Consider the following 57,671-nt stretch of genomic DNA (forward strand, 5'->3'; position numbering starts at 1 on the left):
TCAAGACCACGCGCCGTGGCATCTACGAGGCAGCACGCGCCGAGTTCACACAGCAACAGGCGGATGAAGTCATCCTGCTCAATGAGCGGCAGGAAGTCTGTGAGGGAACCATCACGTCCGTTTTCCTTGATGACGGTACCGGCATTCTCAAGACACCGCCGATCTCCTGCGGCCTACTCGCTGGCGTGCTGCGCACCGAGCTCATCTGCCAGCGCAAGGCCCGCGTTGGTCGCATCACGCTCGATGATCTCGACAATGATACGCTTTACGTTGGAAATTCGCTGCGCGGGCTGATCCGCGCCACGCTGCAAAAGGACTGAGCATGTTTATTCTCTCCCTGACCTATGTGAAGCCGAACGAAGAGGCCGATAGGCACATGGAGCCGCATATGGCGTGGGTAAAGGAGGGATATGCCAGGGGCTGGTTCCTCGCCTCCGGCCGCAAGGTGCCGCGCACCGGCGGCGTCATCCTCGCCGTCGGCGACCGCGCGTTGATCGAAACCTATGTGGCGTCCGATCCCTTTATCATTCATGGCGTCGCCGAATATGACGTCACCGAAGTCGCGCTGACCACGGTGACCGAAGGGCTGGAGGCTTTGAAACGCTGAGCCGCAACCGCGCCGGCTGGTTATCGGTCTCAAAAGGGAGCGGCGATGAAACGTCCGACTTATATGCCCTATGACGGCTCGGCCCGACCCTTCACGATCGGCCTGATGCCGCTCGACCCTGTCAGGTGGATCGAACCCGACGATGATCTCAACCGCTACCTCGCGGAAAAGGCGCGGCTGGCAAACGAGCGCTTCGATGACATCTTCGTCGCTGAGGAAGGGACTGAAACGGCCCAGCAGGAGGCGCTGGATCTTCTCCTCGCGCACCTTGCCGAGCGGCGTCCGGCAACGCACCGTCAGGATATTTCGGCCCTGCCGCCTCTGTTCAAGGCCGGTTCGCTCGTTCAGGACGATCTCGTCCTCATGCGCCGCAAGGCCGATGGCTGGCATCTCGTTGCCGCCCACGTCGCCTTTCCCTCTTCGTGGTCGCTGCGCGAGAAGTTCGGCCGCCCGATGCACGAGATCCATGCCGATGTGCCCGGTTTCGGCGAAGGCACACGCAACGCTGCGCTCATCACTCGCATCTTCGATAGTCTGCACGTTGCCCAGCCAGTCGAGCGGCTGAACTGGTCGATCAACACGACGGCCGATCTCTTCCTCCCCGTCTCGAAACATCGCCGGCCGCCTTACGCCGAAGCCTTCACGCTCGAAGAGCGCTTCGTCCGCGTCGAACGCCAGACCCTGCACAAGCTTGCCGTCTCCGGCGATATTCTCTTCACCATCCGCATCTATATCGATCCAATCGCCGTCGTCGCCCGCCATCCGCGCGCGGCTGAGATCGCCGTACGTTTCGCCGATCAACTGGAAGCACTCGACGAACATCAGGCCGCCTACAAGGGCCTGACTTTGCAACGAGACGAACTCGTGCGGAAATTGCGGGCGCTTTGCAGCGCCGATATTTGGCCTTTGCGGAGGGAACGCTCTTTATTGTGACGCCATTTTGTGATTAGAGCCGGTCACTTCGCGAGCTTCGCGGCATTTTCACATGAATTCTTTAGGCTAAAGGCCTTCGTTCCCTTCCAACAGGAGAAAAGAATGACGGAACAGAACTATCCGGTATATGGCGAAATTACCGGTCCGATCGTCATGATCGGCTTTGGCTCCATCGGCCGCGGCACGCTGCCCCTGATCGAGCGCCATTTCAAATTCGACAAGAGCCGGATGGTCGTCATCGACCCGCGCACGGACGATGCCCACATTTTGGAAAAGCACGGCGTCAAGCACATTCAGGCATATGTGACGAAGGACAACTACAAGGAACTGCTGAAGCCGCTGCTGACCGAAGGCGAAGGCCAGGGCTTCTGCGTCAACCTCTCCGTCGACACCTCGTCGCTCGACATCATCAAGCTCTGCCGCAAGCTTGACGTGCTCTATATCGATACCGTCGTCGAGCCCTGGCTCGGCTTCTACTTCGACAAGGACATGAAGAACGAGGAGCGCACCAACTATGCGCTGCGCGAAACCGTTCGCAAGGAAAAGGCCAAGAACCCGGGCGGCACCACTGCCGTTTCTACCTGCGGCGCAAATCCGGGCATGGTCTCCTGGTTCGTCAAGCAGGCGTTGCTCAACCTCGCCAAGGATATCGGCTTGAAGTTCGACGAGCCGGGCCAGGACGACCGCGAAGAATGGGCAAAGCTCATGAAGAAGGTCGGCGTCAAGGGCATCCATATCGCCGAACGCGACACGCAGCGCACCATCCATCCGAAGCCGCTCAACGTCTTCTGGAACACCTGGTCGGTCGAAGGCTTCATCTCCGAAGGCCTGCAGCCGGCAGAACTCGGCTGGGGCACCCATGAAAACTGGATGCCGAAAAACGCCAAGAAGCACAAGAAGGGTTCCAAGGCCGCTATCTTCCTGGAACAGCCCGGCGCCAACACTCGCGTGCGCACCTGGTGCCCGACGCCCGGCCCGCAATACGGCTTCCTCGTCACTCACAACGAGTCGATCTCGATCGCCGATTTCTTCTCGGTCAGGGACAAGGACGGCGACGTCACCTACCGTCCGACCTGCCACTATGCCTACCATCCGGCCAATGACGCCGTTCTGTCACTGCATGAGATGTTCGGCAACGGCGGTACGGCACAGCCAGTCCATCACGTTCTCGATGAGAACGAATTGGTCGACGGCGTCGACGAGCTCGGCGTACTGCTCTATGGCCACGACAAGAACGCCTACTGGTACGGTTCGCGCCTGTCGCTGGAAGAAACCCGCCGCATCGCTCCCTACCAGAATGCAACCGGCCTGCAGGTGACTTCTGCCGTTCTCGCCGGCATGGTCTGGGCTCTCGAAAACCCGAAGGCTGGCATCGTCGAAGCCGACGAGATGGATTACAAGCGCTGCCTCGAAGTGCAGCTGCCTTATCTCGGCCCGGTCGAAGGCCACTATACCGACTGGACCCCGCTCGACGGTCGTCCGGGCCTGTTCCCGGAAGACATCGACACCAAGGATCCGTGGCAGTTCAAGAACATCCTCGTTCGCTGAGTCCTGTCGTAATGCTTTCGAAGATGCCCGCTGCAAGGCGGGCATTTTTGTAACGCCTGCTGTCTAAATCCGGTCGTCTGCTGCCGAAGGCTTGCCTTCGCAGAATGCCCGCGCCATGTTTTGGCGGACTGTCGCGGATAGTTTCCGCCTAGATTCGCCGGGAGAAGCCCTATGAAAATCAGAACTGGTCTCGTTCTTGTGGTTGCATCGGCAGCTCTTGCCGCCTGTGTCTCCTCCGGCCCGCGCCCCCTCCCCGTCGCGTCAGGACCCGCTCCCGCCGGTGTCGAAGGAACCTGGGCCGATCCGAACGGTATCGTCTCCACCTTCCAGGGCGGCACCTTCACCACGCGCACGACTGACAGCAACCAGCTTCTGGCCTCCGGCACCTATATCAAAACCTCGCCATCGCTGGTGGAAATCAACATGACTTCGCTGGTTCGCAACACCCAGTCGAAGGTCAATTGCGCCCTCGTCACGACAAGCCAGCTAAACTGCACCTCGGATGCCGGCGCGCAGTTCGTCCTGACGCGCCGCAGCTAACCGCTTATCTCGATGCTTGGCGCCGCGTCCGGCTTTTTTGCCGGCCGCCCCTTGGAAAGCGGCGCCACTTCCACAGCTTCCCTCTTGCGGTTGAGCCACCGAGGTGGAAACATTCGCGCGCCGGTATCGTCAGTGACGATCCACGTGAAGGATGGGGCAGGATCAGGGATAAAGATCCTGTCCCTAATCAGGAGAACAGGGATGGTGAGATCTTTTAGCTTCGGTCTTTTGACAGCGTCTATTCTGGCGCTGAGCACAAGCGCCGCATTTGCAGATTACGAACTCAATATTCTTCATATCAACGATTTCCACTCGCGCATCGAATCGATCAACAAGTTCGATTCCACGTGTTCTGCCGAGGAAGAGGGCAAGAACGAGTGCTTCGGCGGAGCCGCACGGCTGAAGGTCGCCATCGACCAGCGTCGCCAAGCCTTGACAGGTAAAAACACGCTGCTGCTCAATGCCGGCGACAACTTCCAGGGTTCGCTCTTCTACACGACCTACAAGGGCGCAGCTGAAGCCGAAATGCTGAACCTCATGAAGTTCGACGCCATGACGGTCGGCAATCATGAATTCGACGACAGCGAGGACGGGCTCGCAACCTTCCTCGACAAGGTGCAATTTCCGGTCGTCACCGCCAACGTCAAGGCAAGTGCCGCCTCCAAGATCGGCGACCGCGTCAAGCCTTCGCTCGTGCTTGATGTCGGCGGTCAGAAGATCGGCATCGTCGGCGCCGTCACCAACGATACGCCGGAGCTTTCCTCGCCCGGCCCCAACGTGACGATCGTCGATGACATCAAAAGCATCACGGCAGAGGTTGAGAAACTGAAAGGCGAAGGCGTCAACAAGATCATTGCGCTCACCCATGTCGGCTACCCGCGCGACCTCGCCATGATCGCCAAGATCCCCGATGTCGACGTGGTCGTCGGCGGCCATTCGCACAGCCTGCTGTCGAATACCGATCCGAAAGCCGAAGGTCCCTACCCGACAATGGTCGACAATCCCGGCGGCTATAAAGTGCCGGTGGTGCAGGCAGCCTCTTACAGCAAATATCTCGGCGATCTCGTCGTTAATTTCGACGATAATGGCGTCGTCAAGGAGGCCAAGGGCGATCCCATCCTGATCGATTCTTCCTTCACCCCCGATCCGGCCGTCGCGGCGCGCATTGTCGAACTGGCAAAGCCGATCGAGGACCTGCGCAAGAAGGTGATCGGCTCCTCCGAAGGCCCCATCGAGGGAGACCGCAAGGTCTGCCGCGTCAAGGAATGCTCGATGGGCAATCTGGTGGCCGATGCCATCCTCGACCGTACCAGGAACCAGGGCGTGACCATTGCCATCCAAAACGGCGGCGGTCTGCGTGCCTCGATCGATGGCGGTGACGTCACCCAGGGCGAGGTCATCACCGTGCTGCCCTTCCAGAATACGCTCGCCACCTTCCAGCTGACCGGTGCCGATATCGTCAAGGCGCTCGAAAACGGCGTCAGCCAGATCGACCAGGGGGCCGGCCGTTTCCCGCAGGTCGCCGGTCTGAAATTCACCTTCGACCAGTCGAAGCCGGTCGGCAGCCGCGTCAGCGACGTGCAGGTCAAGGACGGCGACACTTTCGTTCCGATCGACAATGCCAAGACCTACAGCGTTGCCACCAACAATTTCATGCGCGCCGGCGGCGACGGTTATGTCGCCTTCAAAGCCGGCCAGAATGCCTATGACTACGGGCCGGACCTAGCCGACGTGACAGCCGAGTATATTGCCGCGCACTCGCCCTACAAGCCTTATACGGACGGCCGCATCACTGAAATTGCGCAGGCGGCACCTGCTCCCTCCGCAGAGCAGGCTCCTGCAGCCCCTGTACCCGCGGCCCCGGCTCCATCTGCCGAACCGACCCCAGCTCCAGCAGCACCGGCCCCAACCGCTCCCGCTCCGGCAGTTGAACCCGCCCCGGCAGCCTCCGCACCATCAACACCCTCGACCCACGTCATCGTTGCCGGCGATACTTTCTGGGATCTCGCCAAGACCTTTTACGGCGATGGCGCCGAATGGCGCAAACTCTCGGAAGCCAATGGCAGCCCGAACCCACGCCATCTGCGGATCGGCGAGGAAATCCAGGTTCCCGCCAAGTAAGACGATTTGTCCCGATCATCCGAGCCGGTCCGGGGGTTCCCCGGGCTGGCTTTTCTTCTTATAGGGTGAACCGTGATCGGCTGGCTGCGTATGAACCGGCGAGACACGAAAAGCGCGTTGGGGCCAGAATGACAGATACTACACTCCGCCCGGCGGACCATCCCGCCGTCAAATTCGGCAAGGTCGGCGTCCTGCTGGTCAATCTCGGCACGCCTGACGGCACCGATTATACGTCCATGCGCCGCTACCTGCGCGAATTCCTGACCGACAAACGCGTCATCGAATGGTCGCCCTGGAAGTGGTACCCGATCCTGTTCGGCATCGTCCTCAACACGCGCCCGCAAAAGGTCGGCAAAGCCTACGAGACGATCTGGAACAAGGATCTGAACGAAAGCTGGCTGCGCACCTACACCCGCAACCAGTCCGACTTCATGGCTGAACGCCTGAGGGACTTGCCCAACGTCAAGGTCGATTGGGCGATGCGTTACGGCACACCATCGATCCCCTCGCGCATCGAAGCGCTGAAGGACGAAGGCTGCGACCGCATCCTGCTCTTCCCGCTCTATCCGCAATATGCGGCAGCCACCACCGCCACCGTCAACGACAAGGCTTTCCAGAAGCTGCTCGCCATGCGCTGGCAGCCGGCGCTGCGCACGGTGCCGGATTATCATGACGACGAGACCTACATCGAAGCGCTCGCAAAATCAGTAGAGCAGCATCTCGCTACTCTCGACTGGAAGCCGGAGATGCTGCTTGCCTCCTTCCACGGCATTCCACTCTCCTATTTCCAGCAAGGCGATCCCTATTACTGTCAGTGCCAGAAAACCGGCCGCCTGTTGCGTGAGCGTCTAGGGCTCACGAAAGAGAATTTCATGGTCACCTTCCAATCCCGCTTCGGACCGGAAGAATGGCTGCAGCCCTATACCGACAAGACCGTCGAGAAGCTGGCGCAGGACGGCGTCAAGCGCATCGCCGTCATGAACCCCGGCTTCGTTTCCGACTGTCTGGAGACGCTGGAGGAGATCGCGGAACAGGCCGCCCATTCTTTCAAGCACAACGGCGGCGAGCAGTTCACGCATATTCCCTGCCTGAATGACAGCGATGACGGCATGCAGGTGCTGGAAAAGGTTGTGCGTCGCGAGCTTCTGGGCTGGATATGACAGACCCGGCACCAGATTTTCCGGCGCCCGGCGATAGATAAAGACGTCCTCCTCTTCAGGTCTACGGAAGGGTCGAAGCCAGCGACCGCAACTGCGGTGCGCAGGCTCCCGGTCTGAGGCTTACTCATCTGGACGTATTTCATGACTGCAGGTTTCAGAAAATTGATTGTCTTTGCCTGTGTGCTTGTCGTTGTAGGTGGCGGTTATCTCGCTTGAGAGCAATATCAACGGATGTATCGCGGCGCGCCACCCAAGGGCATCGTCGGTCAGGTGGCCTGCCAGCTCCGCCTGCGCGACGTCAAGGCCAGCAATCTGAGCCCGGACGATCAGCCATTCCTCACAAATTGCCTGATGGGCGGCTACATCACAAAGAGCGACCTGGACGATGCCGGCCTATCACCCTGATTTGACAGGCGAGGCTCGTCATTCCGTCCTTGCAAAGAACGTGCTAACTCACCACGTCAGATAGGTGGGTTGAGGGAGGAATACATGCTGCTGAGCGGCTTCGATATTCTCGTGATCGTATTGGTGATTTTCGTCATCCTGGTGCTCTTTGCGGGCATCAAGACGGTTCCGCAGGGTTATCGCTACACGATCGAGCGCTTCGGCCGCTATACGCGCACGCTGGAACCCGGCCTGAACCTGATCACCCCTTTCATCGAGCGGGTCGGCGCCCGGATGAACGTGATGGAGCAGGTGCTGAACGTGCCGACCCAGGAGGTGATTACCAAGGACAATGCCTCGGTCTCTGCCGATGCCGTGTCCTTCTACCAGGTGCTGAATGCCGCTCAGGCCGCCTATCAGGTTTCCAACCTGGAAAATGCGATCCTTAACCTCACCATGACCAATATTCGCTCCGTCATGGGCTCCATGGATCTCGATGAGCTGCTCTCCAATCGCGATGCGATCAACGACCGGCTGCTGCGCGTCGTGGACGAGGCCGTGCAGCCCTGGGGCATCAAGGTCACCCGCGTCGAGATCAAGGATATTCAACCGCCCCGCGACCTCGTCGATGCGATGGCCCGCCAGATGAAGGCCGAGCGCGAGAAACGTGCCCAGGTGCTGGAAGCTGAAGGTTCGCGCAACGCGCAGATCCTGAGAGCCGAAGGCGCCAAGCAGTCCGCCATCCTTCAGGCCGAAGGCCAGCGGGAAGCGGCCTTCCGCAATGCCGAAGCCCGCGAGCGTTTGGCCGAAGCAGAAGCCAAGGCGACAAAGATGGTCTCGGAAGCGATCGCCGCCGGCAACATCCAGGCAATCAACTATTTCGTGGCGCAGAAATACACCGAAGCACTGACCTCGATCGGCCAGGCGAACAATGCCAAGGTCGTGCTGATGCCGATGGAGGCCTCCTCCATTCTCGGCTCGCTCGGCGGCATCGGCGCAATTGCCCGCGAGGTCTTTGGCGACGGCAGCAATCCACCTCCGCCTCCGCGCCCCCGCCCCGGTCCCGCGCGCTCGACACCGCCCGTCAGCGCAGCTCCGCCCAGTTCTTTCAATCCTAATCCGGAGAGCTGAGCCATGCTGGCGAAGATCGTCGGCGAACTTGGGCCGTGGAGCTGGTGGGTAGCAGGCCTGGTGCTGCTTGCCGCCGAATTGGTCGCGCCGGGCTTCTTTCTGGTCTGGATCGGCCTTGCAGCACTTAGCGTCGGCGCGTTGTCGCTGCTCTTCTGGGATACCGCTTTCTGGGTCTGGCAGCTTCAGGCGCTTCTCTTCGCCGCCTTTGCGGTCATCTCCACACTTATCGGTCGGCGGTTGACGCTACGCAACAGCAAGACCGACGAACCTTTCCTCAACCAGCGCGGCGCGAGCCTCGTCGGCCGCACAGCCACACTGCACGAACCGATCCGCGAAGGCCGCGGCCGCATTCGCCTCGACGATACGACGTGGCGGGTGATGGGGCCGGATCTTCCGGCTGGAACCCAAGTCAGGGTCGTTTCCAGCAACGGTCGCGACCTGACGGTAGAGCCGATCTGATCAGGCGACGCCGATCCTTAAGAGATCGTGGAAGTGAACCAGGCCTATCGGACGCTGGTCGTCGTCAGTGACGATAAGCGCGCCGATCTTGTATTGCTCGAGCAGCGCCAGGGCTGCCGTCGCCAGGATCGTCGGGCTGACCGTCTTCGGCGCGCGCGTCATGATGTCGTCGACCGTCAACTCCGCAAGATTGCGGCTGAGGTTGCGGGACATGTCACCATCCGTGACGATGCCGCAAAGCCGGCCTTCGGCATCCAGCACGCCGACGCAGCCGAAATGCTTGTGCGACAATACTCTGATCGCATCCGGCACGGACGTGCCCTTCACGACCAGCGGCAGGCGGTCACCGGTATGCATGATGTCGGCAACATGCATCAGGCTGGCACCCAGCTTGCCGCCGGGATGGAAGACATGGAAATCCGTCGCCGTAAAGCCTCGCGCGTCAAGAAGCGCAATCGCCAGCGCGTCGCCGAGCGCAAGCTGCATCATCGTCGATGTGGTTGGCGCCAGCCCATTTGGACAGGCCTCTTCCTCGTTGGGGATCAGCAGAACGATATCGGCGGCCGTCGCCAGTGAGGACTGCGGGCTGCAGGTCATTGCAATCAGCGGGATGGAAAAACGCCGCGTGTAGGAAATGATGCTCTTCAGTTCCGCGCTTTCACCACCCTTGGAGATCGCCAGCACCAGATCGTCGCCGGCGATCATGCCGAGATCGCCGTGATTGGCTTCCGCCGCATGCACGAAAAAGGCAGGTGTGCCTGTCGAAGCGAAAGTGGCAGCGATCTTCGTGCCGATATGGCCGCTCTTGCCGACGCCGGTCACGATCACGCGGCCGGAATTTTCGCCGATCATTTCGACCGCACGGGTAAAGGGTCCAGCCAGCCCATCATCGAAAGCGCGTTCGAGCGCCTCGAGGGCGAGTCTTTCGATACTGATCGTGCGCTTGCCCGACTGAAGCAGGCTGTTTTCGACGAGTTTCACCGCTCTCCTGATCATGGCAATGCGTTAGACCTTTTCACTTTGCCTGTCCACCCGACAATGTTTCCCATGTATGAACGCGCGGCCCGCACGGCAACGAATGGTTAACCACAAGGCTTTACGCTTGGGTAAGACTTAAAAGCATTTCAGGCGCGGATTTGAATGGGCCAGGGAAAACAGACGAGCAGTGTGACGCCGCTCCGCGCCATGAGCCGTGCCGTCTCCGTTGCGGCTATCGGCCTGCTGATTGCACCCGTCGCTTACGCGCAACAGACGACATCGCAGCAGCAATCGGCAAGCCCTACGAATTCGCGCACCGGGGCCACCTCCACCACACAGCGCGCCGGCGCGAACAATGCGCCGGACTTTGGTGATGCAGGCGACACCACGACCGCTCCCGCCAATGCCGCCGCCCAAGCCGCGGATTCCGTCGCAGCACCTGCCTCGGCAACGCAGCCCGATGACGAGATTACCGGCGCAATCCTCGACGAGGATATGCGCAGGCTGAACACTCGCGAGCCGCGCTTTGACGAAACATCAACGCGAAAAGTGCCTGGGAGTGCCTCGACCGAAGAAACGCCGGGCATCCCTCTCGGCAGCTTCGTGCTGCGCCCAAGTGTCACCCAGACGATCAACAGCGAGATCACCAAGGACGGTGGCACAAAAAAGAGCCGCGGCTTCCTCGAAACCGATATGGGCGCGACGCTGACCTCCGACTGGAGCCGGCATCAGTTGACCGTCACCTCCGAGGGCGCCTGGCAGAAAAACATCAGCGGCGAGGGTGAAGAGCAGCCTTCCTTCAAGATCGATGGCGATCTGCGGCTGGACCTGTCGCGCGACACGGTCGGCCACATCACCGGCGGCTATAATTTCTATCGCGAGGATACGGATGATCCGGACGCGATCGCCAACGCCGATCAGCAGTCCGATGTGCAGGAATTTACCGGCGGCGCTTCCATCGAGCACGATTTCGGGATCTTGCGCGGAACGGCCGCCGTTGCACTCTCCCGCTCGATCTATTCGGACGCCACGCTCTCGAACGGCACGACGGTTTCGCTGAGCGACCGCAATCAGACGACAGGCACGGTTCGCGGTCGTATCGGCTATGAACTGTCGCCGGCACTCATTCCGTTCATCGAAGCGTCAGTTGGCAAAACCAATTATGACGAACGCACCGATTCCTCGGGTTATCAGCGTTCGGGAGATAGCTACGGCGCCAAGGGCGGCGTGCAGGTCGATATGGGCGAAAAGCTCAAGGGCGAGGTTGCGGTCGGTTATGCAACGGCGGACTTCGATGACAACAGGCTGAAATCGATCGATACGGCAACACTCGATGCCAGCCTGCTCTGGTCGCCGATCCGCGGAACGAATGTCAATCTCGATCTCCAGACCAGCATCCAGCCCTCCACCTCGGCAGGTGAAAGCGGCTATGTCTCGCATCAGCTGACGACGACGGTCGATCATCAGCTGCGCGACAATCTGGTGGCGACGGTCATCGGCGGCGTGACGCTGCGCGATTATCCAAGCGGCAGCACCATAAGTGACGAGACGGTTTACACCGCCTCGTCTGGTCTCGTCTGGAATATCAATCGTTACCTCGACTTCACCAACACGCTTGGCTACGAGCTGACGACACGCAAGGAAGGCGACGACTCGCAGCAATGGCGAGCCGGCGTCGGTCTCAAATTGAAGCGCTGAACAACCTTAGTTCAGACGGGCGAGCAGGTTCCTGAAGCCGTCTTCGACGCTCGGGCGAATGTCCGCTCGCTCGAGAGCAAAGGCAACGTTGGCGAGGATGAAACCATCCTTGGCACCGCAGTCGTAAGTCTCGCCCTTGAAGTGATAGCCTGCGAAATCCTGTTCCTTGAGCAGCTTCAGCATGCCGTCGGTGAGTTGGATTTCGTTGCCGGCGCCGCGTTCCTGGCTTTCCAGGATCTTGAAGACTTCCGGCTGCAGGATGTAGCGACCGTTGATGAAGAAGTTGGAAGGAGCGGTGCCCTTGGCCGGCTTTTCCACCATGCCTGTGATGCGGAAGCCCTCGCCGATCGCATCACCAACGCCGACGATGCCGTATTTGTGAGCCTGATCGGGAGCACATTCCTCGACGGCGATAATGTTGCCGCCGCTGTGCTCGTAGAGCTCAATCATGCCCTTCATGCAGCCCTTTTTGTCCTTCATGATCATGTCGGGCAGAAGCAGCGCGAAAGGCTCGTCGCCGACGATCTCGCGGGCGCACCAGACGGCGTGGCCGAGGCCGAGCGGCTCCTGCTGACGGGTAAAGCTCACCGTGCCTGCCTTGGGAAGCTGCTGCTGCAGGAGGGTGATTTCCGCCTTCTTGGCGCGCTCCTTGAGCGTCTGCTCAAGTTCGAAATGAATATCGAAGTAGTCTTCGATGACGTGCTTGTTACGGCCAGTAACAAAAACCAGATGTTCAATGCCTGCTTCAAGTGCTTCGTCGACGACATACTGAATAATTGGCTTGTCGACAACAGTCAGCATTTCCTTCGGAACCGCTTTGGTAGCCGGAAGGAACCGCGTCCCCAGTCCCGCGACTGGAAATACTGCCTTACGAACTTTCTTATGCTGAGCCACACCGATCTCCTGTTTTGACTATACCGCTTTTACCTAAACGCTATATCGATTTGAACTAGTATAGAATTGCTACCGTTTTGCAAATGGTGACTGCCCCGGCCGCCCATGGTAAAGAATTTGTTGACTCCGTTCCTGTAATTTCGGCGTAGAGCGGACATGACGTACCGCCTTGGCTAAAACTGAAGATGACGGATACGACTGCCGATGACCCAGAAATACACACACTCCCTTCGTGGTCTTGCTCTCGCCATCGTTGTCGCCACTGCGGCTGGACTGGCCCCCAATAACGCAAAAGCCGATGCCCGGTTCCAGAAGTGGATCGCGGACTTTTACCAAACTGCTGCTCAGAGTGGCATCAGTAAGGCAACGTACCAAAAAGCCTTTTCTGGGGTAAGCGAACCCGATCCCACAGTCCTCGAAAAGGCCACCTATCAGCCTGAATTTACATCGAAGATTTGGGACTATGTCGATTCCCGCGTCAACCCCTACACTGTGGAAATTGGCCGCAAGATGGCTGCCAAACACGCTAAAACGCTCGATGCCATCCAGCGCCAGTTCGGTGTCGACAAGTCGATTCTGCTGGCGATCTGGTCGATGGAATCAAATTACGGCGCCGTTCTCGCAAAAGATGAGCGTCTTCACTATGTGCCGCGAGCGCTGGCCACACTTGCCTATGCCGACCCCAAGCGCGGCAAATACGCCAAGAAGCAGTTGATCGCAGCCCTGAAAATCCTGCAGAACGGGGACGTCCCCGCCAGGGAGATGACTGGCTCCTGGGCCGGCGCCATGGGCCACACCCAATTCATCCCGACGAGCTATCTTCTTTACGCGGTCGACGCGGATGGCAATGGCCATCGCGACATCTGGAATTCCGTGCCCGATGCGCTGGCGACCTCGGCGAATCTTCTGATGAAGAATGGCTGGGATGCCGGCAGAACCTGGGGTTACGAGGTCGCAGTACCTGCTTCTGCGGCAAAGCAGGTTGGCAAGACGCACACGCTTGCTCAGTGGGCAGCACTCGGTCTCAAACGCCCGAGCGGTAAGCCCTTCAAGGATGGGCAGAGCCGCGCCGTCTTGAAGATGCCGGCCGGTTCCGATGGTCCAGGTTTCCTGATGACGGCCAACTTCTTCACGATCAAGAACTACAATGCCTCCGACAGCTATGCACTCGCCGTCGGCCTCCTCGCAGACCAGATCGCCGGCTATGGCGGCATGCAGCAGCGCTGGCCACGCCCGGAAGGCGCTCTCGACATCACCGAAAAGTTCGAACTGCAGACGCGTTTGAAGACGCTCGGCTATTATAGCGGCGACGTCGACGGCAATTTCGGCTCCGGCTCCAAGGCTGCGATCGCCGCCGTACAGGAGCGTATCGGCATGCAGCCGGATGGTGAGCCATCACTTTCGCTTCTCCACGCGCTGCGCCGCTAGAGCGCCGTGCGTCCAATCGGACGTACAAAGGATGCTCTATCCCTTAGAATCTACAGCATCGGCCCGAAAATCGATTCCGATTTTCGGGCCGATGCTGTAGAAGCGGGAAAAGCGTGACCTAAATAATGATGTGGAGTGGACGGAAAGCCGCTGCCCATGCAAGATGCCCGGCAGATGCGGAACTGCCCGATGACGAGAAAAACTAACCGGACCCGATGGATTCGCGTGCTTGTGTTTGCCGCAGCCGCGCTTTCCCTTTGCCTCGGCTCGATGGTGCCGATGCACTATGCCGAAGCGCAGGAGCTTCGCTACCAGCGCCGGTCCATCCTCGATTTCTTTCTCGGGCGCCGCTACATCGATGAGAATCCGCAGCCCGAAATGCGGGACCAGCCCAGACGGCAGCAGCAGCAGCGCCGGCGCCCGCCAGCAGCACAGAAGGCCGTAACCCCGACGCGAACGGCGCCCGTAACGCCGGCTGAGCCGGTTGTTCAAAAGCTGGATAGCGCCCAGAAAATCCTTGTTGTCGGCGACTTCCTCGCTGGTGGCCTCGGTGACGGCCTCACTGCAGCCTTTGAAACCTCTCCAGGTGTCGTGGTCGAAGCCCGCAGCAATGTGTCATCGGGTCTCGTACGCGACGACTATTACAACTGGCCCGGCGAATTGCCGAAGATGATCGACGAACTGAAGCCGGCGATGGTCGTCGTCATGATCGGCGCCAATGATCGCCAGCAGATGGTGACCGATGTCGGCAAGGAAAAATTCCGTACCGACGGCTGGTTTACCGAATACCAGCGCCGCGTACTTGCCTTTGGCAAGGAGATCACAGGCCGCAAGATCCCGTTGCTCTGGGTCGGACTTCCCGCCTTCGAATCCGATTCGATGACATCCGACGCCGTGCAGATGAACCAGCTCTATCGCAACCAGATGGAGAACATCGGCGGCGAATTCGTCGATATCTGGGACGGCTTCGTGGATGAGAACGGTAAATTCATCGTCACCGGCTCCGACGTCAACGGCCAGCAAGTGCGCCTGCGCACCACTGACGGCATCAACCTGACACAGGCGGGCCGCCGCAAGCTCGCCTTCTATGTCGAAAAGCCGGCGCGCCGCATTCTCGGCACCCAGGCGAGTCCCGACCTCGTGCGCCTCGATCCCGGCAACCTGCCGGCACTGACGCTGCCCACCGATCCAGTGGAACATACGCAGCCGATCAGCCTGTCCGACCCGAACCTTGATGGCGGAGCCGAATTGCTCGGCGCCAGCAGGGCTATGCCTGTGACGCTGACGAAATCGCCGCGCGATCTCCTGGTCGAGCAGGGAGAAATGGCACCGGCACCCGCAGGCCGCATCGACGACTATCGCATGCCGACGCTGAGGACGACGGCAGAAACTTCTATAAAATGAGAAAGGACCGCCCGAGCGGCCCTTTGCATGAGGCTTGCCTGAAGCAGCCGCGCATCAACTGGTCGCACCACGAAGAACTCCGCCGGGATACGGCGGAGTTTATTACCTGACCAATTCTTCCGGCAAATCAGCGCGGCAGAACCGTCGAGCCCATCAACGCTTCGTCGATGGCGCGTGCTGCCTGGCGGCCTTCACGGATCGCCCAGACCACCAGAGACTGGCCACGGCGCACGTCGCCCGCCGTCCAGAGCTTATCGACAGAGGTTTTGTAGTCGCGGTCGTTGGCGACAACATTGGTCGAGCCACGCTTGTCGGTGTTGAGCGTCAGTTTGCCATCGAGCTCCTTCAGCACGCTGTCTTTGAACGGACCGCTGAAACCGATGGCGATGAAGGCGAGATCCGCCTTGATGACGAAATCCGTTCCCGGTACCGGGCGACGACGCTCATCGACTTCACAGCACTTCACGCCCGTCAGCACGCCGTCTTCACCGACGAATTCGAGCGTCGCGACCTGGAATTCGCGGATCGCGCCTTCGGCCTGCGAAGAGGAGGTGCGCATCTTCGTTGCCCAGAAGGGCCAGACAGCGAGCTTGTCTTCCTTTTCCGGCGGCTGCGGGCGAATGTCGAGCTGGGTCACCTTGACCGCCCCCTGACGGAAAGCCGTGCCGACGCAGTCCGAAGCCGTATCACCACCGCCGACGACGACGACATGCTTGGCGCCGGCCAGGATCGGATCGGACGGCCAGCCGGTACTGTCGATGTTTTCGCGGCCGACACGCTTGTTCTGCTGCACCAGATAGGGCATCGCGTCATGAACACCGGCGAGATCGGTGCCTGGAATGCCGGCTTCACGCGGTGTCTCGGAACCGCCGCAGTAAAGCACGGCATCATGATCAGCCAGAAGCTGTTCGACATTGACGTCGACGCCGACATTGACGCCGCAATGGAAGGTCACGCCCTCGCCCTTCATCTGCTCGACACGGCGATCGATGAAGTTCTTCTCCATTTTGAAGTCCGGAATGCCGTAGCGCAGCAGGCCACCCGGCTTTGTCTCGCGCTCATAGACATGCACATCATGGCCGGCGCGGCCGAGCTGCTGGGCTGCCGCCATACCGGCCGGACCGGAGCCGATGATCGCTACCTTCTTGCCGGTATGGATCGTCGCCGGCTGCGGACGAATGAAGCCGAGTTCGTAGGCCTTGTCGGCGATTGCCTGTTCGACCGTCTTGATTGCGACCGGCGCATCTTCGAGGTTCAGCGTGCAGGCTTCCTCGCACGGAGCCGGGCAGACGCGGCCGGTAAATTCCGGGAAGTTGTTGGTCGAATGCAGGTTCTGGATCGCCGCTTCCCAGTTGTTGTTGTAGACGAGGTCGTTCCAATCAGGAATCTGGTTATGAACAGGGCAACCCGTTGGGCCGTGGCAATAGGGAATGCCACAGTCCATGCAGCGGGCTGCCTGTTTCTGCACTTCCGGGTCCGACATCGGGATCGTGAATTCACGGAAATGCCGGATGCGGTCCGACGCCGGCTGATACTTCGCTACCTGCCGATCGATTTCCAGAAACCCTGTTACCTTACCCATATTTTCGTCCCTTACCCTCATGACCGCCTCGCCTGCGGCCAGTTGTCTGTTCAGCCTCGATCGCGGAGGCAGGTTGTTTGCTTTGGCCGTCATCAGAACATATCTCCTGATTTCCATCCACGCGGTCGCGCCAGCTTCAAGCTCGCGGCTGATCGTCGTTGAGTCATTGAGATATTTCAGTCACCCGCCACGCGCTGTTGAGGCGTGGCGGATTGTTCGGTGCAATTACTCGGCAGCGATGCCCATCCGGCTGCGCTCCATTTCCTCAAGCGCGCGGCGATATTCGACCGGCATGACCTTGCGGAATTTCGGACGGTAGTCACCCCAGTGCTCAAGGATTTCCTTGGCACGAGTAGAGCCCGTGTAGTGCAGGTGATTGGAGATCAGCTGATAGAGCCGTTCCTCATCGTGGCGCGTCATGTCACCGGAGACGTCGACGCGTCCCTTGTGCATGAGGTCGCCACCGTGGTGGTGCAGCTTCTCCAGCATGTCGTCCTCTTCCGGAACCGGCTCGAGCTCGACCATGGCCATGTTACAGCGGCTGGCGAAATCACCGGCTTCGTCGAGAACATAGGCCACGCCACCGGACATGCCGGCTGCGAAGTTGCGGCCCGTTCCGCCGAGCACGACAACCACGCCGCCCGTCATATATTCGCAGCCGTGGTCGCCCACGCCCTCGATGACGGCGATCGCGCCGGAGTTACGAACCGCAAAGCGCTCGCCCGCGACACCGCGGAAGTAGCACTCACCTTCGGTCGCGCCGTAGAGCACCGTATTGCCGACGATGATTGAGTTCTCAGCCACGATCCTCGAATTGTCAGGCGGACGGATGATGATCTTGCCGCCCGAAAGACCCTTGCCGACATAGTCGTTGCCGTCGCCAACGAGGTTGAAGGTGATGCCGCGCGCCAGGAACGCGCCGAAGCTCTGTCCCGCCGTGCCCTTCAGGGTGACGTTGATCGTGTCTTCCTTCAGGCCGCGATGGTTATAACGCTTGGCCACTTCGCCCGAGAGCATCGCGCCGGCCGAACGGTCGACGTTCTTGATGTCGACCTCGAAGGCGACCGGCGTCTTCGACGCCAGCGCCGGTTCGGCCGCCGCAATCATCTTGCGGTCGAGAATGTCGTCGATCGGATGCTTCTGGCGCGTCGTCCAGTAAGTCTCTTCCTTCGGTGCATCGACCTTGTGGAAGATCTTCGCGAAATCGAGTCCCCTAGCCTTCCAGTGCGCTAGCATCTCGTCCTTCTCGAGCAGCTCGGAAGCGCCGATGATCTCATCGAGCCTGGTAAAGCCGAGGGAGGCCAGAATTTCGCGCACTTCGTTGGCGACGAAGAAGAAGTAATTGATGACGTGCTCGGGCGCGCCCTTGAAGCGCTTGCGCAAGACCGGATCCTGCGTCGCCACGCCGACCGGACAGGTGTTGAGATGGCACTTGCGCATCATGATGCAGCCGGCAGCGATCAGCGGTGCCGTCGCGAAGCCGAATTCGTCGGCACCGAGCAGCGCGCCGATAATGACGTCGCGGCCTGTCTTCAGACCGCCGTCGACCTGCAGGGCGACGCGCGAGCGCAGACCGTTCAGCACCAGCGTCTGCTGGGTTTCGGCAAGGCCGATTTCCCACGGGCTGCCGGCATGTTTCAGCGAGGTGAGCGGCGATGCGCCCGTACCGCCATCGAAACCGGCGACCGTGATATGGTCGGCGCGCGCCTTCGCAACGCCGGCGGCAACCGTGCCGACGCCGACTTCCGAGACGAGCTTGACCGAGACATCCGAGGTCGAGTTGACGTTCTTCAGGTCGTAGATCAGCTGCGCCAGATCCTCGATCGAGTAGATGTCGTGGTGCGGCGGCGGCGAAATCAGGCCGACGCCCGGGGTCGAGTGACGCGTCTTGGCAACGACCGCATCGACCTTGTGGCCAGGCAGCTGACCGCCTTCGCCGGGCTTGGCGCCCTGCGCGACCTTGATCTGCAGCACGTCGGCATTGACGAGATATTCCGTCGTCACACCGAAGCGGCCGGACGCAATCTGCTTGATGGCCGAACGCTCGGGGTTCGACGAACCATCCGGCAGCGGCATGTAGCGGTCGCTCTCTTCGCCGCCCTCACCGGTGTTCGACTTGCCGCCGATCCGGTTCATGGCGATCGCCAGCGTCGTATGTGCCTCGCGGCTGATCGAGCCGAAGGACATGGCGCCGGTGGAGAAGCGCTTGACGATATCGATTGCCGGCTCGACGCTGTCGAGCGACACCGGCTTGCGGCCGAGCGCCTCCGCGCTCTTGATCTTGAAGAGGCCGCGGATCGTGTTCATGCGCAGCGCCGACGTGTTCACCATCTCGGCGAACTCGCGGTAGCGATCCTCGGCATTGCCACGCACCGCATGCTGCAGGGCAGCGACGGCATCCGGCGTCCATGCATGGCTTTCGCCGCGCATGCGATAGGCATATTCGCCGCCGATATCGAGCGTGCTTGCCAGGATCGGGTCTCGGCCGAAGGCTGCCTTGTGGCGAACAACGGTCTCGCGCGCAATCTCTTCGAGACCAACACCTTCAATGGTCGTCGCCGTGCCGAAGAAGTACTTGTCGACGAATTCCGACTGCAGGCCGATCGCATCGAAGATCTGCGCGCCGCAATAGGACTGATAGGTCGAGATGCCCATCTTGGACATGACCTTGAGGATGCCCTTACCGACCGCCTTGATGTAGCGATAGACCACTTCGCTGGCATCGACTTCCTTCGGGAATTCGCCCTTGGCATGCATGTCGAGCAGCGTGTCGAAGGCGAGATAGGGGTTGATCGCTTCGGCGCCGTAACCGGCCAAAAGGCAGAAATGATGCACTTCGCGCGGCTCGCCGGTTTCGACGACGAGACCGACCGAGGTACGCAGCCCCTTGCGGATCAGGTGATGGTGCACGGCAGCGGTTGCGAGCAGCGCGGGAATGGCGATCCGGTCCGGCCCGACCTGGCGGTCGGAGAGCACGATGATGTTGTAGCCACCCTTGACGGCTGCCTCCGCACGCTCGCAGAGACGATCGAGCATTTCCGGCATGCCTTCGGCACCACGCTCCACATCATAGGTGAAGTCGAGCGTCTTGGTGTCGAAACGGTCCTCCGTATGACCGATGGAGCGGATCTTTTCGAGATCGCCATTGGTCAGGATCGGCTGGCGCACTTCGAGGCGCTTGGCGTTCGCCATGCCTTCATGGTCGAGAATGTTCGGACGCGGACCGATGAAGGAAACGAGGCTCATGACGAGCTCTTCACGGATCGGGTCGATCGGCGGGTTCGTCACCTGCGCGAAGTTCTGCTTGAAATAGGTATAAAGCAGCTTCGACTTCTCGGACATGGCCGAGATCGGCGTATCCGTGCCCATCGAGCCGATCGCCTCCTGGCCCGTCGTCGCCATCGGCGACATCAGGATCCTGGTGTCCTCGGTCGTGTAGCCGAAGGCCTGCTGGCGGTCGAGCAGCGAGACGTCGCGGCGAAGCGCGCGCGGTTCGACCGGCTTCAGGTCTTCGAGGATCAGCTGCGTGCGGTTCAGCCAGCTGCGATAAGGATGAGCGTTCGCAAGCTGCGCCTTCACCTCGTCGTCAGAGATGATCCGGCCCTCTTCCATGTCGATCAGCAGCATCTTGCCCGGCTGCAGTCGCCACTTCTGGATGATGTTTTCTTCCGCGACCGGCAGCGTGCCGGCTTCGGAAGCGAGGATGACACGGTCGTCATTGGTGACGAGATAGCGGGCCGGACGCAGGCCGTTACGGTCGAGCGTCGCACCGATCTGCTTGCCGTCGGTGAAAGCAACGGCAGCCGGACCATCCCAAGGCTCCATGAGAGCGGCATGATATTCGTAGAATGCCTTGCGCTCCGGCGACATGGACTGATTGCCGGCCCAGGCTTCCGGAATCAGCATCATGACCGCATGCGACAGCGAATAGCCGCCGCGCAGAAGGAATTCGAGTGCGTTATCGAAACAGGCCGTGTCCGACTGGCCCTCATAGGAGATCGGCCAGAGCTTGGAGATATCCTCGCCGAAAAGCGGAGAGGAGACCGAAGCCTGACGCGCCGCCATCCAGTTGACGTTGCCGCGCAGCGTATTGATTTCACCGTTATGGGCGACCATGCGGTAAGGGTGCGCAAGCTTCCAGGATGGGAAGGTGTTGGTCGAGAACCGCTGGTGCACGAGTGCCACCGCGCTTTCGAAGCGCGGGTCCGACAAGTCCTTATAATAGGCACCGACCTGGTAAGCCAGGAACATGCCCTTGTAGACGACGGTCGTGCTCGACAGCGACACCGGATAGAAGTGGCTCTCTTCACCGTCGAACTCATCATAGATTCGGTTGGAGATGACCTTGCGAAGGGTGAAGAGCCGGCGCTCGAATTCGTCGTTCGTCGCAGCATCCTTGCCGGCACCAATGAAGACCTGCACATGATGCGGCTCGGTCGCGGCAATCGCCGGCGCCTTCGAGAGCGAGGAATTGTCGACCGGTACGTCGCGGAAGCCGATGAAGACTTGGCCTTCTTCGGTGATGACGTCCTTGATCACCTTCTTGAAATGTTCGATCTGCTTTTCGTCACGCGGCATGAAGATATGGCCGACGCCATATTCGCCGGCCTTCGGCAGAGTAATGTCCTGCTTGGCCATCTCCTCGCGGAAGAAGCGGTCGGGAATCTGCACGAGAATACCCGCGCCGTCGCCCATCAGCGGATCGGCGCCGACGGCACCGCGGTGCGTCAGGTTTTCGAGGATGAAGAGACCGTCCTTGACGATCTGGTGGGACTTCTGACCCTTCATATGCGCGACGAAGCCGACACCGCAGGCGTCATGTTCGTTGCGTGGATCGTAAAGCCCCTGTTTTTTCGGCAGGCCGGAGGCGGATTTACGCGTATTGGCCGTTGCGCGCACGTCTGCTGCTGCGAACTGGTCAATACCCATGGATGGCGTCATCTTCGTCATCGTCTTCCTCCTGTCGAAGCCCGCGGGACTGCGGGCGGCTTTTTGTCGCGCTCCGCACCCTGAAGATAGGTCCGGCGCGTGACAGCGCTGTTGCATTGTGAAGATCCGGTCGCAGACACCTGCTTCTCAAGGAAAGCAAACCGTCGCGTTCCGCGCCTGCCATTCGCCTCCGCGCGCCGCCATGTGAAGGCTTGGCGCTCGAAAGAACTATAGCGTGAAAGCCGCTCTGTGCCAGGGCTTTCGGCGCCTCTTCGGCCGGGAAGGCCAAAATAGGACAGCAACCCTGTCCTAGTTCATCCGTTCAATGCCAGAAACAATTCCTCTTCGCAAGGGCATCCTCTTAAAAAAACATCAATTTGCGACGGAAGATTGCCAAATCGGCCAAAACAGCGACATAAAATTACACAGAGAGAAGACATTTTGTTTTTTGATTACGCAGTTCAATTTCTGTGATGCATTCCGGCTTCCGCCCTTGATCCTGTGAAGCTTTGGCGTAAAGTCCCTTCCCGAACCTCCCGCCCCATGATTTTCAATGGTTTCCTCCATGATTTTTGCTTCTGACAATTGGGCTGGCGCCCATAAATCCATTGCCGAACGCCTACTTGCCGAATCCGCCGGGTTTGCGGCCGCTTATGGCAACAGTGATCTCGACAAGAAGGTGGACGCCCGCTTCTCCGAGATCTTTGAACGCGAGGTTTGCGTCTTCTTCGTCGCCACCGGCACAGCAGCCAACTCTCTGGCGCTGGCGAGCGTCCAGCGCCCCGGCGGGATCACCTTCTGCCATTCGGAAGCCCACGTGATCGAGGATGAATGCGGCGCGCCGGAATTCTTCTCCGGCTCCGCCCGCCTCATGGCCGTCGACGGTGAGGCCGGCAAGATCGATCCGGCCAGGCTCTCGGCAAAGATCGCGCACTTCCCCGAAGATGCCCTCCGTCATGGCCGCGCCAGCGCTGTGACCATCACACAATCGACCGAAATCGGTACCGTCTATTCGTTGCCGGAAATCGGCGAAATTTCCTCGATCGCCAAGAAACGGGGACTGCCCCTGCACATGGACGGTGCGCGCTTTGCCAATGCGCTCATCGCACTGAAAACAACACCTGCCGAAATGACCTGGAAGCGCGGCGTCGACATCCTCTCCTTCGGCGGCACGAAGAATGGCTGCTGGTGCGCGGAAGCGATCGTCTTCTTCAATCCGGAGCAGGCGAAGGAAATGCATTTCATTCGCAAGCGCGCAGCCCAGCACTTCTCCAAGTCGCGTTTCATCGCAGCCCAGTTCGATGCCTATTTCGAAAACGGCCTCTGGCTTGATCTCGCCCGCCATTCCAACGGCATGGCAGACCGCCTGCGCGCCGGTATCGGCGCCAGCAATTCCGCTCGCCTCGCCTGGCCGACAGCCTCGAACGAAGTCTTCGCCGTAATTCCGAAGTCCGCAGCGAAGACGGCAGAAGCCAGAGGCGCAAAATTTTACGAGTGGCCAATCCCGGCCGGCACATCGGATCTCGTTTCGGAAGGCGAAACCCTCATTCGGCTGGTCACCAGCTTCGCCACGACCGAGGCCGATGTCGACGGCTTCCTGAAGTGCCTCGCGGCCTGATTTCGAAAGCACCGGACGCCCACTCGGAAGGTGTGTGTTCCGGTCTCTTTTGGAACAAAGCCGGTTTTCACTCAGGTAGACCGCAACCCCCTGACCTTCTTCAAAATATCCTCCGAAAGGGCCGCCACCAACGCCTGATCGGCTCCCTTGCGCGGCACCAGAACGAATTCGACATCCTCCAGCGCCGGTAACTTGCTTGGAGCGATTTCCTTCAGACCCGAGGGCGCCATGCTGCGCGGCTGCACGAGCACCCCCATGCCGGCGCGCGCAGCAGCCGTCAGCCCGCTCAGGCTGCCGCAGGTACACACGATGCGCCAGGCCACACCATGCCGCCCGAGCGCCTCCAGCGCGATGGCGCGCGTGACGCTCGGCGGCGGGAAAGCGATCAAGGGAAGCGGACCGGATGCAAGTACATGCTCCGGATCACGCGCCAACCACACCAGCGGCTCTCGATAGACGAGCCTTCCGAGCTCGTCGCCGAGCCTCCGCTTGGCAAGCACGAGGTCGATTGCTCCCGCATCCTGCATTTCGTAGAGCACACCGGAAAGTGCGACCGTCAGTTCCAGGTCGACGGAGGGATGAGAGCGCACGAAATCTTCCAGCACCGCCGGCAACTGGCTCGTCACGAAATCTTCGGAGACGCCGAGCCGAAGGCGTCCCCGCAGGCTGCCGCCCTTGAACAGCGACTGCACCTGCCCCTCGATCAACAGCATGGCGCGCGCATGCGAAAGCAGGGCCTCGCCGTCACCGGTCAGCACGACCTTGTGCGTATCCCGCTCCAGCAGCCGACGCCCGAGCGAGGTCTCCAGCCTCTGAATGTGCTGGCTGACCGTCGACTGCCCGAGACCCAGCCTTTCAGCAGCAAGCGTGAAGCTGCCCATTTGTTCAACGGTAACGAAACTGCGAAGCTGTGAGAGATCCAGCATACCTAATATCCACATTTGTGATAACTGTTATTTCTTGCATCCTGGATCATAATGAGCGACAGAACAATGACTCATTTATTCCAGCGAGACCGCCATGCGCCGCTTCTTACCCGATACATTCACGATCCTGCTCGTCTGCACCGTTATTCTCGCCTCGATCTTCCCGGCGAGCGGCACGTTTGCCGACTGGTTCGGTGTAGCGACCGATATCGCCATCGCGCTCCTGTTCTTCCTGCATGGCGCGCGCCTTTCACGCGATGTCGTCATCGCCGGTCTGCTGCACTGGCGGCTGCATCTGGTGATCCTGCTGACGACCTTCGGTATTTTCCCGATCCTTGGCCTCGCAGTGGGTCTCATTCCAGATTCGATCCTGCCGCAGCCGCTCTATCTCGGCATTCTCTTCCTCTGCGTGCTGCCGTCGACGGTCCAATCCTCCATTGCCTTCACCTCGATGGCTGGCGGCAACGTGCCGGCGGCGATCTGCTCGGCTTCAGCTTCCAATATCTTCGGCATGTTCCTGACGCCGCTGCTCGTCGGCCTGCTCTTTTCGGTCGGCGGCCATGGCGGCTTCTCCTTCGATGCGCTCGAACAGATCCTGCTCCAGCTTCTGGCCCCCTTCGTCGTTGGCCAGATCCTGCAGCCCTGGATCGGCGACTGGATCCGCTCCAAGAAGAAGATCCTGATGCCCGTCGATCGCGGCTCCATCCTGATGGTCGTCTATCTAGCCTTCTCGACGGCCGTCGTCGAAGGTCTGTGGCACACCTTCTCGATCGCCGACATCGCTGCCGTCATCATCGCCGACATGGTGCTGCTTGCCCTCGTTCTAATCATGACCATGTACGGCAGCCGCTGGCTGGGCTTCAGCAAGGCCGATGAGATCACCATCACCTTCTGCGGCTCGAAAAAGAGCCTCGCAAGTGGCGTACCGATGGCAAACGTCATCTTCGCCGGCCAGTCGATCGGCGCGATCGTCCTGCCGCTGATGCTCTTCCATCAGATCCAGCTGATGGTCTGCGCCGTTATCGCCCAGAAATATGCCGCGGCCGCAGCCCGCCGAGCGACCGAAAAGCAGCTTGAAGAAGCTGCAAGCCCAGCCTGATCGAACAAAGTGACCATAAACAAAAACGGCGCCCCTCAAGGGCGCCGTTTGTCTGATCCGTCTGAAAGCGGATTAGTTGTTGACGACCTGTGCTTCGATGGCCTTCGGAGCTTCGACCGGCTCTGCGGCAATCGCAATCTTGCGGGGCTTCAGAGCCTCCGGGATGCTGCGCAGGAGGTCGATGTGCAGGAGGCCGTTCTTCAGCGAAGCAGCGGTCACTTCGACATGGTCGGCAAGCTGGAAGCGGCGCTCGAATGCGCGCTTTGCGATGCCGCGATACAGGTACTCGCTGCCATCAGCATTTTCTTCGCGTTTTTCACCCTTTACGGTGAGCGCGTGGGCATGCGATTCGATGGCGAGTTCGGTTTCGTCGAAGCCGGCAACGGCCATGGTGATGCGATAGGTGTTCTCACCGGTCCGCTCGATATTGTAGGGCGGATAGGTGGGGACCTGCTCCGGCTGGGCAAGGCTGTCGAGCATCGTGAAGAGACGGTCGAAACCGACGGTGGAACGATAGAGGGGAGAGAAGTCTACGTGACGCATGATGTCCTCCTTGGGAAGCGACGTGTTGCGATATGATGCCCCTGAAACCCCATTCTTGGCGGCTTCGGGACGGTTGCGCGGACCCTTCCGGCGTCCGCAAAGTTCAGATGGTGATGGCTTTCCGAGACTTCAAGCCCCTCGCCAAATCGCTGGAATTCCTGCGTGAACCCGGCATGAACGGCAGGTTCGGCGAAGGTTCAGACGCCGCTCGCTAGAGATAGGCGCATCGGGTGACACTGGCCCGAAGGCTGGAGTGTATCGTCCCTTCTTCTTCAGCCTAGATTCGGCCGGCCAAGAGCTCCCTCAGCTCCGCCGGCCACTTTTCTTCAGGCATATAGCTCCGCAAGTTGATGCTGCGGCTCGGCGTGTCTCAGCTTTTGCCAATGTTATCGTATAGAAAAATCTCAATCTATTACACTTCGCTTATATTAAGCGGCAATTTCGCCATTGATTTTCCAGATCCCTGCGGTATCCCCTAGTATATCCCTCATACGAAGAAACACTGCGCTATGGAACAGGTTCTTTACTCGACTCCAGACAATCCGGCGCCGGAGAACCGCACCGAGGGCTTTTTCGAGACCCACGACGGCCATAGGTTGCGTTTTGCAGTCTTCCGGTCGCAAACACCGGTCGCCCACGGAACGGTGGTCCTCCTGCACGGACGCAGCGAATACATCGAGAAGTATTTCGAAACGATCCGCGACCTCACCGCTAAGGGGCTCTGGGTCGCGACCTATGATCTGCGCGGTCAGGGTGGCTCGCCCCGGCTGATCAAGAAACGCAATCACGGCCACATCCGCCGCTTTTCCGATTACGAGCGCGATCTCGACACGTTCCTCGAAAAGGTCGTGCTGCCGGATACAAGGCTGCCCTTCTACATGCTCGCCCATTCCACAGGCGCGCTGATTGCGCTTTCCGCCGCCCCTTATCTTTCGACGCGCATCGAGCGCATGGTACTGTCAGCCCCTTTCCTTGGCCTTATTGGCCAGGCTGCTTCCGAGGGTATTATCCGCACGGTATCAGCCACGCTTAGCGCCATCGGCCTCGGCGGCGTACCGCTCGGCAAGATGAACGAACTGCAATTCCCTGATAACCCTCTCACATCGGATGAAACGCGTTTCGAACGGAACGCGGCGATCGCAAAGGCTCACCCGGAGCTCGCTCTCGGAGCGCCAACCGCCCGCTGGATGCACGAATGCATGAAAGCGATCGACCGGGTGACCCAACCCTACCATCTCTTCTCGATTACCATCCCCTCCGTCGTCATCGCGCCGACGCGCGACGGACTGGTGCCTTATACGGCGCAAGAACGGCTCTCACGTTATTTCCGCGCCGGTCAGCTTGTCCCGATCAACGGTGCCCGCCACGAGATATTCCAGGAAAGGGATATTTATCGCACAGCCGCGCTTGCCGCCTTCCATGCCTTCATTCCCGGCAGCGATGCCGAGGCGACTGATGACGTGACGGCGATCGGCGTCTGAGCCTTTTTACGCATGTCGTTGCTTTAGCGCTGCAGGATGGTGATCGCCTCTTCGTAAACCGCCCTGCTGCCGGCTGCGATGATGGAGCCGCCATTTTCCGGCCGCGCCCCGTCCCAGGTGGTCATGATCCCGCCGGCGCCTTCGATGACAGGAATGATCCCGCCGACGTCATAGGGTTTGAGGCTGTTCTCGATAACGAGATCGACATGGCCCGCGGCCAGCAGCGCATAGGCATAACAATCGCAGCCGTAACGGAAGAGCCTGACCTTGCTTTCGATCTCACGATACTTCTCCATCTCCTCGCCGACGAAGAGATGCGGGGAGGTGGTGAAGAGGATGGCATTGGAGAGTGCGTCGCAGTCGCGCACCTGCAGCCGGCGCTCACCCTCCGGCCCGCTATAGGTCGAGCCATTCTCATCGCCGAAATACCGCTCGCCGGTGAAGGGCTGCTCGATCATGCCGGCAACCGCCCGGCCATTCTTCTGCAGGCCGATCAACGTTCCCCAAACCGGAACGCCGGAAATGAAGGCGCGTGTGCCGTCGATCGGATCGATCACCCACACATGCTCGCGATCGAGACCGACATCGCCATGCTCTTCGCCCAGAATGCCGTGCTCGGGAAAATGCTCCTCGATCAGCGCACGAATTGCCGTCTCGGCGGCCCTATCGCCTTCCGTGACCGGATCGAAGCCCGATGACAGCTTGTTGGTGACATTGATGCCCGAGCGAAAGCGCGGCAGGGTTTCTGCCTTTGCAGCTTCGGCGAGACGGTTGAAGAACGAACGGTCGGGAAGCATGGAGAAATCCATATGGCTAGCGGGAAATGGCGTTTTTCATAGCGAAAAAGCGGCGAAATGCAAATACAACAGGCAATTTCCGATTAGCTGCCTAAAGATTTTGCAGTGCAATATATTGCTTGACAATTGTGCAATGCAGCAGTAGCGTCTTACCTACAGTCTTCTGACTGTAAATACCCTCCTTGGGTGTTTCCTCCCTAGACTTAGCCGCGCTGACGAAGCGCGGTTTTTTTTGACCTGAAGGCTGAAAATCACTCGGCCGCAAGGGCTCGGTCGCCGGCAAATTTCTCGACATAATCAGCCATCTGCCGCATGAACGACGTGATGGCGGTCACAACGGTGTCGAAATCCGGCCGCTTCTCCAGCGTTACCTCATCGACATAGATCGAGCGGTTGACCTCGATCTGCAGCGCATGCAGCCCGCGTGACGGCCGGCCGTAATGCTCTGTGATGAAGCCGCCGGCATAGGGCTTGTTGCGGATCGCCGCAAAACCCATCTCCTCGAGAATGCCGATCGCCGTGCGCGAAAGCTCTGCCGAAGCGCTGGTGCCGTAACGGTCGCCGATGATGAAATCCGGCCGCGCATTACTGCCGGCGACACGCACATTGCCCGGCATGGAATGGCAGTCTATCAGGACACCGAAGCCAAATTGCACATGCGTGCGCGCAATCAGCCGCCGCAGCGCGAAGTGATAGGGCTTATAGACGCTTTCGACACGCTCCAGCCCTTCCTGAACGGGTAGCCGGCGCGCATAGATTTCCATGTTCTCAGCCACGATGCGCGGAATCGTACCAAGCCCGCCTGCAACTCTTAGCGAATTGATATTCGCATAAGGCGGCAACAGCCCGTCGAACATGCGCGGATCGAGCTCGTAGGGCTCGCGATTGACGTCGAGATAAGCGCGCGGGAAATTCGCAAGCAGCAGCGGTGCGCCGAGATCCACGGCCGCGCCGAACAGTTCATCGACATAATGGTCTTCAGAACGGCGTATTGAGATACCTTCCAGCCGCGACTGCGCGATGAATTCCGGTGGATAAATGCGGCCGCTGTGAGGGGAGTTGTAGACGAAGGGAATGGTCTGCGACACGGGCTCATGCACTTCAAAAAGCTCGTATTCGCGTATTTCCGGCACTTTCTGCCCTCTTTACCATGTCATCAAGTGGCTGTGACGGCCATGTTGCCAGTTGCCTGCCCTTAAGTCCATACTACATAGAAGGGATGGCGGTCGCGGCCAGGGCGATTTCACCGGTTGTTTACCGGGCGAAGTCTAGTGTAGACGGCTGGTATCCCATAAAACACTAGTGATCAGCGGTCCGGATTAATGACTCAGAAGATACTTCTCGCCGAAGACGACAACGACATGCGCCGCTTCCTGGTGAAGGCGCTCGAAAAGGCCGGCTACAAGGTCCTTTCTTACGACAACGGCGCGAGCGCTTATGACCGCCTGCGTGAAGAGCCCTTCTCCCTGTTGCTGACCGATATCGTCATGCCGGAAATGGACGGCATCGAGCTGGCGCGCCGCGCGACCGAGCTCGATCCTGACCTGAAGGTCATGTTCATCACTGGCTTTGCAGCCGTTGCGCTGAACCCTGATTCGAAGGCTCCGAAGGACGCAAAGGTCCTTTCCAAGCCTTTCCACCTGCGCGACCTCGTCGACGAGGTCAACAAGATGCTTGCCGCGTAAGGCGTCTTGGCGGCTCGTCACAAAACTTCAAAAAAGCCTATTGACGGCTCCGGAGGTTTTGTGGTCTATGCGCCGACATCGGATGGGCGTGTAGCTCAGCGGGAGAGCACTACGTTGACATCGTAGGGGTCACAAGTTCGATCCTTGTCACGCCCACCATCCTAATTCGCTGAAAAGCAAAGGCCTTTCGAGAAATCGAAAGGCCTTTTTAGTTTTGACGCTGTGGCCTTCGCAGGCCCTTCTAAGACCGGTACGATGTGTCTGCTTGTTCCGTGCCGCATTTGTCGAGACTTCCCTGAAAAGCGGTCTGACCAAGCGGTTGCAATGTTGTTTCGCTCTCCCGCATTGGGGGCACATGAATATTTTCATCGGATTGATATTGCTGATGGTGCTGAGCTGGAGCCCGGCTTCCGCAAAAGAAGACATGAAGCTCCGCACGCTCACGGATAGCAAGGAGACAAGCGTCGTCACGATGCTGATCGGCGAGGCCGGATTGACACTTCGAATGATGAACACCCACCTCGCAGCTGAGGACAACCCCTCTTATACTGCTCGCCGCGGAACGTTACGATTTCGCGAACCGAGTACGTCGAAATCGCGAAGAGATATCTGGAGCGGCACCCGGATGTCGGTGAGGAGACGTTCCAAGTTTGCCCCTTGGCCCTGCTCAGGTCACTGGAGCAAATGTATCCGTGCTGAGACGATAGAAATCCATCTTCGATGCCAAACCAAATTCGGACACAGAGCCATGCCATGCGCGATAATGAGCCCGAGGCGTTGATTCGCCTCGTCAGGACACGGGGTTCGAATCGAAATGAAATTATCTGCGCTTGCCATCGCCGCCTTCTCCACCCTCACTTTTGCCGCTGCAGCGCAGGCGGATGACAATTTTCCAGGCGCGCCCGGCGTCATCGCGCTTGGCGGCAAGTGCCAGAAGCTGGTCGTCGCCAAGTTCGACGCCACGAAGGGCTGCAAGGGAGAGCTGGCAAGTGTGACGCTCGTCAACGGCACCGTCACCTTCATCTTCACCTCAGATGGCAAGCTGCTGGGCTTCCAGGGCGATGGGAAGGCCATCAAGCCTGCATCCAATGGCAATGCCCGCCTGCCGCTCAGCCTCGTCACCACGGGTGTCGGCAACAAGATGACGGGCGAGGTGAAGGTTGCAGGCTTCTGCACCTTCGGCAATCCCTATGCCGGCAAGCCGACAGCCATCGAATGCACGGCGGAAAGCAAGGATTCGGCCTTCACGGGCAGCTTCCGCACCAGCGGCAAGGCACCGGCACGGAAAAACGGTGGAAAATAAGAGATCGTTGGACTGACAGCCTCAGGCGCACCAGGAGCCTGAGGCAGATCCCGGCTTCCTCGCTAGGCCCTCATTGATAAGACGCGTACCGAAGGAGCGCCCGTCACGCGAAATGACGCGCGGCGCGCCACGGTCATTCGCCTTGCCGGCGGCATTCATGTTGAACGGACCGGCATTCAGCAGCGCCAACAGCCGCGATTTGGCGGCGAAGGCGACCTTCCGTTCGTCTTCACAGCGCGCGCGGTCGACATCCGGGCTCACCATATCAGCGATGACGATCTTCTCACCCTTGTACCAGAAGGTGCCGGCATCGCCGACGCAATTGATATGCTCGCCTTGCCCGCAATATCCAAAGGCGGCTTTGGCGGTTTCCGAAGAAGACGGGGCAACAGGGGAGATAGAGGCCGGCACGATCTTTGCCGTCGGAACCGGAGCCGAGGGGATCGCCATAGGCGGCACCGGATCGTTCGTCTGCCGTGGCTTGGCGGCAGGTGCTGCGACAGCAACCTGCTTCGGCGCGTCCTTGGATGCCTGAGGCTTGGCTTCAGCCGCTTCGCGGATAACGGCAGCCGGTGCCTTGCCAAGCATCGGGCGAATGGTTTTCCAGTTGTCATAGGCGGCAATGGCGCCCACCGCGGCGATGCCGAGCACGAACCAGGGCATCGCGCCTCCGGAGGATGCGCTGCTCTTTCTTTTTGCCGGCGCCTTGCGGCGGCCGCGTGTCGCTGTTTTGGCCATCGATCCGATTCCCTTGAATGGGTCGGATTATCGCTGCGCAATCCTTTCCGAAAGGTTGGCAAGTCATCGCCGCGGATCGCTTTCCCGAACCGAAATTCGCCGGACATGAAAACGCCCGGCTTCATGGCCGGGCGTCTCGCACAAGTTCTACCTGGGACTCAGCAGCCTTGCGCTGCCGAAGGTGCAGTAGCGGGCATCTTCGCTGTTTGCTCACTTGGCGGCACGGATGGCGTCTCGCGCTTGCCGATATCCATCCGGCGCTCGGCCGCCTCGCGTACGGCCTGCCACTCATATTCGTGCTGGATGAAGATATCACGCGGCACAAGATTGATTGTCATTCGCATCTCACCTGTCTTGTTTTACGGAACTGGTTTCAACGGACGGGCTTTGCGAGCTTGGTATCGTCGCTCTTGATGTCAGGTCCGCCCTTGGAAAGGACACTGCCGGTGACATGAGCAGGCACATGGATGTCGTGGAAGACACCCGGCGTAAGCGTCAGGTCGACTTGGTGCGGCGGAAGCACCTGGGCTTTTTGCATGCGATTGGGTCTTGCCCGCTTCATGCGGTCTGAGGCTTCCGTGCGCTTATCGGGAACATGGGTCGAATTCTGCATCGTCGCCCTCCTTCAAGACCATCTCAGATGTTTTCATCGGCTCAGCTAGGTCGTAACGGGCGAGAGCCCCGCATGGTTCCAAAGAAATCGCTAGCTCTGACCGATCGGGTGTCTTGACTGGCGCGACAACTTCACTACCTACTGGAGCACCCGCAGCCTCATCCAGACATCGGCTGCGGGGGAACCCTGGTGCCGGGCCCCTCTGGCGAGAGTTTTTACGGCGCTCTCGTGATGTCGGTACCGCCTGCAAATTAGCCGGCGGATTTTTCATCGATGAAAAAGCTCACCATGCCAAACGCGCATGCCCTTAGTGGTACGCGTTTTTCTGCTTTCACCCCATTTTCCGACCAGGTTTGCGGCTGCGAGGTGCAGCCATGAACCAGCTCCAATCCCACAAATCCTCGCTCGGCTATTTCCGCTGGGCTTTCATCGTCACGGCGGTCGGCCTTGCACTCGGCGCCTTCCTTGGCTGGCAATCGACCGGCACACTTGGCGGCATGGCCACCGTTTTCTTCATCTGCACCGTGCTGGCCGTTCTGGAGATTTCGCTCTCCTTCGACAATGCCATCGTCAACGCCAACAAACTCAAGGAAATGACCCCCGTGTGGCAGCACCGCTTCCTGACATGGGGCATCGTCATTGCCGTTTTCGGCATGCGTATCGTCTTTCCGCTGGCAATCGTCGCCATCGCGGCAAAGATCGGACCATGGGAAGCACTCGTGCTGGCGGCACGTGAACCTGCCGAATATGCCCGCATCATGAACGATGCCCATCTGCCGATCGCAGCCTTCGGCGGCACCTTCCTGATGATGGTCGGCCTCTCCTACTTCTTCAACCATGAGAAGGAAGTCCACTGGATAAGCTCGCTGGAGCGGCTGATGGCGCGTTCGGCCACGATCAAGGGCATCGAGATCGCCTTCGTGCTCCTGCTGATCCTGCTCTTCTCCTACCTCCTGGAGGGTGAAGACGCGACCACCTTCGTCTACTGCGCCATCTACGGTCTCGTGACCTTCCTGGCGGTGGAAGTCATCGGCGGTCTCCTCGATGCATCGCAGCGCGCGATGAGCGAGGCGGCAAAGGGTGGCCTCGGCGCTTTCATCTATCTGGAAGTGCTGGATGCCAGCTTTTCCTTCGATGGCGTCATCGGCGCCTTCGCGCTGACGCAAAACCTGTTCGTCATCGCCATCGGCCTCGGCATCGGTGCCATGTATGTGCGCTCCATGACGATCATGCTGGTGGAAAAGGGGACGCTTGCCGAATACCGCTATCTGGAACACGGCGCCTTCTACGCCATCCTGATCCTCTCGGTGATCATGTATGTGCAGACCTTGACGCACATTCCTGAAGTCATCACCGGCCTCGGCGGCGCGGCGCTCATCGGCATCTCGCTCTGGTCATCGATCCGCCACAACAGGCACGAACGGCAGAAAGAAGCTGATGTCCCCGAGCGGGAGCGCCTGCACGCCTGATGGTCAAAAAGCCGCGGCGGTCTGGCGCTGCGGCCCGCATAGTCCAAAAAACAAAGCCCGCGACCAACCGGTTGCGGGCTCATTCATTCAAGAGGTACTTGGTATTCAATCTATGCATCCGGCACGTATTACCGGATGACACGGCCGAAGCTAACCGGATCGATACCAAGTTCCTGCAGGTCACGGGCGCGCGGCTTGCGGCCACCTTCGACAGCGGCGCTGACTGCGTTCGCAGCACCGAGCGCTGCAAAGGCGCGGGCCAGGAAACTATTGTGGATCGACTTTCTGAAAGCGGACATCTTCTTTTCCTCTCGCTCTTTGGTTGACCCCTTCTAGATGGGGGAATCTGCATGCACCTACAACGCGCAGGAAATCACCGCAGCTATGCAAAAAGCGCATATTTCTTTCGCCGGCGAAAGAACCAAGCTCAGGGATATGATAAATTTTCCGTTTGAATTCACATACTTACAGGGACGTTAATTTCCAGATGCCGACAAAAATGACAAATCGCAAAGAAATGGCCGGCCGTGTCGCCACGGCCGGCCTGAGTTAGGGGTCAGGGTCGTCTTTTGTTTTAGTCTTCGTTTGCCGCAAGCTGAGAGAGAACCTGGCCGCGGCCACGCAATCTCAGGATCAGCGGAATGAGGAAGGCAGCAGCAGCGACGATCAATAGGCCGCAGGCGATTGGCGACATGACGAGCGTGGTTACATCGCCCTGACTGATCGACAGTGCGCGGCGGAGCTGCTGCTCCGCCAGCGGCCCGAGGATGAGGCCGACGACAGTAGGGGCGATCGGGTAACCGAAGATCCTCATGATATAGCCGAGCACGCCGAAGCCAAGCAGCATGCCGAGCTCAAAGACCGACGGGTTAGCACCGATGGTGCCGAGTGTGGCAAACAGCAGGATGCCGGCATAAAGCCATGGCTTCGGAACCGTCAGCAGGCGAACCCAGAGGCCGATCATCGGCAAGTTCAGGACCAGCAGCATCGCATTGGCAATCAGCAGGCTGGCGATGAGACCCCAGACGAGCTGCGGATTGGTCGCAAACAGCAGCGGCCCCGGTTGCAGACCGTACTGCTGGAAGCCGGCAAGCATGATTGCCGCCGTCGCAGATGTCGGCAGGCCGAGCGTCAGCAACGGCACCAGCGTTCCGGCAGCCGAGGCATTATTGGCGGCCTCAGGACCGGCGACGCCTTCAATGGCGCCACGACCGAATTCCTCGGGGTTCTTTGAGAGACGCTTTTCTGTGGCATAGGAAAGGAAAGTGCCGATTTCGGCACCGCCGGCCGGCATGGCGCCGATCGGGAAGCCGATGATCGTGCCGCGCAGCCAAGGCTTCCAGGAACGCGCCCAGTCCTGGGCATTCATCCAGAGCGAGCCACGCACCGCTTCCACCTTGTCCTCGCCGCGATTGCCCTGGGCGGCGATATAAAGCGTCTCGCCGATGGCGAACATCGCGACGGCGAGCGTCGTCACCTCGATACCGTCGAGCAGATCGGGAATGCCGAAGGAAAGGCGAGCCTGGCCCGTCTGCTGGTCGATGCCGACCATGGCGAGCGCAAAGCCGATGAAGAGCGAGGTGAGACCGCGCAGCGCCGAATCCCCGAAGGCGGAGGAGACGGTGACGAAAGCAAGCACCATCAGCGCAAAATATTCGCGCGGACCGAAAACAAGTGCCAGCTTGACGATATAGGGCGCGACGAAAGCGAGGCCGAGCGTGGCGATGAGGCCAGCAACAAAGGAGCCGATGGCGGCTGTCGCCAGCGCCGGCCCGCCACGGCCCGCACGCGCCATCTTATTACCCTCGAGCGCTGTGACGATCGAGGCGCTTTCACCCGGCGTGTTCAGGAGGATCGAGGTGGTCGAGCCGCCGTACATGCCGCCGTAATAGATACCGGCAAACATGATGAGCGAACCGCCCGGATCGAGCTTGTAGGTTGCGGGCAAGAGCAGCGCCACGGTCAGCGCCGGGCCAATGCCCGGCAACACGCCGACGGCGGTACCCAGGGTCACGCCGATGAAGGCATAGAGCAGGTTGATCGGCTGCGCAGCAACCAGAATACCCTGCCAGAGGAATTCGAATGTGCTCATGTCTTTGTCCCAAGCGGCGGCTCCTTAGGGGCACTAGGACCGTCCGCGCAAAAAGCAAAAAACTGAAAGCGCAAGGCGGACGCTGTCAGAAGAACAGATGTTCGAGCGGGCCGGCCGGCAGCGTCAGCTGCAGCAACTGCGAGAAGATCGCCCAGACGATGAAGCTCATGATGATGCCGATGGGCAACGAGATCCAGATCTGGCGCTTGCCGAAACCGCGTGCGGTCAGCGCAAAGAGCACGCCGGTCGCAATCGAGAAGCCGGCGGTGCGCAGGAGCAGCATCTGCCCGGCGAGGCCCGCGATAATCCAGATAACGGGCGCCACTTCCTGATGCTCGCGTTCCGGAAAATCGCCGCGCCAGGCTTCGATCGCCGTCCATATGCCAAGACAGAACAGGCCGAGGGCGACAAGCTGCGGGACGGTCGACGGGCCGATGCGATCATATTGCGCGATCGTCTTCAGATGCGAGGCATCCCAGAAGACCGCAGCAGCGACCACGATGAGGAAGGGGGCAATGATCAGCGCCGCCCAATCGGGGCGGCGCTTCGTTGCCGATGAGGTATCGGCTTCGCTCATTGAACGAGACCGATATCTTTGAGAATGCCTTCGGTAGCGGAGACATCCTTTTCGAGCTGCGCCTTGAACTCGTCCCCTGCGAGGTAGGTATCGGCCCAGCCCTTGGTCTTCAAGGTTTCCTGCCACGCGGCAGACTTGTGCAGCTTGTCGAAGTCGGCCGCTATCGAGGCGACTTCTTCATCGGTCAGGCCCGGAGCGGCAGCGACCATGCGCCAGTTCTGGATGGAAACGTCGGTACCGGCTTCCTTGAAGGTCGGAGCGTCGACGCCGGCAATGCGGGCATCGCTGGAAACGCCGAGCAGGCGCAGCGTGCCGGCCTTGACCTGCGATTCGAACTCGCTGTAGCTCGAAATGCCGGCCGTGACCTGACCGCCGAGGATAGCGGCGAGTGCTTCACCACCACCGGAGAAGGCGACATAGTTGATCTTCGTCGGATCGACACCGGACGCCTTGGCGATCAGGCCGACCGCGATATGGTCCGTGCCCCCGGCAGAACCGCCACCCCAGGAAACGGCGCCCGGATCAGCCTTCAGCTTTGTGACGAGATCGGCAAGCGTCTTGATGTCGGACGCGGCCGGAACGACAATGGCTTCATACTCGCCGGTCAAACGGGCGATCGGGGTGACGTCCTTCAGCGTGACGACCGACTTGTTGGTCAACAGGGCGCCGACCATGACGTAGCCACCGACAATGAGAGCGTTCGGATTGCCGGCACTCTGGCTGCTGAACTGGGCAAGACCGATAGAACCTCCGGCACCCGGTACGTTCTGAACTTGAACGCTCTTGGAAATGCCTTCCTGCTGCAGCACCGTCTGCAGCGAGCGGGCCGTCTGGTCCCAGCCGCCGCCGGGCGCTGCCGGTGCGATGATTGTGTAATCGGCTGCATAGGCCGGCAACGCGATAACGGCTGCCAAAAGGGTTGCGATGAAAGTGTGCTTCACGATGTGTCCTCCGTGCGGCGGCTGAGCGGACCGCCACTGCTATTTTTGAAAACGAGGAGAGATCACCGATCGGTGGACGCAATTGTCCTGATAGCGAGCGGAAGTCCCCCCGGAAATTCTTCAACTCTCCGCCTCCACGGAGAGGAAGTAGCCCAAGCCATCATATGAAGCTGTCATTTAGCTGACATCGGCGGGATATCCAGTGCGACAAGACACTTTTTGCCGTAATTCGACTACCGCTCGTCACAGCCAGGCAAGTAGCCCTTGCGGCGGATTCCTGGCGCTCGTCGCCAGCTTCAACCGCGCCAAGGATGGCACAATGGTCGTGCCGGCTGAATATCTGGAAGTGGTGATCCACAAAGGCTGATTGCCGCTGTCGCGGGATCAATGCGGAAGGGCGGGGCACGCCAGAGGTAAACCTCGCCCTTTATACGTTGTCGACTTGGAATTCGCTGCTGAACTGCAGCATTGACGAGCGAGGTTTTACTGCGTGCGCAGCACCTCATTCCAATGCGCAATCAGCCGCGCCCGCTTCACCTGATCGAGATAGACCATCAGGCCGGGGCTGACCGGTACAGGGCGCAACTGTGCACCGAGAAGTTCCTGCAACGTATTGGCAGTATTCTCGCCCGCCACTTCCGGGCTGACGGCCGGGATCTGCAGTTCGCGGGCCATGATCGTCTGGCCTTCCTTCGACATGAAGAAGGCAAGGTAGCGACGACCGAGTTCGGGCTCGGCGGCAGCTTGCGGCACCAGGCCGATCCGCGACATCACGACGGTGTAGTCCTTCGGCAACACGATGCCGACGTCGGGGTGACGCGAGGCCCAGTCGGCTGCATAGGAGCCGAGGATATTATAGCCGAGCACGAAGCGCCCATCCGCCACGCGCTCGAGGATCGCCGAGCTGGTGGAATATAGTTTTACGCCCGCCGCCCCCATCGCGCCGATCACCGACCAGATATCGCCGAACTGTTCCTGATCTCGCGCCATAAACAAAAAGCCGACGCCGGAACGCTCGATGTCATAGGTGCCGATCCGCCCATGGACATCGTTGCCCTTGCGCTTCAGATAATCGACTAATTCCGCACGCGAGCTCGGCACCGTTTCATGGGCAAAGCTGGGCTTATGATAGACGAAGACGGCCGGCTCGAAGGTCAGCGCATAAGCCGTATTGCGCCAGTTCGCCCATTTCGGCCACTGTGCACTCATCGGCAGATTGCTCACCTGCGCATAGCCGTCGTTCGAAAGCTTCACCTGCAGGTCCATGGCAGAAGAGAAGGCGAAGTCCGCCGTCTTGTGGCCGGCATCCGTCTCCCTGACGATCCGGTCGTAGATGTCCCCCGTCAGCATGTCCTCATATTTGACCGCCACATCCGGATTGGCCTCCTGAAAGCCGCGGATCATCGGCTGCGCGAGCGGTTCGTCAAGTGACGAATAGACCGTCAGCACCGGCGCATCGGCATTGCCTGATTTCGCCGGGTAGAAGACCTGTTCCGCGGCGGCAAGACCGGGCACCAGGCACAAGAACAGAATGAAAAGGCTCCTCATCGCGTAAGAATGCCCGAGCTGTACAGGCCAGACAAGGGTCGGCCTCCAATAGTCGCTGCAGCCAGACCTCAAAGCTCGCGCTCGAAGAACATCAGGATCGGCTTCAGACCAACAGGGATTTCGTAATAGGCGTCTCGCTCGCGAAAACCCAGGCGGCGATATAGCTTCTGCGCGGCGATCTGCCGGTGTCCGGTATCGAGCCGCATCATTCGGTAGCCATCCTCCTTGGCCTGTGCAAGGGAAGCTTCGCAGAGCGCCAGCGCCGCGCCCCTGCCGCGTGCCGCCTCGGAAACGAAGAGCCGCTTCATCTCCGAAATGCCCGGCGCAATCTCGTGCTGCATCACGCAACCGACGATCTCTCCGTCAAGCCGTGCCAGGAATATTGCACCCTGAGGCCTTGCATGGATATCAGGCAGATCGGCAAGCAGCGCCTCGAACCGTGCGGGATTGTAGTAGAGATCGATCACTGGCCGCTCGGCCGGGTAATTGTCGTAAAGCCATTGCCGGAACATGCGGCTAAGTTGGCGCGCGGCGTCAAGGTCCTCGGGGCTTTCCGCGAGCGCAATGGACATATCTGTCATTTTCAGGCCCCCCAGGCTTTGCCGTAACCTTATCACGGCCGCCTTCGCGCCGCCACCGGAGCGACGCATGGTGCGCGAGCGAATACCCCTTGCCATCCTCCGTTCACCAAGTCCCAGAATCGCTGTGACATCCGGATGCCATCCCTGATAAACTCCCCGAAAAAATCGAGGGAAACATCCGTTGCGCATCCTGCTCACCGAAGACAATATCGCACTGGCCGACGGCCTGTCGGCGATCTTGCGCGGCACGGGCCATGCGGTGGATGTCGTCCATGACGGAGCCTCGGCCAATGCCGTCATCGCAGCAGAAAATTTCGATCTCGTCATACTCGATCTGAACCTGCCGGAGATGGACGGGCTCGATGTATTGCGCGCCATGCGCGCCCGCGGCAACCGGGCTGCCGTGCTCATCCTGACGGCCCGCGGCTCGCCGGAGGAACGTGTGAAGGGCCTGGATCTCGGTGCCGATGACTACCTCATCAAGCCCTTCGATATCGCCGAATTCGAGGCGCGCGTCCGCGTGCTCCTGCGTCGCCAGGCCGGGCTGCATTCCTCGACCGTCAGTTTCGGGGCAATCTCGCTCGACCTCAACTCCCGCGCCTTTTCTGCCGGCGCCACACCGCTCGATATTCCCGCCCGCGAGCTCGGCCTCCTGGAAATCCTCTTCATGCGCGCCGGCAAGGTCGTCGCCAAGGAAGCGATCATGCAATCATTGACCGCTTTCGACGACGACATTTCGGCCAATGCCATCGAGCAATATGTCAGTCGCCTGAGAAAAAGGCTTTCGCCGCATGGCCTGACTGTCAAGACCGCCCGCGGCATCGGCTATTATCTCGACAAATTGCCCGAGGCCTCATGACGGCAGCCTATTCGCTCCGGCGCCGACTGCTTTTCTGGCTGCTTGTCTCGACTGCCGTCATCGGCACGCTGGCGCTTGCCGATACCTGGCGCGAGGCGGTGCAGACATCGAATATCGTTTCCGACCGCGTGCTCGCCGGTTCCGCACTGGCAATCGCCGAACGTGTCGTCGTCGCCGAAGACGGCACGCTCGAAGTGGACATTCCCTATGTCGCGCTGGAAATGCTGACCTCGGCAGCGCAAGACCGCGTCTTTTATCGCGTCGACGGCCCGCCCGGAACATTCATCACCGGCTATCAGGCTCTTCCCGTATTGAAGGAAACACCGGGCGGTACGGCCGCCTTCGCCGACGACGTCTTCCGCGGCGAGCTGATCCGCGTCGCGACCTTGGGGCGCTCCGCCTCGACTGGCATCCGCTCCGTCCCTTTCGTTGTCACTGTCGCCGAAACCACCATTGCCCGCCGTCAACTTGCGCAGGCGATTCTCGTCCGCTCGGCATTGCGCCTCGCGGTGATGATTGCCGGTGCAGCCGTCATCGTCTGGATTTCTGTGACTGTCGCGCTGCGACCGCTCTACAAACTTGGCGATGCCATCGGCGAACGCAGCCCCGACGACCTGCATCCGATCGAACAATCCGTGCCGAGCGAGGTGCAGCCACTCGTCGATACCGTCAACTCCTTCATGGTGCGCCTGCAATCGGCCCTCGATGCGCTGCGCAATTTCACCGGCAATGCCAGCCATCAGCTCCGCACGCCTCTGACGATCATCCGCACACAACTTGCCCTTTCGGCCCGTGCCGGCTCTCTCGATGAAGCGCAGCACGCCGCACTCAAGGGCGATCAGGCCGTGGCCCATGCCGAGCGCATCCTTGCCCAGCTTCTGCTGATGGCCAAGATCGACGCCGCGACCGCCAAGGAAGCGCTGACGGTCTCGGCCATCGATCTCACCGCCATCGCCCAGGAGATCACCGGTGAGCAGATCCCACGAGCTGCTGAAGCCGGCATCGATCTCGGGTTCGAGGGTGGTGGCCCCGCGATGATCCGCGCCGAACCGCTGCTGATCGGCGAATTGCTGCGCAATCTCGCCGGCAATGCCATCGCCTATGCTGGTAAGGGCGCGGAAGTGACTGTCCGTATCATGGAGGATGCGGAAACGGTCAGGCTGGAAGTCGAGGATAACGGCCCCGGCATTCTGCCGGAAAAGCTGGAAGCGGTCCGGAAGCGCTTCTCCCGCGGCAATGAATCCGGTGCGCCGGGTGCCGGTCTCGGCCTGCCGATCGTCGAGGAAATCGCCAATCTTTTCAATGCGAGACTCGTGCTGATACCAGGCCGCGGCGGCAGGGGCCTCAAAGCTTCCGTGACATTCAACCGGGCGGCCTGAAAGCCGTCACCGCGTTAACCTTTCCGCCTTGCATTCTTTCGCTGCATTGCACACACTGATTTTGGGAACAGCTAAGCCGATCAACGGCAAGCGGATAAAAGAGCAATATGTCAATCAAAGCCAGCATCTATCATCTGACCCATTATCAGTATGACAAACCGGTCCGCCTCGGCCCACAGATCATCCGCCTCAAGCCAGCCTCGCATTCGAAAACGCGGGTCTTGAGCCATTCTCTGAAGGTCACGCCGTCGAACCATTTCGTGAACCTGCAGCAGGACCCTTACGGCAATTATCTCGCCCGCTTCGTCTTCCCCGACCCCGTGAGCGAATTCAAGATCGAAGTCGATCTCGTCGCGGACATGACGGTCTACAATCCCTTCGACTTCTTCGTCGAAGAAGAAGCGACAAAGTGGCCCTTCAACTACCCGGAATCGCTCCGTGAAGATCTCTCGATCTACATGATGCCGGAGCCGGCTGGCCCGCGCCTGAAGGCACTGCTGCCGACGCTCGACTGGTCGCCCGATCAGCCGACGGTGGACATGATCGTGGGCCTCAATGCCCGTCTGCAGCGGCAGATCGGTTATGTGATCCGTATGGAAGCCGGCGTCCAGACGCCGGAGGAGACGCTGGAAACAGCCAAGGGATCCTGCCGCGACACCAGCTGGCTGCTTGTGCAGATTCTGCGCCATCTCGGGCTCGCCGCCCGCTTCGTCTCCGGCTATCTCATCCAGTTGGCACCGGACCTGAAAGCGCTCGATGGCCCTTCCGGTACTGAGGTCGATTTCACTGATCTGCATGCCTGGGCGGAGGTCTATCTGCCCGGCGCCGGTTGGGTCGGTCTCGATCCGACCTCCGGCCTGCTGACCGGCGAAAGCCACATTCCGCTCGCAGCCACACCGCATTACAGCAATGCCGCCCCGATCTCCGGCGGCTATTTCGGCGAGGCCGAAACCGAATTCGCCTTCGACATGAAGGTTTCACGCGTCGCCGAGCATCCGCGCATCACCAAACCTTTCTCCGATGAGAGCTGGGACGAGCTCAATCAGCTCGGCGAGAAGGTCGACCGCGTTCTCGAAGACGAGGATGTGCGCCTGACGATGGGCGGCGAGCCGACTTTCGTCTCCATCGACGATTTTCAATCCGACGAATGGAACACCGCCGCAGTCGGACCGACCAAGCGCGAAAAGGCCGACAGCCTGATCCGCAGGCTGCAGGAGCGTTTCGCTCCCGGCGGCTTCCTGCATTACGGCCAGGGTAAATGGTATCCCGGCGAAAGCCTGCCGCGCTGGACCTTCTCTCTCTACTGGCGCCGCGACGGCAAACCGATCTGGCAGAACCTCGATCTGATCGCCGCTGAAGGCAAGGATACCGGCGTCAAGGCCGAGGATGCGGAAAAGCTCCTGACGGTGATTGCCAGGGAACTGGCAATCAAGCCCGATATGGTGCAGCCGGCCTATGAGGATCCTGCAGACTGGATCATCAAGGAAGGCAGCCTTCCCGAAAACGTTGATCCGTCGAATTCGAAGCTGAAGGACCCCGAGGAGCGCAGCCGCATTGCCCGCGTCTTCGCCCGCGGCCTCACCGTGCCGACGGGTTATGTCCTTCCCGTTCAGGTATGGAATGCCAGGGCCGCCGCAAGCCGGACCTGGGTCAGCGAAAAATGGCGCACGCGCCGCGGAAAGATCTTTCTTGTACCGGGCGACAGCCCGATCGGCTATCGCCTGCCGCTCGGCACGCTGCCCTATGTCCCGCCGGCGCGCTATCCTTATATCCACCCCGCGGATCCGTCGATACCGCGCCCGCCGTTGCCTGACGTCTTCGTGCCCGCCGGCCGAGCCATGCCAGAAGCATCGTTCCAGACGGACGAAAGCCACGCCGTCCGTGTCGAACAGACCCTTGGCGACATAGGCGGCGCCGTGCGCACTGCCTTGTCGGTCGAACCGCGCGAGGGCCGACTCTGCGTCTTCATGCCGCCAGTCGAGCGCATCGAGGATTATCTGGAGCTGATCGCGGCTGCCGAAAACGCCGCTGCCGAACTCAAGCTTCCCGTTCACATCGAAGGCTACCCGCCGCCGCAGGACGAGCGCATCAACGTCATCCGTGTCGCCCCCGATCCAGGCGTCATCGAAGTCAACATCCACCCGGCTTCCAACTGGCAGGATTGCGTCGACATTACCACGGCGATCTACGAGGAAGCGCGGGCCACCCGGCTCGGCGCCGACAAGTTCATGATCGATGGTCGCCACACCGGCACCGGCGGCGGCAACCACGTCGTCGTCGGCGCCGCCAATCCAAACAACAGCCCCTTCCTGCGCCGCCCGGACCTGCTGAAGAGCATCATTCTCCACTGGCAGCGCCATCCCTCGCTCTCCTACCTGTTTTCCGGCATGTTCATCGGTCCGACCAGCCAGGCGCCGCGCATTGACGAGGCCCGCCACGACAGTCTCTATGAGCTGGAGATCGCCATGGCGCAGGTCGGAGCGCCGGGTCGCGGTCAACTGCCGCTGCCCTGGCTTGTCGACCGACTGTTCCGGAATCTTTTGACCGATGTCACCGGCAATACCCACCGTGCAGAGATCTGTATCGACAAGCTCTTCTCGCCGGATGGCCCGACCGGGCGGCTCGGCCTCATCGAGTTCCGCGGCTTTGAGATGCCGCCGAACGCACGTATGTCGCTTGCCCAGCAATTGCTGGTGCGCGCGCTGATCGCCCGCTTTTGGACGAACCCCGCCGACGGCAAGTTCGTCCGTTGGGGTACGACCCTGCACGACCGTTTCATGCTGCCGCACTTCGTCTGGACTGATTTCCTCGACGTGCTCGCGGACTTGCGCGAAAACGGCTTCGACCTCAGCCCCGAATGGTTCAAAGCGCAGCTTGAATTCCGCTTTCCTTTCTGCGGCGAGGTCGAATACGAGGGCTCGAAGCTGGAACTGCGCCAGGCGCTGGAGCCCTGGCACGTCATGGGCGAGGAAGGCGCGCCGGGCGGCACCGTCCGCTACGTCGACAGCTCCGTCGAGCGCCTTCAGGTTCGGCTCGAAACGAACAACGCCTCGCGCTACCCCGTCACCTGCAATGGCCGAATCGTACCATTGACGCCGACGGGCACATCGGGCGTGTCCGTCGCGGGCGTGCGTTTCAAGGCCTGGCAGCCGGCTTCCGGCCTGCACCCTGTACTGCCGGTGAATACGCCTTTGACTTTTGATATTTATGATACATGGTCGAAACGTTCGATCGGCGGCTGCATCTATCACGTTGCCCATCCGGGTGGTCGGAATTATGAAACCTTCCCGGTCAACGGCAACGAGGCGGAAGCACGACGGCTTGCCCGTTTCGAACCGTGGGGACATACGGCGGGTGGTTATATTCCGCGCGCCGAAACGGTTTCGCCTGAATTCCCGCTGACGCTGGATCTGAGGCGGCCCGCTGGAATTTGAAGAAATTGGGTCTGATGGGCAAGAAGCCTGCACTGGAATTGAGGAACGAGATCGAAGAACGCCCCGGCGCGGATGCGGTCTTCGACTATGCTCCTCTACCCGGCATTGCCGACGAGATGGTGGACAACAACGGTGCGATCCGTCCCGTCTGGCAGCGTTTCCTCTCCCATCTGAACCTTATGCCGGAAAAGGATCTGACCGAGCGCTTCGCCCGCGCCGACCGCTACCTGCGCGATGCCGGCGTCTTCTACCGGGCTTACGGTGCCAAGGGCAGCGGCGAGCGCGCCTGGCCGCTCTCCCACATCCCGGTGCTGATCGACGAGCGCGAATGGCAGGTGCTTTCGGCAGGCCTCGTGCAGCGCGCCGATCTGCTCGAAGCGATGGTCGCCGATATCTATGGCGACAACAGGCTTGTTGAGGAGGGCATTGTTCCCCCAGCCCTCATCGCTGCCAACCCTGAATTCCAGCGGCCTCTGGTCGGCGTGAAGCCGGCAACCGGGCACTATCTGCATTTCTGCGCTTTCGAGATCGGCCGCGGACCCGATGGCAACTGGTGGGTGCTCGCCGACCGCACGCAAGCTCCCTCGGGCGCGGGATTCGCACTCGAAAACCGGGTGGCGACCACCCGATCCTTTTCCGACGTCTATGCTGAAACGCCGGTTCACCGCCTCGCCTCTTTCTTCGGTGCTTTCCGCGACGCCCTGCAGACGATGAAACATTCGGGCGACGACCGCATCGCGGTTCTGACCCCCGGCCCGGCCAACGAAACCTACTACGAGCATGCCTATATCGCTCGCTACCTCGGTTTCATGCTGCTTGAAGGCGAGGATCTGACCGTCGTCAACGGTCGCGTCATGGTCCGCACTGTCGCCGGCCTGAAGCCGATCGGCGTACTCTGGCGTCGTCTCGATTCCGCCTACGCCGATCCCCTGGAATTGAACCAGAATTCGCATATCGGCACGCCTGGCCTTGTCGAAGCGCTACGCGCCGAAACCGTCACCATCGTCAATGCGCTCGGCACCGGCGTTCTTGAGACGCGTGCCTTGCTTGCCTTCATGCCCGCCGTCTGTCGTGCGCTGCTGGGCGAAGATCTTCGCCTGCCGTCCATTGCCACATGGTGGTGCGGCCAAAAGGATGAGCGCGATCATGTGGCTGCCAATATCGAGAAGATGGTGATCGGCCCGGCCTATTCCCGCGCACCCTTCTTCGATGACGGCGGCGAATCCGTTCTCGGCTCGTCGCTTCGCGCCACGGCCAAGGATTCGATTTCGGGCTGGTTGGCGAGCGACGGCGCAAAACTTGTCGGTCAGGAAGTCGTTACCCTCTCCACAACCCCCGCCTGGGTCAACGGCAAGCTGACCCCGCGGCCGATGTCATTGCGCGTCTTCGCCGCGCGCACCGCCAACGGCTGGCAGATCATGCCCGGCGGCTTTGCTCGCATCGGCTCGGGAGACGATGCCGCCGCCATCGCCATGCAGTCCGGCGGCGCCGCCGCCGACGTCTGGATCGTCAGCGACAAGCCGGTCGAGCGCCACACTCTCCTGCCCGCCGAAGGCAGCTTCACCCGCAACATGCCGGGGAGCCTGCCGAGCCGCGCGGCCGACAACCTCTTCTGGCTGGGCCGCTATATCGAGCGCGCAGAAGGGGCGCTGCGCATCCTGCGCGCCTGGCATGCGCGTTACGCCGAGGCGGCCGACCCGAACCAGCCGCTGCTGGCAGACGTCACCGAATATCTGGCCGCGGTCGATATCGACACGGCCGAACCGGTGCCGGAATCGCTGCTGCGCAATATCGATAGCGCCGTCTATTCGGCGAGCAATATCCGCGACCGCTTCTCGCCCGATGGATGGTTGGCCCTGAACGATCTCGCCAAGACCGCCCGCCGTTTCCATACGACGATTACATCAGGCGACGACGCCAGCCATGCGATGACCATCCTGCTGCGAAAGCTTGCCGGCTTCGCCGGTCTCGTGCACGAAAACATGTACCGCTTCACCGGCTGGCGTTTCCTCTCGCTCGGCCGATACATCGAGCGCGGGCTGCACATGACGCGTCTTCTCGGTCACATGTCCGGCCCGGAAGCACCCGATGGCGCGCTCGATATGCTGCTCGAAATCGGTGATAGCGTCATGACCCACCGCCGCCGCTACAATGTGAACACCGCGCGGCTGACGGTGACCGACCTCCTGGCGCTCGATCCGCTCAACCCGCGCTCGATCCTCTTCCAGATGAACGAGATCCATCGCGAGGTCGAACAGCTGCCGAATGCCTTCATCAACGGCCAGATGTCGCCTTTCTATCGCGAGGCGATGCGCCTGCATTCCGGCCTCGCCGTCATGACGCCGGAAACGATGAGCGGCGATGTCTATCACCGGCTGGAGCATGAGTTGGAACACCTCTCCGACCTCCTGGCGCAGACCTATCTCGGATGACGGCCGTGCTCTACGATCTCACTTTGCATATGGGCTATGCCTACGACACGCCGGCATCTGGCGCGCGCCACATCATGCGCCTCATGCCGCTCTCGCTGCCGAACCGCCAGCGCCTTGTCGCAGGCTCGATCAGCATTTCGCCGCAGCCGGACGAACAGTCCCATTTCGTCGACTTCTTCGAACATCCGGCCACATCCTTCCTGCTGCGCTCGCCACATGAAACGCTCGATATCCGGATGCAGGCCCGTGTGCAGGTCGAAAGCCAAGCCATATCGGCGGACTTCTCGCCGCTGCTGGCCGAGCTCCCGGAGGACGTCGCCGGAATCTGGTCACTCGATCCGGGATCGCCCCACCATTTCCTTGGCGACAGCCCGCGCCTGACCGAAACCAAGATCATCAGTGAGTACGCAAGGACCTGTATCCAGCCTTCGCTGACGGTGATGCAGATCGCCTATGCGCTTTGTGCCCGCATCAACGAGGATTTCACCTACGATTCGGAAGCGACGAGTGTCGAGACGACGCCGCTGGAAGCCTTCAAGCTGAAGCGCGGAGTCTGCCAGGATTTCACTCATATCATGATCCTTGCATTGCGCAGCCTCGGCATTCCCGCCGGCTACGTTTCCGGCTTCCTGCGCACCATCCCGCCACCGGGCAAGGAACGGCTGGAGGGGGCCGATGCCATGCATGCATGGGTGCGCGTCTGGTGCGGCGAGACGGCCGGCTGGATCGAGCTCGACCCCACCAACAATATCGCCGCCGGAACCGACCATATCGTCGTCGCCTACGGCCGCGACTATGCCGACGTCGCTCCCGTAATTGGTGTACTCAAAAGCTACGGAAGCCAGCGTTCCGTGCAGGCGGTAGATGTAATTCCGCTGAAATAATCCCGAAATAGGAAAAAATAGCCGGTTGCCTACAATTTTAGATACTGGGTTTAGCGCCCATTAAAGTCATCTGGTCCATCAGTAGCGTCTACATAGGGCTCCTTCGAACCGGTGGACATGATGAACACCCTGCATACGCTTTTTGATCGGCTGCGGCGCGACCGCGGCGGCAATTTCGGCATCATGACGGCCATCCTGCTGCCTGTGCTCGTCGGCGCAGCAGGCTTAGCGATCCAGGTCAGCGATATGTTACTCTCAAAGCAGCAATTGCAGGAGGCAGCCGACTCGGCTGCGCTCGCAACTGCGACCGCGCTGGCAAATGGCACGATCCAAACCTCGGAGGCCGAGGCCTTCGCGCAGAATTTCGTCGCCGGACAAATGGCGAACTACCTGCAAAGTGGTGTGGATATCAAGAACGCGACGGATGTCGATGTCCAGACAACGACATCGGGTAAGTCGACATCCTATCAGGTAACGGTTTCACCGAGTTACGATCTCGCGGTCAATCCGCTCATGCGAGCAGTCGGCTTCACGACGCAGCATCTTTCGACGTCGGGTACAACGGTCAGCGGCCATTCACAGACCCAGGGCTCCGTCTCCATGTTTCTTGCGCTCGATAAATCGGGATCGATGGGAGAGGCTACAGCGACCGTCAATGTGGATAACCCGACGGAAACGTACACGTATAACTGCAACGGCCACTACAACAGGAACAACAAGTGGGTCTACGACACCTGCACTGGCACTCGTGCGCGCTATTACACGAAGATAGAGGCTCTAAAGATTGCCGCCAGCAATCTCTTCGGCCAGCTCAACAGCGCCGATCCCAATACGGAATACGCGCGCACCGGCGCGGTATCTTATGACTTGGTTGAATACACGCCGAGCAAGCTCGCTTGGGGAACCGCCGGTGTCGCCAGCTATGTCAACGAGCTTCAGGCCGGGGGCGGCACGAATTCAAGCGGCGCGATGAACACGGCCTACACGTCATTGACTGCTAAGAACGCAGCCGGGAACGATGCCGAGGATGCCCTTCACCAGCAGAAGACCGGGCAGGTACCCAAGAAATACATCGTCTTTATGACGGATGGTGATAACAACAACGACAAGTGGGGCGGCCGCTCTTACGATACCTCGACAAAAACAACATGCGACAACGCCAAATCCAAGGGTATCGAGATCTACACCATCGCCTTCATGGCGCCTGCGGGCGGACAGGCTCTGCTGCATTATTGCGCCTCTGATGACGCCCATTATTTCCAAGCAGAAAAAATGGAAGACCTCCTTGCGGCGTTCAAGGCGATCGGAGCGAAGGCCTCCGCACAGATGACGCGCCTGACCAACTGACAATCGGTATCTACTAACAGCCGCAACAAAAAGCCGCTCCGGAACAAACCGGCGCGGCTTTTCGTTTAAGCTTTATTCGGCCTATCAGATCGGGAAAACCGATTGAAATCAAGTCCCTTGGGCCTGTCGAATATGAAGGTTCCGCAAATTTTTCGTTTGCCCAATTCCCTTGTTGCAAGTGCGTGATAACGGTGCATAAACTGCCCTGTCGGTGTAAGCGACAAATCGATTGAATCAGGCGTAAGATACTGTAACCAAATAAAAATTGGCGAGACCTGACCATGAATACTGTTTCGAAGCCGATCATTCCCGCCCCCGCTCCGCGCAGTTCCCGGCCGGAAATCCTGGCTGAGGAAATCATCGAGCGCCTGACCTACCGTATCGGAAAGGACGCCAAGGTCGCCAAGCCGCATGACTGGCTGACGGCAACCATTCTTGTCGTGCGTGACCGCATCATCGACAAGTGGATGGAGTCCACCCGCAAGGTTTACGAAACCGGCGCCAAGCGCGTCTATTACATGTCTCTCGAATTCCTGATCGGCCGCCTGATGCGCGATGCCGTATCCAACCTCAACCTCATGGAAGAGGTGAGCGATGCGCTCGCTTCGCTCGGCGTCGATATCAACGTCATTGCCGGCCTCGAACCGGATGCTGCCCTCGGCAACGGCGGTCTCGGCCGTCTCGCAGCCTGTTTCATGGAGTCGATGGCAACTGTCGATGTCCCGGCCTATGGCTATGGCATCCGCTACGTCCACGGCCTCTTCCGTCAGCAGATGGCAGATGGCTGGCAGGTCGAACTGCCGGAAAACTGGCTTGCGCACGGCAATCCCTGGGAATTTGAGCGCCGCGAGAGCGCCTATGAAATCGGCTTTGGCGGCTCGATCGAGGTCATCAGCGGCCATGATGAGCAACCGCGTTACGTCTGGAAGCCCGCCGAGCGCGTCATCGCCGCCGCCTTCGATACGCCTGTCGTCGGCTGGCGCGGCAAGCGCGTCAATACGCTTCGCCTATGGTCGGCCCAGCCGATCGATCCGATCCTGCTCGACGCCTTCAATGCCGGCGACCATATCGGCGCGCTGCGCGAGAGCAACAGGGCTGAAAGCCTGACGCGCGTTCTCTATCCGGCGGATGCAACGCCTGCCGGCCAGGAACTGCGCCTGCGCCAGGAATATTTCTTCTCGTCCGCCTCGCTGCAGGACATCCTGCGCCGTCACCTGCAGCAGTATGACGACTTTACCTCGCTGCCGGACAAGGTGGCGATCCAGCTCAACGACACCCATCCGGCCGTTTCAGTCGCCGAACTGACGCGACTTCTCTGTGACGTGCACGGCCTGGATTTCGATACGGCCTGGGATGTCACCCGTCGTACGTTCTCCTACACAAACCACACGCTTCTTCCCGAAGCGCTGGAAAGCTGGCCGGTTCCGCTGTTCGAGCGCCTGTTGCCGCGCCATATGCAGATCATCTATGCGATCAACGCCAAGATCCTGATCGAGGCGCGCAAGAGCCGCAATTTCTCCGATACGGAAATCCGCTCGATCTCGCTGATCGATGAAAGCGGCGACCGCCGCGTGCGCATGGGCAACCTCGCCTTTGTCGGCTCGCACTCGATCAACGGCGTCTCGGCACTGCACACGGACCTGATGAAGGTCACGGTCTTCGCAGACCTGCACAAGCTCTACCCTGATCGCATCAACAACAAGACCAACGGCATCACGCCGCGCCGCTGGCTGCAGCAGTGCAACCCCGGCCTGACCAGCCTGGTGCGCGAAGCGATCGGCGATGAATTCCTCGACGACGCCGAGAAGCTGCGTGCACTCGACAAGTTCGCTACCGACCCGAGCTTCCAGCAGAAATTCGCTGCCGTGAAGCGCACGAACAAAGTGGCGCTTTCCAATCTCGTCGCTAGCCGCATGGGCGTGAAGCTCGATCCGTCGGCCATGTTCGACATCCAGATCAAGCGCATCCACGAATACAAGCGCCAGCTCCTGAACATCATCGAAGCCGTGGCACTTTACGACCAGATCCGCTCGCACCCGGAGCTGGACTGGGTACCGCGTGTCAAGCTCTTCGCCGGCAAAGCGGCGCCGAGCTACTACAATGCCAAGCTCATCATCAAGCTCATCAACGACGTTGCGCGCACCATCAACAACGACCCGTCGGTCCGCGGCCTGCTGAAGGTCGTCTTCGTGCCGAACTACAATGTCTCGCTAGCGGAAGTCATGGTTCCAGCCGCCGACCTATCCGAGCAGATCTCGACGGCAGGCATGGAAGCGTCGGGTACCGGCAACATGAAGTTCGGCCTGAATGGCGCACTGACGATCGGCACGCTCGACGGCGCCAATGTCGAAATGCGCGACAATGTCGGCGAAGACAATATCGTCATCTTCGGGCTCCAGGCCGATGAAGTCGCCAAGATCCGCAGCGAGGGCCATAATCCACGTGCGATCATCGAGGGTTCGCGGGAGCTATCGCAGGCGCTGGCCGCCATCAGCTCGGGTGTCTTCTCTCCTGACGATCGCAACCGCTATACCGGCCTTATCGACGGCATCTATTCTCACGACTGGTTCATGGTCGCCGGCGATTTCGATGCCTATGCCGCCGCCCAGCGTGAGGTCGATCAGATCTGGACCAACCAGTTCTCCTGGTATGAGAAGACGATCAATAATACGGCGCGGATGGGCTGGTTCTCTTCCGACCGCACGATCCGACAGTATGCCGACGAGATCTGGAGAGCTTGATGAAGCCGCCGAAAGCCGCCCCTGAAGTGAAGCTTCCCTGGGAAATTTCGGCAGACGAGATCGCGGCAATCCTCAGTGGCTCGCAGGCCAATCCTTTTGCCGTCCTGGGCGTACACCAGGCCGGCGAGGCCTTCATCGCCAGGTGCTTCATTTCGGGTGCGGAAGCCGTCACCGCCATGACGCTGGATGGGACACCAATCGGCGATCTCCACCAGCTCCATCCGGACGGCCTCTTCGGCGGCCAGGTATCGATCACGAAATTCCAGCCGGTGCGCTATCGTGCCCGGCGCGCCGACGCCGAATGGGCCGTGACCGACCCTTACAGCTTCGGCCCGGTGCTCGGCCCGATGGACGATTATTACGCCCGTCAGGGTTCGCATCTGCGGCTTTTCGACAAGATGGGCGCCCATCGCATCAAGCACGAGGGTGCAACCGGCATCCACTTCGCCGTATGGGCGCCGAATGCGCAGCGCGTCTCCGTCGTCGGTGATTTCAACAATTGGGATGGTCGCCGCCACGTCATGCGCTTCCGGTCCGACAGCGGCATCTGGGAGATCTTCGCCCCCGACGTGCCGCTCGGTGTTCCCTACAAATTCGAGATCCGCGGTCACGACGGCGTGCTGTTGCCGCTGAAGGCCGATCCCTTTGCCCGCCGCAGCGAACTGCGCCCGAAGACGGCTTCCGTGACGGCCGCCGAGCTTTTACAGGAATGGCAGGACGAGCCGCATCTGAAGCATTGGCGCGAAACCGACAAGCGCCGCCAGCCGATCAGCATCTATGAGGTTCATGCCGGCTCCTGGCAGCGTCGCCAGGACGGCTCCATGCTGTCTTGGGATGAGCTTGCCTCGAGCCTCATCCCCTACTGCGTCGATATGGGCTTCACCCATATCGAATTCCTGCCGATCACCGAGCACCCCTACGACCCCTCCTGGGGCTACCAGACGACCGGCCTCTATGCCCCGACCGCCCGCTTCGGCGAGCCGGAGGGCTTCGCCCGTTTTGTCAATGGCTGTCACAAGGTCGGCCTCGGCGTCATTCTCGACTGGGTGCCGGCGCATTTCCCGACTGATGAGCACGGCCTCGGCTGGTTCGACGGCACAGCACTTTACGAACATGCCGACCCGCGAAAGGGCTTCCACCCGGACTGGAACACGGCGATCTATAATTTCGGCCGCACGGAAGTCGTGTCCTACCTTGTCAACAACGCACTCTACTGGGCCGAGAAATTCCATCTCGATGGCCTGCGCGTCGATGCGGTCGCCTCGATGCTCTATCTCGACTATTCGCGCAAGCACGGCGAATGGATCCCGAACGAATATGGCGGCAACGAAAATCTCGAAGCCGTCCGCTTCCTGCAGAACCTCAACACCCGAATCTATGGCGAGCATCCTGGCGTCATGACCATCGCCGAGGAATCGACCTCCTGGCCGAAGGTTTCCCAACCGGTTCATGAAGGCGGCCTCGGCTTCGGTTTCAAATGGAACATGGGCTTCATGCACGACACGCTGAGCTACATGAGCCGCGAACCGGTGCACCGCAAGCATCACCACAACGAACTGACCTTCGGGCTGCTCTACGCCTATTCGGAAAATTTCGTCCTGCCGCTGTCCCATGACGAAGTCGTGCACGGCAAGGGTTCGCTGATCGCCAAGATGCCGGGCGACGACTGGCAGAAATTCGCCAATCTGCGCGCCTACTACGCTTTCATGTGGGGCTATCCCGGCAAGAAACTGCTCTTCATGGGACAGGAATTTGCCCAATGGGCTGAATGGAGCGAAAACAAGTCGCTCGACTGGAACCTCCTCCAGTATCGGATGCACGAAGGCATGCGCCGCCTGGTGCGCGACCTCAACTTCACCTACCGCAGCAAGGCAGCGCTCCATGCGCGCGACTGCGAAGGCGACGGTTTCGAATGGCTGATCGCCGACGACTACGAGAACTCAGTCTTCGCCTGGCTGCGCAAGGCGCCCGGTCAGAAGCCGGTTGCCGTCATCAGCAACTTTACGCCTGTCTATCGCGAGAATTACTCGATCCGGCTGCCTTCGTCGGGACGCTGGCGGGAAATCCTCAATACCGATGCCGACATCTATGGCGGTAGCGGAAAAGGCAATGGCGGGCGCGTGCAGGCCGTCGATGCCGGCGGCGAGATAAGCTGCTCGATAACCCTGCCGCCACTGGCGACGATCATGCTTGAACCCGAGAATTAGTGACTGGTGGGAGGAGAAAATGGTAGAAAGACGCATTCAGCCACTTGCCCGCGATGCAATGGCCTATGTTCTCGCCGGCGGCAGGGGAAGCCGCCTCAAGGAGCTGACTGACCGGCGCGCCAAACCGGCCGTCTATTTCGGCGGCAAGGCGCGCATCATCGATTTCGCATTGTCCAATGCCTTGAATTCCGGCATCCGCCGCATCGGTGTCGCCACGCAATACAAGGCGCATTCGCTGATCCGCCACATGCAGCGCGGTTGGAACTTCTTCCGTCCGGAACGCAACGAAAGCTTCGACATTCTGCCGGCATCGCAACGCGTTTCCGAAACGCAGTGGTATGAAGGCACTGCCGATGCCGTCTATCAGAACATCGATATCATCGAGGATTACGGCGTCGAATACATGGTCATCCTCGCCGGCGACCATGTGTACAAGATGGACTACGAATACATGCTCCAGCAGCATGTCGATTCTGGCGCCGACGTGACGATAGGCTGCCTGGAAGTACCGCGTATGGAAGCGGTCGGTTTCGGCGTCATGCATGTCAACGACAAGGACGAGATTTTCGCCTTCATAGAAAAGCCAGCCGATCCTCCAGGCATTCCGGACAAGCCGGATTTCGCTCTCGCCTCCATGGGCATCTATGTCTTCCGCACGAAGTTCCTCCTTGAGGCGTTGCGCCGCGATGCCGCCGATCCAACCTCGAGCCGCGACTTCGGCAAGGATATCATCCCCTATATCGTCGAGCATGGTAAGGCGGTCGCCCACCGCTTCGCCAAGTCCTGCGTCCGCTCGGATTTCGAACACGAGCCCTACTGGCGCGACGTCGGTACGATCGACGCCTATTGGCAGGCCAATATCGACCTGACGGCGATCGTTCCGGCCCTCGATATCTACGACAAGTCCTGGCCGATCTGGACCTACGCCGAAATCACGCCACCGGCGAAATTCGTCCATGACGACGAAGACCGCCGCGGTTCGGCAACGTCGTCCGTCGTTGCAGGCGACTGCATCATTTCAGGCGCAAGCCTCAACCGGAGCCTTCTTTTCACCGGCGTACGGGCCAATTCCTTCTCCAAACTGGATGGAGCGGTCATCCTGCCCAATGTGAAGATCGGCCGGCGCGCGCAACTCAAGGATGTTGTGATCGACCATGGTGTCGTCATTCCGGAAGGTCTCGTCGTCGGCGAGGATCCGGAACTCGATGCACGGCGCTTCCGACGGACGGAAAGCGGCATTTGCCTGATCACGCAACCAATGATCGACAAGCTGGATATCTGACTTATGAAAGTTCTTTCGGTTTCGTCCGAAGTCTTCCCCCTGATCAAGACAGGGGGCCTTGCCGATGTGGCAGGCGCCCTGCCGATAGCCCTCAAATCCTTCGGCGTCGAAACCAAGACCCTCATGCCCGGCTATCCCGGCGTCATGAAACTCTTGCAAAATCCGGCCGTCAGGCTGGAATTTTCCGATCTTCTGGGCCAGCCGGCACGCGTGATCGAGGCCCAGCATCAGGGTCTTGATATTCTCGTCCTAGATGCTCCTGCCTATTACGACCGTCCCGGCGGCCCCTATCTCGATGCGAACGGCAAGGATCACCCCGATAACTGGCGCCGCTTCGCAGCCCTTTCGCTGGCAGGTTCCGAGATCGCTGCAGGCCTGCTGCCTGGATGGCGGCCGGATCTCGTGCATGCGCACGATTGGCAAGCCGCCATGGTGCCGGTCTACATGCGCTATTATCCGACGCCAGAACTGCCGAGCATTCTGACGATCCACAACATCGCCTTCCAGGGCCAGTTCGGCGCCGATATCTTCCCACACCTTCGTCTGCCGCTCCACGCTTTCGCTACCGAAAGCATCGAATATTACGGCACAGTCGGCTTCCTGAAGGGTGGCCTGCAGACCGCCACGGCCATCACCACAGTCAGCCCCTCCTATGCCGACGAAATCCTGACTCCGGAATTCGGGATGGGCCTGGAAGGCGTCATCGCCAGCCGTCGTGACGTACTGCATGGCATTGTCAACGGCATCGACGCCGATATCTGGAATCCGGCGACCGATCCGGTCGTCCACACCCACTACGGCCCGACGACGCTGAAAAACCGCGTCGAAAACCGCAGGTCGATCGAGGAGTTCTTCCATCTTGACCATGACGACGCGCCGATATTCTGCGTCATCAGTCGCCTGACCTGGCAAAAAGGCATGGATCTCGTCGCAAGCGCTGCCGACAAGATTGCCGCCTTCGGCGGCAAACTCGTCGTTCTCGGATCCGGTGAAGCGGCCCTCGAAGGCGCGCTGCTGGCTGCCGCCCACCGCAATCCCGGTCGCATCGGCGTTTCCATCGGTTATAACGAGCCGATGTCGCATCTCATGCAAGCCGGCTGCGACGCGATCATCATCCCCTCGCGCTTCGAACCCTGCGGCCTCACTCAGCTCTATGGCCTGCGCTACGGCTGCGTGCCGATCGTGGCGCGCACCGGCGGTCTCAACGATACCGTGATCGATGCCAATCATGCCGCACTTGCAGCAAAGGTGGCGACAGGCATACAATTTGCACCTGTAAACGAAGAAAGCATGCTGCAG

The 57,671-nt window shown here is 60.2% G+C and carries 46 protein-coding genes and 1 tRNA gene (2 of these 47 cut by a window edge); 30 read left to right on the top strand and 17 right to left on the bottom strand.

Features of this window, described 5'->3' with window-relative positions; all coding sequences use genetic code 11:
* The 10 genes from KQ933_RS16530 to KQ933_RS16575 all read left to right on the top strand — a co-directional run.
* On the top strand, window positions 1-320 hold the 3' end of the coding sequence (locus KQ933_RS16530; RefSeq protein WP_216758931.1) for an aminotransferase class IV family protein. It extends 322 nt beyond the left edge of the window; the window shows 320 of its 642 coding nt (coding positions 323-642); its start codon lies off the left edge, out of view; its stop codon occupies window positions 318-320.
* A gap of 2 nt (window positions 321-322) precedes the next feature.
* Window positions 323-607 (top strand): YciI family protein, encoded by a 285-nt coding sequence (locus KQ933_RS16535; protein WP_216755882.1) that lies wholly within the window; start codon window positions 323-325, stop codon window positions 605-607.
* 45 nt (window positions 608-652) lie between these two features.
* Window positions 653-1,540, top strand: a complete 888-nt coding sequence (locus KQ933_RS16540; protein ID WP_216755883.1) for a DUF3445 domain-containing protein — start codon at window positions 653-655, stop codon at window positions 1,538-1,540.
* Between the two features lie 102 nt (window positions 1,541-1,642).
* Complete coding sequence (locus KQ933_RS16545) at window positions 1,643-3,088, top strand: homospermidine synthase (RefSeq protein WP_216755884.1); 1,446 nt, start codon at window positions 1,643-1,645, stop codon at window positions 3,086-3,088.
* A 171-nt stretch (window positions 3,089-3,259) separates the two neighbouring features.
* On the top strand, window positions 3,260-3,628 hold the full coding sequence (gene omp10, locus KQ933_RS16550; RefSeq protein WP_183735258.1) for an outer membrane lipoprotein Omp10: 369 nt from the start codon (window positions 3,260-3,262) through the stop codon (window positions 3,626-3,628).
* Window positions 3,629-3,829: 201 nt separating this feature from the next.
* Window positions 3,830-5,749 carry a bifunctional UDP-sugar hydrolase/5'-nucleotidase gene (locus KQ933_RS16555; protein ID WP_216755885.1) on the top strand — a complete coding sequence of 640 codons (1,920 nt, stop codon included), beginning with the start codon at window positions 3,830-3,832 and terminating at the stop codon, window positions 5,747-5,749.
* 128 nt (window positions 5,750-5,877) lie between these two features.
* On the top strand, window positions 5,878-6,909 hold the full coding sequence (gene hemH / locus KQ933_RS16560; protein WP_216755886.1) for a ferrochelatase: 1,032 nt from the start codon (window positions 5,878-5,880) through the stop codon (window positions 6,907-6,909).
* A gap of 231 nt (window positions 6,910-7,140) precedes the next feature.
* The gene (locus KQ933_RS16565; RefSeq protein WP_216755887.1) at window positions 7,141-7,314 is read left to right on the top strand and encodes a hypothetical protein; all 174 of its coding nucleotides are present in this window, start codon (window positions 7,141-7,143) and stop codon (window positions 7,312-7,314) included.
* A gap of 84 nt (window positions 7,315-7,398) precedes the next feature.
* The gene (locus KQ933_RS16570) at window positions 7,399-8,424 is read left to right on the top strand and encodes an SPFH domain-containing protein (RefSeq protein WP_216755888.1); all 1,026 of its coding nucleotides are present in this window, start codon (window positions 7,399-7,401) and stop codon (window positions 8,422-8,424) included.
* 3 nt (window positions 8,425-8,427) lie between these two features.
* Window positions 8,428-8,883, top strand: a complete 456-nt coding sequence (locus KQ933_RS16575) for an NfeD family protein (protein ID WP_216755889.1) — start codon at window positions 8,428-8,430, stop codon at window positions 8,881-8,883.
* On the opposite strand, the gene KQ933_RS16580 is transcribed toward KQ933_RS16575, so the two are convergent.
* Window positions 8,884-9,879 (bottom strand): SIS domain-containing protein, encoded by a 996-nt coding sequence (locus tag KQ933_RS16580; protein ID WP_216755890.1) that lies wholly within the window; start codon window positions 9,877-9,879, stop codon window positions 8,884-8,886.
* A 144-nt stretch (window positions 9,880-10,023) separates the two neighbouring features.
* Here KQ933_RS16580 and KQ933_RS16585 point away from each other — a divergent pair, with 144 nt between their 5' ends.
* The gene (locus tag KQ933_RS16585) at window positions 10,024-11,559 is read left to right on the top strand and encodes an outer membrane beta-barrel protein (RefSeq protein WP_216755891.1); all 1,536 of its coding nucleotides are present in this window, start codon (window positions 10,024-10,026) and stop codon (window positions 11,557-11,559) included.
* A 6-nt stretch (window positions 11,560-11,565) separates the two neighbouring features.
* On the opposite strand, the gene galU is transcribed toward KQ933_RS16585, so the two are convergent.
* The gene (gene galU / locus KQ933_RS16590; protein WP_183735267.1) at window positions 11,566-12,453 is read right to left on the bottom strand and encodes a UTP--glucose-1-phosphate uridylyltransferase GalU; all 888 of its coding nucleotides are present in this window, start codon (window positions 12,451-12,453) and stop codon (window positions 11,566-11,568) included.
* 204 nt (window positions 12,454-12,657) lie between these two features.
* Here galU and KQ933_RS16595 point away from each other — a divergent pair, with 204 nt between their 5' ends.
* Together KQ933_RS16595 and KQ933_RS16600 are read left to right on the top strand one after the other, a co-directional pair.
* Window positions 12,658-13,881 carry a lytic murein transglycosylase gene (locus KQ933_RS16595; protein ID WP_216755892.1) on the top strand — a complete coding sequence of 408 codons (1,224 nt, stop codon included), beginning with the start codon at window positions 12,658-12,660 and terminating at the stop codon, window positions 13,879-13,881.
* Window positions 13,882-14,070: 189 nt separating this feature from the next.
* On the top strand, window positions 14,071-15,285 hold the full coding sequence (locus tag KQ933_RS16600) for an SGNH family hydrolase (RefSeq protein WP_216755893.1): 1,215 nt from the start codon (window positions 14,071-14,073) through the stop codon (window positions 15,283-15,285).
* Between the two features lie 127 nt (window positions 15,286-15,412).
* Here the strand turns inward: KQ933_RS16600 and KQ933_RS16605 are convergent, their stop codons facing one another.
* Together KQ933_RS16605 and gltB are read right to left on the bottom strand one after the other, a co-directional pair.
* Entirely contained in the window at window positions 15,413-16,867 is a 1,455-nt protein-coding gene (locus KQ933_RS16605; protein WP_216758932.1) for a glutamate synthase subunit beta, read from the bottom strand.
* A gap of 225 nt (window positions 16,868-17,092) precedes the next feature.
* The gene (gene gltB / locus KQ933_RS16610; protein WP_216755894.1) at window positions 17,093-21,817 is read right to left on the bottom strand and encodes a glutamate synthase large subunit; all 4,725 of its coding nucleotides are present in this window, start codon (window positions 21,815-21,817) and stop codon (window positions 17,093-17,095) included.
* Between the two features lie 544 nt (window positions 21,818-22,361).
* On the opposite strand from gltB, the gene KQ933_RS16615 reads away from it, so the two are divergent.
* Window positions 22,362-23,414 carry a low specificity L-threonine aldolase gene (locus KQ933_RS16615; protein ID WP_216755895.1) on the top strand — a complete coding sequence of 351 codons (1,053 nt, stop codon included), beginning with the start codon at window positions 22,362-22,364 and terminating at the stop codon, window positions 23,412-23,414.
* Window positions 23,415-23,485: 71 nt separating this feature from the next.
* Here KQ933_RS16615 and KQ933_RS16620 read toward each other — a convergent pair whose 3' ends face one another.
* Window positions 23,486-24,340, bottom strand: coding sequence for a LysR family transcriptional regulator (locus KQ933_RS16620; protein WP_216755896.1), 855 nt, complete (start codon window positions 24,338-24,340; stop codon window positions 23,486-23,488).
* A 94-nt stretch (window positions 24,341-24,434) separates the two neighbouring features.
* Here KQ933_RS16620 and KQ933_RS16625 point away from each other — a divergent pair, with 94 nt between their 5' ends.
* On the top strand, window positions 24,435-25,439 hold the full coding sequence (locus tag KQ933_RS16625; RefSeq protein ID WP_216755897.1) for a bile acid:sodium symporter family protein: 1,005 nt from the start codon (window positions 24,435-24,437) through the stop codon (window positions 25,437-25,439).
* Between the two features lie 72 nt (window positions 25,440-25,511).
* Here KQ933_RS16625 and KQ933_RS16630 read toward each other — a convergent pair whose 3' ends face one another.
* Window positions 25,512-25,982: an Hsp20 family protein gene (locus KQ933_RS16630; RefSeq protein ID WP_183735274.1), complete on the bottom strand. Its 471-nt coding sequence runs from the start codon at window positions 25,980-25,982 to the stop codon at window positions 25,512-25,514.
* Window positions 25,983-26,491: 509 nt separating this feature from the next.
* Between KQ933_RS16630 and KQ933_RS16635 the strand changes: the two genes are divergently transcribed.
* On the top strand, window positions 26,492-27,463 hold the full coding sequence (locus KQ933_RS16635) for an alpha/beta fold hydrolase (protein WP_216755898.1): 972 nt from the start codon (window positions 26,492-26,494) through the stop codon (window positions 27,461-27,463).
* Between the two features lie 23 nt (window positions 27,464-27,486).
* Here KQ933_RS16635 and hisN read toward each other — a convergent pair whose 3' ends face one another.
* Together hisN and KQ933_RS16645 are read right to left on the bottom strand one after the other, a co-directional pair.
* Window positions 27,487-28,260 (bottom strand): histidinol-phosphatase, encoded by a 774-nt coding sequence (hisN, locus tag KQ933_RS16640; RefSeq protein WP_216755899.1) that lies wholly within the window; start codon window positions 28,258-28,260, stop codon window positions 27,487-27,489.
* 251 nt (window positions 28,261-28,511) lie between these two features.
* Window positions 28,512-29,393 carry an N-formylglutamate amidohydrolase gene (locus KQ933_RS16645; protein WP_216755900.1) on the bottom strand — a complete coding sequence of 294 codons (882 nt, stop codon included), beginning with the start codon at window positions 29,391-29,393 and terminating at the stop codon, window positions 28,512-28,514.
* 189 nt (window positions 29,394-29,582) lie between these two features.
* Here KQ933_RS16645 and cpdR1 point away from each other — a divergent pair, with 189 nt between their 5' ends.
* From cpdR1 to KQ933_RS16660, 3 genes are all read left to right on the top strand, one after another.
* Window positions 29,583-29,945 carry a response regulator CpdR1 gene (cpdR1, locus tag KQ933_RS16650; RefSeq protein ID WP_003542883.1) on the top strand — a complete coding sequence of 121 codons (363 nt, stop codon included), beginning with the start codon at window positions 29,583-29,585 and terminating at the stop codon, window positions 29,943-29,945.
* 84 nt (window positions 29,946-30,029) lie between these two features.
* A tRNA-Val gene (locus tag KQ933_RS16655) sits at window positions 30,030-30,104 on the top strand.
* Window positions 30,105-30,759: 655 nt separating this feature from the next.
* Window positions 30,760-31,248, top strand: a complete 489-nt coding sequence (locus KQ933_RS16660; RefSeq protein ID WP_216755901.1) for a hypothetical protein — start codon at window positions 30,760-30,762, stop codon at window positions 31,246-31,248.
* Window positions 31,249-31,269: 21 nt separating this feature from the next.
* On the opposite strand, the gene KQ933_RS16665 is transcribed toward KQ933_RS16660, so the two are convergent.
* From KQ933_RS16665 to KQ933_RS16675, 3 genes are all read right to left on the bottom strand, one after another.
* Window positions 31,270-31,986, bottom strand: coding sequence for a hypothetical protein (locus KQ933_RS16665; protein WP_216755902.1), 717 nt, complete (start codon window positions 31,984-31,986; stop codon window positions 31,270-31,272).
* A gap of 158 nt (window positions 31,987-32,144) precedes the next feature.
* The gene (locus KQ933_RS16670; RefSeq protein ID WP_216755903.1) at window positions 32,145-32,324 is read right to left on the bottom strand and encodes a hypothetical protein; all 180 of its coding nucleotides are present in this window, start codon (window positions 32,322-32,324) and stop codon (window positions 32,145-32,147) included.
* Between the two features lie 35 nt (window positions 32,325-32,359).
* The gene (locus tag KQ933_RS16675; RefSeq protein WP_216755904.1) at window positions 32,360-32,599 is read right to left on the bottom strand and encodes a hypothetical protein; all 240 of its coding nucleotides are present in this window, start codon (window positions 32,597-32,599) and stop codon (window positions 32,360-32,362) included.
* Window positions 32,600-32,973: 374 nt separating this feature from the next.
* On the opposite strand from KQ933_RS16675, the gene KQ933_RS16680 reads away from it, so the two are divergent.
* Window positions 32,974-34,068, top strand: a complete 1,095-nt coding sequence (locus tag KQ933_RS16680; protein WP_216755905.1) for a DUF475 domain-containing protein — start codon at window positions 32,974-32,976, stop codon at window positions 34,066-34,068.
* Window positions 34,069-34,196: 128 nt separating this feature from the next.
* Here KQ933_RS16680 and KQ933_RS16685 read toward each other — a convergent pair whose 3' ends face one another.
* From KQ933_RS16685 to KQ933_RS16710, 6 genes are all read right to left on the bottom strand, one after another.
* The gene (locus KQ933_RS16685) at window positions 34,197-34,367 is read right to left on the bottom strand and encodes a hypothetical protein (RefSeq protein WP_216755906.1); all 171 of its coding nucleotides are present in this window, start codon (window positions 34,365-34,367) and stop codon (window positions 34,197-34,199) included.
* Between the two features lie 275 nt (window positions 34,368-34,642).
* The gene (locus KQ933_RS16690) at window positions 34,643-36,160 is read right to left on the bottom strand and encodes a tripartite tricarboxylate transporter permease (RefSeq protein ID WP_216755907.1); all 1,518 of its coding nucleotides are present in this window, start codon (window positions 36,158-36,160) and stop codon (window positions 34,643-34,645) included.
* A gap of 85 nt (window positions 36,161-36,245) precedes the next feature.
* Window positions 36,246-36,737 carry a tripartite tricarboxylate transporter TctB family protein gene (locus tag KQ933_RS16695; protein ID WP_216755908.1) on the bottom strand — a complete coding sequence of 164 codons (492 nt, stop codon included), beginning with the start codon at window positions 36,735-36,737 and terminating at the stop codon, window positions 36,246-36,248.
* Complete coding sequence (locus tag KQ933_RS16700) at window positions 36,734-37,678, bottom strand: tripartite tricarboxylate transporter substrate binding protein (RefSeq protein WP_216755909.1); 945 nt, start codon at window positions 37,676-37,678, stop codon at window positions 36,734-36,736. Before KQ933_RS16700 ends, KQ933_RS16695 begins: the two co-directional genes overlap by 4 nt.
* A gap of 483 nt (window positions 37,679-38,161) precedes the next feature.
* Window positions 38,162-39,226, bottom strand: coding sequence for an ABC transporter substrate-binding protein (locus tag KQ933_RS16705; protein ID WP_216755910.1), 1,065 nt, complete (start codon window positions 39,224-39,226; stop codon window positions 38,162-38,164).
* Window positions 39,227-39,294: 68 nt separating this feature from the next.
* Entirely contained in the window at window positions 39,295-39,807 is a 513-nt protein-coding gene (locus KQ933_RS16710) for a GNAT family N-acetyltransferase (RefSeq protein WP_216755911.1), read from the bottom strand.
* A gap of 181 nt (window positions 39,808-39,988) precedes the next feature.
* Here KQ933_RS16710 and KQ933_RS16715 point away from each other — a divergent pair, with 181 nt between their 5' ends.
* The 10 genes from KQ933_RS16715 to glgA form a co-directional block, all read left to right on the top strand.
* Window positions 39,989-40,666, top strand: a complete 678-nt coding sequence (locus tag KQ933_RS16715; protein WP_216755912.1) for a response regulator transcription factor — start codon at window positions 39,989-39,991, stop codon at window positions 40,664-40,666.
* Window positions 40,663-42,045, top strand: a complete 1,383-nt coding sequence (locus KQ933_RS16720; RefSeq protein ID WP_216755913.1) for a sensor histidine kinase — start codon at window positions 40,663-40,665, stop codon at window positions 42,043-42,045. The genes KQ933_RS16715 and KQ933_RS16720 overlap by 4 nt, the downstream gene beginning before the upstream one ends.
* A gap of 107 nt (window positions 42,046-42,152) precedes the next feature.
* Window positions 42,153-45,479, top strand: a complete 3,327-nt coding sequence (locus KQ933_RS16725) for a DUF2126 domain-containing protein (RefSeq protein ID WP_216755914.1) — start codon at window positions 42,153-42,155, stop codon at window positions 45,477-45,479.
* 14 nt (window positions 45,480-45,493) lie between these two features.
* On the top strand, window positions 45,494-47,911 hold the full coding sequence (locus KQ933_RS16730; protein WP_216755915.1) for a circularly permuted type 2 ATP-grasp protein: 2,418 nt from the start codon (window positions 45,494-45,496) through the stop codon (window positions 47,909-47,911).
* A complete protein-coding gene (locus KQ933_RS16735; RefSeq protein ID WP_216755916.1) occupies window positions 47,908-48,795 on the top strand; it encodes a transglutaminase family protein in 888 nt (295 codons plus the stop codon). Before KQ933_RS16730 ends, KQ933_RS16735 begins: the two co-directional genes overlap by 4 nt.
* Before the next feature lie 120 nt (window positions 48,796-48,915).
* Window positions 48,916-50,142 (top strand): pilus assembly protein, encoded by a 1,227-nt coding sequence (locus KQ933_RS16740; protein ID WP_216758933.1) that lies wholly within the window; start codon window positions 48,916-48,918, stop codon window positions 50,140-50,142.
* Between the two features lie 281 nt (window positions 50,143-50,423).
* A complete protein-coding gene (locus KQ933_RS16745) occupies window positions 50,424-52,883 on the top strand; it encodes a glycogen/starch/alpha-glucan phosphorylase (RefSeq protein ID WP_216755917.1) in 2,460 nt (819 codons plus the stop codon).
* A complete protein-coding gene (gene glgB, locus KQ933_RS16750; RefSeq protein WP_216755918.1) occupies window positions 52,883-55,090 on the top strand; it encodes a 1,4-alpha-glucan branching protein GlgB in 2,208 nt (735 codons plus the stop codon). Before KQ933_RS16745 ends, glgB begins: the two co-directional genes overlap by 1 nt.
* A 19-nt stretch (window positions 55,091-55,109) precedes the next feature.
* On the top strand, window positions 55,110-56,372 hold the full coding sequence (gene glgC / locus KQ933_RS16755) for a glucose-1-phosphate adenylyltransferase (protein ID WP_183735298.1): 1,263 nt from the start codon (window positions 55,110-55,112) through the stop codon (window positions 56,370-56,372).
* Window positions 56,373-56,375: 3 nt separating this feature from the next.
* Window positions 56,376-57,671, top strand: the 5' portion of a protein-coding gene (glgA, locus tag KQ933_RS16760; RefSeq protein ID WP_216755919.1) for a glycogen synthase GlgA. 147 nt of this gene lie beyond the right edge of the window; only the first 1,296 of its 1,443 coding nucleotides appear in the window; its start codon is at window positions 56,376-56,378; the stop codon falls past the right edge of the window.

It is taken from the genome of Rhizobium sp. WYJ-E13 (genome assembly GCF_018987265.1).
Taxonomy (GTDB): Bacteria; Pseudomonadota; Alphaproteobacteria; order Rhizobiales; family Rhizobiaceae; genus Rhizobium.

Coding starts and splice junctions, on each gene's coding strand:
- KQ933_RS16580 (WP_216755890.1), bottom strand. CDS start 9,879: ATGATCAGGAGAGCGGTGAAACTCGTCGAAAACAGCCTGCTTCAGTCG.
- omp10 (WP_183735258.1), top strand. CDS start 3,260: ATGAAAATCAGAACTGGTCTCGTTCTTGTGGTTGCATCGGCAGCTCTT.
- hisN (WP_216755899.1), bottom strand. CDS start 28,260: ATGCTTCCCGACCGTTCGTTCTTCAACCGTCTCGCCGAAGCTGCAAAG.
- KQ933_RS16665 (WP_216755902.1), bottom strand. CDS start 31,986: ATGGCCAAAACAGCGACACGCGGCCGCCGCAAGGCGCCGGCAAAAAGA.
- KQ933_RS16555 (WP_216755885.1), top strand. CDS start 3,830: ATGGTGAGATCTTTTAGCTTCGGTCTTTTGACAGCGTCTATTCTGGCG.
- KQ933_RS16635 (WP_216755898.1), top strand. CDS start 26,492: ATGGAACAGGTTCTTTACTCGACTCCAGACAATCCGGCGCCGGAGAAC.
- gltB (WP_216755894.1), bottom strand. CDS start 21,817: ATGACGAAGATGACGCCATCCATGGGTATTGACCAGTTCGCAGCAGCA.
- KQ933_RS16565 (WP_216755887.1), top strand. CDS start 7,141: ATGTATCGCGGCGCGCCACCCAAGGGCATCGTCGGTCAGGTGGCCTGC.
- KQ933_RS16575 (WP_216755889.1), top strand. CDS start 8,428: ATGCTGGCGAAGATCGTCGGCGAACTTGGGCCGTGGAGCTGGTGGGTA.
- glgC (WP_183735298.1), top strand. CDS start 55,110: ATGGTAGAAAGACGCATTCAGCCACTTGCCCGCGATGCAATGGCCTAT.
- KQ933_RS16570 (WP_216755888.1), top strand. CDS start 7,399: ATGCTGCTGAGCGGCTTCGATATTCTCGTGATCGTATTGGTGATTTTC.
- KQ933_RS16615 (WP_216755895.1), top strand. CDS start 22,362: ATGATTTTTGCTTCTGACAATTGGGCTGGCGCCCATAAATCCATTGCC.
- KQ933_RS16620 (WP_216755896.1), bottom strand. CDS start 24,340: ATGCTGGATCTCTCACAGCTTCGCAGTTTCGTTACCGTTGAACAAATG.
- KQ933_RS16735 (WP_216755916.1), top strand. CDS start 47,908: ATGACGGCCGTGCTCTACGATCTCACTTTGCATATGGGCTATGCCTAC.
- KQ933_RS16535 (WP_216755882.1), top strand. CDS start 323: ATGTTTATTCTCTCCCTGACCTATGTGAAGCCGAACGAAGAGGCCGAT.
- KQ933_RS16585 (WP_216755891.1), top strand. CDS start 10,024: ATGGGCCAGGGAAAACAGACGAGCAGTGTGACGCCGCTCCGCGCCATG.
- KQ933_RS16705 (WP_216755910.1), bottom strand. CDS start 39,226: ATGAGGAGCCTTTTCATTCTGTTCTTGTGCCTGGTGCCCGGTCTTGCC.
- KQ933_RS16680 (WP_216755905.1), top strand. CDS start 32,974: ATGAACCAGCTCCAATCCCACAAATCCTCGCTCGGCTATTTCCGCTGG.
- KQ933_RS16685 (WP_216755906.1), bottom strand. CDS start 34,367: ATGTCCGCTTTCAGAAAGTCGATCCACAATAGTTTCCTGGCCCGCGCC.
- KQ933_RS16725 (WP_216755914.1), top strand. CDS start 42,153: ATGTCAATCAAAGCCAGCATCTATCATCTGACCCATTATCAGTATGAC.
- KQ933_RS16605 (WP_216758932.1), bottom strand. CDS start 16,867: ATGGGTAAGGTAACAGGGTTTCTGGAAATCGATCGGCAGGTAGCGAAG.
- KQ933_RS16660 (WP_216755901.1), top strand. CDS start 30,760: ATGAAATTATCTGCGCTTGCCATCGCCGCCTTCTCCACCCTCACTTTT.
- KQ933_RS16595 (WP_216755892.1), top strand. CDS start 12,658: ATGACCCAGAAATACACACACTCCCTTCGTGGTCTTGCTCTCGCCATC.
- KQ933_RS16630 (WP_183735274.1), bottom strand. CDS start 25,982: ATGCGTCACGTAGACTTCTCTCCCCTCTATCGTTCCACCGTCGGTTTC.
- KQ933_RS16625 (WP_216755897.1), top strand. CDS start 24,435: ATGCGCCGCTTCTTACCCGATACATTCACGATCCTGCTCGTCTGCACC.
- glgB (WP_216755918.1), top strand. CDS start 52,883: ATGAAGCCGCCGAAAGCCGCCCCTGAAGTGAAGCTTCCCTGGGAAATT.
- KQ933_RS16600 (WP_216755893.1), top strand. CDS start 14,071: ATGACGAGAAAAACTAACCGGACCCGATGGATTCGCGTGCTTGTGTTT.
- KQ933_RS16695 (WP_216755908.1), bottom strand. CDS start 36,737: ATGAGCGAAGCCGATACCTCATCGGCAACGAAGCGCCGCCCCGATTGG.
- hemH (WP_216755886.1), top strand. CDS start 5,878: ATGACAGATACTACACTCCGCCCGGCGGACCATCCCGCCGTCAAATTC.
- KQ933_RS16730 (WP_216755915.1), top strand. CDS start 45,494: ATGGGCAAGAAGCCTGCACTGGAATTGAGGAACGAGATCGAAGAACGC.
- KQ933_RS16545 (WP_216755884.1), top strand. CDS start 1,643: ATGACGGAACAGAACTATCCGGTATATGGCGAAATTACCGGTCCGATC.
- cpdR1 (WP_003542883.1), top strand. CDS start 29,583: ATGACTCAGAAGATACTTCTCGCCGAAGACGACAACGACATGCGCCGC.
- KQ933_RS16690 (WP_216755907.1), bottom strand. CDS start 36,160: ATGAGCACATTCGAATTCCTCTGGCAGGGTATTCTGGTTGCTGCGCAG.
- KQ933_RS16670 (WP_216755903.1), bottom strand. CDS start 32,324: ATGACAATCAATCTTGTGCCGCGTGATATCTTCATCCAGCACGAATAT.
- KQ933_RS16540 (WP_216755883.1), top strand. CDS start 653: ATGAAACGTCCGACTTATATGCCCTATGACGGCTCGGCCCGACCCTTC.
- KQ933_RS16740 (WP_216758933.1), top strand. CDS start 48,916: ATGAACACCCTGCATACGCTTTTTGATCGGCTGCGGCGCGACCGCGGC.
- KQ933_RS16745 (WP_216755917.1), top strand. CDS start 50,424: ATGAATACTGTTTCGAAGCCGATCATTCCCGCCCCCGCTCCGCGCAGT.
- KQ933_RS16720 (WP_216755913.1), top strand. CDS start 40,663: ATGACGGCAGCCTATTCGCTCCGGCGCCGACTGCTTTTCTGGCTGCTT.
- KQ933_RS16710 (WP_216755911.1), bottom strand. CDS start 39,807: ATGACAGATATGTCCATTGCGCTCGCGGAAAGCCCCGAGGACCTTGAC.
- KQ933_RS16675 (WP_216755904.1), bottom strand. CDS start 32,599: ATGCAGAATTCGACCCATGTTCCCGATAAGCGCACGGAAGCCTCAGAC.